This is a genomic window from Gordonia sp. IEGM753, assembly GCF_050321825.1.
Classification (GTDB): domain Bacteria; phylum Pseudomonadota; class Gammaproteobacteria; order Pseudomonadales; family Pseudomonadaceae; genus Aquipseudomonas.
In genome coordinates this window covers 636,313-691,624 of sequence record NZ_JBNQGB010000002.1, presented here as the reverse complement: position 1 = coordinate 691,624, position 55,312 = coordinate 636,313, and the positions used below count along the sequence as shown (strand labels likewise).

Sequence of the window (55,312 nt, the reverse complement as noted above, 5' to 3'; positions counted from 1 at the left end):
GTTTTGGCGCGGGCGTGATGCTCGCGGCGACGGCGTTCTCGTTGATTGTTCCAGGTATTAGCGCAGCGCAAAGCCTGGGGATGAATTCATGGGCGGCCAGCGGTCTGATCAGCTTTGGCATTATGCTCGGAGCATTCGGGCTTTACCTGGTAGACCGAAAGGTTTCCGGGGCTGGCCCGCAAACGTTGGTCAGCACATCAGATAGGCCGGTAATCCCTTCGCGGATCTGGTTATTCGTTTTCGCAATCATTGCGCACAACATCCCTGAAGGCATGGCTGTAGGCGTATCGGCTGGCGGTGGCATGCCGGATGCCGATAGCTTGGCAATGGGCATCGCCTTGCAAGACGTGCCGGAAGGGCTGGTGATTGCACTGGTGTTGGCGGGAGCAGGAATGTCGCGGGTCAAGGCGTTCCTGATTGGCGCTGCTTCGGGTTTGGTCGAGCCGGTCTTCGCGCTACTGTGCGCGTGGCTGGTGGGCCTGGCCGAGTTACTGCTGCCACTGGGATTGGCATTGGCAGCCGGCGCCATGCTGCTGGTGGTCACTCATGAAGTGATTCCCGAATCGCGACGCAATGGTCACGATAAACTGGCCAGCCTTGGCCTGCTGATCGGGTTTTGCGTGATGATGGTGATGGATACAGCGCTCGCCTAGGCGAGCGTTATTCGCCTTCGTCGAAAAAGTTGTTGATCAATTTCACCAGCGCATCCAGTGCTTCCTGTTCCTGCTCGCCTTCCGTACTCAGGTGGATTTTGGTGCCTTTGCCGGCCGCCAACATCATCATGGCCATGATGCTTTTACCGTCGACCATGGATTCTGGAGTGCGCCCGGCGCGGATCTGGCAAGGGAACTGCCCGGCAACGCCAACAAATTTTGCAGATGCGCGGGCATGCAAGCCCAGTTTATTGATGATTTCGATTTCCAGAGCAGGCATCGCGATGTGAATCCTTTAGCTGAGGTCGCGGTGGCGGACCTGGACGTTCTTCAGGGACTGTTGCAGGGTCTGACCCAAGCGTTCGGTTAGGTAGACAGAGCGGTGATGGCCGCCGGTGCAGCCGATGGCAATGGTGACATAAGCACGATTACTCGCGGCGAACCTCGGCAACCACTTGAGCAAATAAGTAGAGATGTCCTGGAACATCTCTTCGACATCCGGTTGCGCCGCCAGATAATCGGCCACTGGCTTGTCGAGCCCGGACTGCTCACGCAACTCCGGCTTCCAATAAGGATTGGGCAGGCAGCGCACATCGAACACCAGATCGGCGTCCACTGGCATGCCGCGCTTGAACCCGAAAGACTCCACCAGGAACGCAGTGCCGGGCTCCGGCTGGTTCAGCAGGCGCAACTTGATGGTATCGCGAAGCTGATACAGGTTCAGGTTGGTGGTGTTGACCTTGAGATCAGCCAGGTCGGCAATCGGCCCGAGCAGGTTGGTTTCATCTTGGATCGCTTCAGCGAGCGAGCGGTTGGCACTGCTCAGCGGGTGACGGCGACGGGTTTCGGAAAACCTTTTGAGCAAGGTCTCCTCGTCGGCATCCAGGTACAGCACATCGCATTGGATGTGCCGGCTACGGACTTCTTCCAGTAGTTCCGGGAACCGCGAGAGGTGACTTGGCAAATTTCGGGCGTCGATCGAAACGGCCACCAGCGGTTGCGCCAACTCGGTATGAATCAGCGCGCGCTCTGCCAGTTCCGGCAACAGCCCGGCAGGCAAGTTATCAATGCAGTAGTAGCCGTTGTCCTCGAGAACATCGAGCGCTGTGCTTTTACCTGAGCCGGAGCGGCCGCTAACGATGATCAAGCGCATGTTTACTGACCGTTTTGCTCGCTCAGGACAACCTGATACAAGGCTTCATTGCTCGGGGCGCTGCGCAGTTTTTCGCGCACTTCCTTGCGGTCGAGCATGCTGGCTATTTGGCGCAGTAATTCCAGGTGCGCGTCGGTGGCTGCTTGCGGGACCAGCAGAACGAACAGCAGGTCAACCGGAGCGCCGTCGATCGCGTCGAAATCAATAGGCGCGTCAAGGTGCATCAGCGCACTGATCGGCGCGGTGCAGCCCTTGAGGCGGCAGTGGGGAATAGCGATGCCGTTGCCAAAACCGGTGGAACCCAGTTTTTCACGAGCAATCAATGCCTCGAAGACATCTTGCATCTCCAGATCCGGAACTTCCCGGGCTATCAGGTTGGCAATTTGTTCGAGGGCTTTCTTTTTACTGCCGCCCGGCACGTTCACGAGAGAACGGCCGGGGGTCAGGATGCTTTCAAGTCGGATCATGGGTTGGGAGTGTTAACGACCGGTTGCGCCCTGAAGCTGGCGCTGGGTCTTTTCCTTATGCTTTAGGAGTTGGCGATCCAGTTTGTCAGTGAGCAGGTCGATTGCAGCATACATGTCGTCATGTTCTGCGTTGGCGACCACCTCACCACCGGGTATATGCAGTGTGGCTTCGATTTTCTGCTTTAGCTTTTCGACAGTCATCGTGACTTGCACGTTGGTGATTTTGTCGAAATGCCCCGCGATCTTTTTGAGTTTTGCCTCAACATACTCGCGCAGGGGGGGAGTCACTTCCAGTTGGTGTCCACTGATGTTGACTTGCATACAGCTTCTCCTTCGTTGCCAGTGCATAAAGCGGCAGGCTGGAGTGCCTGCCACTGGAACGCTGTAGCGTGGCTCGTTACATCAACCGCTTGCGTTCGCTCGAAGGCGCGATCCCGAGGGATTCGCGGTACTTGGCGACGGTGCGGCGAGCCACCTGAATGCCTTGTGCCTCCAGTAAACCAGCGATCTTGCTGTCACTCAACGGCTTTTTCTGATTTTCCGCGGCGACCAGTTTTTTGATGATCGCGCGGATCGCCGTGGACGAGCATTCACCGCCTTCGGAGGTGCTCACATGACTGGAGAAAAAGTATTTCAGTTCATAAATACCGCGCGGGGTATGCATGAATTTTTGCGTGGTCACCCGTGAAATCGTCGATTCGTGCATGCCTACCGCTTCGGCGATGTCGTGCAGCACCAGCGGCTTCATCGCCTCGTCGCCATATTCGAGGAATCCGCGCTGATGTTCGACGATCTGGGTGGCAACTTTCATCAGGGTTTCGTTGCGGCTTTGCAGGCTCTTGATGAACCACCGGGCCTCTTGCAACTGATTACGCATGAACGTGTTGTCGGCACTGGTATCGGCGCGGCGAACAAAACCTGCGTATTGAGCGTTGACGCGCAGTCGCGGCACCGACTCCTGATTCAGCTCGACCAGCCAGCGCTCGTTGTCTTTGCGCACGATGACATCGGGCACAACGTACTCGGCTTCACTGGACTCGATCTGTGAGCCCGGGCGCGGATTCAGGCTCTGCACCAGCTCGATCACCTGGCGCAGCTCATCTTCCTTGAGCTTCATGCGACGCATCAGTTGGCTGTAATCACGGCTGCCCAACAAGTCGATGTAATCGCTGACCAGGCGTTTGGCTTCCGCCAGCCACGGCGTCTTGGCCGGTAACTGACGCAATTGCAGCAACAGGCATTCACCCAGGTTGCGCGCGCCGATGCCGGCAGGCTCGAATTGCTGGATGCGGTGCAGGACGGCTTCGATTTCGTCCAGCTCGATGTCCAGTTCCGGGTCGAAGGCCTCGAGAATTTCCTCGAGTGTTTCGTCCAGGTAGCCTTGATTGTTGATGCAGTCGATCAGTGTCACGGCAATCAGACGATCGGTGTCGGACATCGGCGCCAGGTTCAGTTGCCACAGCAAGTGGCTTTGCAGGCTTTCGCCGGCCGATGTGCGGGTGGTGAAGTCCCACTCGTCGTCATCGTTGCTGGGCAGGCTGCTGGCACTGGTCTGGTACACGTCTTCCCACGCGGTGTCGACAGGCAGTTCGTTGGGGATGCGTTCGTTCCAGTCGCCTTCCTCAAGGTTATCAACCGTCGGGGCGGTTTCCTGGTAGGAGGGTTCCGAAACATCAGTGTTGGGTTGCTGTTCGGCTTTATCGGCCAAAGGGTCGGCGTTATCGAAGTCGTCGCCTTCTTCCTGGCGTTCGAGCATCGGATTTGACTCCAGCGCCTCCTGGATTTCCTGTTGCAGGTCCAGGGTCGACAATTGGAGCAGGCGGATGGCCTGTTGCAGCTGAGGTGTCATCGTCAGCTGCTGGCCCATTCTCAAGACTAGCGATGGTTTCATGGCAGGGGCTTAACACCTTATTCGCCGGCGCACATGCGCCATCCACTACAGGGCGCCGAGGCGCCAAACTTAAGCAAATTATATGCCTGAAACTGAAGTGTTTGCCTAGAGCGCTGTAACAATAAAAACTTATTGATTTTTATTGAGAACCAAGCGCTCGGTCGACTAGCCAGACACCTCGACGCTTACAGGCGGAACTCATGGCCCAGGTACACTTCCTTGACCAGATCGTTGGCCAGGATAGTCGCTGAGTCACCTTCGGCGATCAGCTGTCCATCGTTGACGATGTAGGCGGTTTCGCAGATATCCAGGGTTTCACGGACGTTGTGGTCGGTGATCAGCACGCCGATGCCCTTGGCCTTCAGGTGGTAAATGATCTGCTTGATGTCGCCTACCGAAATCGGGTCCACGCCGGCGAAAGGTTCGTCGAGCAGGATGAATTTCGGATTGGTCGCCAAAGCGCGAGCGATTTCTACCCGGCGGCGTTCACCACCTGACAAGCTCATGCCAAGGTTGTCGCGGATGTGGCTGATGTGGAATTCCTGCAGCAAGCTTTCCAGCTCTTTGCGGCGACCAGCCTTGTCGAGTTCCTTGCGGGTCTCGAGGATGGCCATGATGTTGTCGGCCACCGACAGTTTGCGGAAGATCGACGCTTCTTGCGGAAGATAGCCGATACCGGCCTTTGCACGACCGTGCATTGGCTGGTGGCTGACGTCCAGATCGTCGATCAAAACGCGGCCCTGATCGGCCTGCACCAAGCCGACGATCATGTAGAAACAGGTGGTTTTGCCGGCGCCGTTAGGCCCCAGCAAGCCAACGATCTGACCGCTGTCGATAGACAGGCTTACGTCGCGCACGACCTGACGGCTTTTATAGGCCTTGGCCAGATGCTGAGCTTTCAAAGTCGCCATTACTGGGCCTTCTGCTTCGGCGGGATCACCATGTCGATCCGTTGGCGCGGCGTGGTGATTGGCGTGCCGTTGGCACGGCCAGCGGTAGCAACTTGTTTCACCGTGTCGTAGACGATTTTCTCGCCTTCAGTGGTGCTTCCGTCGTCACTGATCACTTTGGCTTGGTCGATCAACACGATGCGGTTTTGCTGAGCATGGTACTGAACAGTCTTGCCGTAGCCTTTTACCGGCTGCGGGGAGTCGGCCTTCTGCTTCTGTTCGAAGTAAGCCAGATTGCCCACGGAGGTCACAACGTCGATGTCGCCAGCTGGGGTGCGAGTGATGGTGACGGTGTTGCCGGTAACCTTCATCGAGCCCTGGGTGATAATCACGTCGCCTTTATAGGTGGCGATGCCTTGCTTGTCGTCTAGCTGGGCGTCGTCGGCCTGAATGCGGATCGGTTGCTGGCTATCGGTCGGCAGGGCCCAGGCGCTCGCGCTTCCCAGTGCTGCGCCCAGACTGAGCAAAATAGGGAGAGTTTTAACGAGCCTCATACTGTCCTCTTACGTTCGATAGCAGGTGTATCCTGCTTTCTTTCAAATACGCTTTCATTCCCTTGCCAGTCGACACACCACCAGCACCGTCGATTCTAACGGGTTGCTCGGTCTGCGCATATTGCTGCTGCGGGAAGACTGTCATGCGAGTACTGGTAATAATCATCTCGCGGTTCTTTTCATCTGTGCGTGCGATACGTACTTGGTCGATCAGTTCTACCTGAGTGCCGTCCGGATTCACCTCGCCACGCAAACTGGTGACATGCCAAGGGTACTCGGTGCCGCGGTACATGTTCAGGTCCGGGTTAGTCAGCAGCGACACATCGCTCGCCTTGAGGTGCTCGACCTTGTCGGACGTCAAGTCGTACTGCAGTCCGCCATCAGGCAGGAACTGCATGCTGTGTGCGTTGGTGGCGTAATAGTCGATCGCGGTTTCATCGACTTTTGCCACTGGCTTGTCGAGGAAGCGTTCAGGGCTGATATTCCAGTAGCCGACTGCCGCGAATATCGCAGCGATGCAACCGAAAAGCAGGAATCTGCGAAACTTTTTGCTCAGCATAATAGGCTCACAGGTACGCGGCGTTGGCCGCATCGAGGCGGCCCTGGGCGCGCAGGATCAATTCACAAAATTCGCGAGCAGCACCTTCGCCACCACGGGCCAGGGTAATGCCGTGGGCGTGTTCGCGCACAAAACTGGCGGCATTGGCCACTGCCATACCCAGCCCGACGCGGCGAATCACCGGCAGGTCCGGCAAGTCGTCACCCAGGTAGGCGACTTGTTCATAGCTTAGGTTGAGTTGGCCAAGAAGCTCGTCGAGCACCACCAGTTTGTCTTCACGACCCTGGTACAGGTGTGGAATGCCGAGGTTCTTCGCTCGCCGCTCGACGACCGGGGTCTTGCGGCCGCTGATGATAGCGGTCTGCACGCCGGCTGCCATCAACATCTTGATGCCTTGACCGTCGAGGGTGCTGAACGTCTTGAATTCGCTGCCGTCTTCCAGGAAGTACAGGCGCCCGTCGGTAAGAACGCCATCGACGTCGAATACCGCCAGCTTGATGTTTTTGCCGCGTTGCAGCAGATCGTTGCTCATCACATTACTCCTGCGCGCAGTAGATCGGACAGGTTGAAGGCGCCGATCGGGCGATCTTCCTTGTCCACTACCACTAACGCGTTGATTCGGTGATCTTCCATGATTTTCAGTGCTTCAGCTGCCAGCATGTCGGCTCGGGCGGTCTTGCCGTGAACGGTCATGACCTCGTCGATGGTGGCGTGATGAATGTCGATGGTGCGATCCAGGGTGCGGCGCAAATCGCCGTCGGTGAAGATCCCGGCGAGCTTGCCATCCGGTTCTACAATCGCTGTCATGCCCAGGCCCTTACGGGTCATTTCCATCAGGGCATCTTTAAGCAGTGTGCCGCGTTGCACTTGCGGCAGCTCTTGTCCGGAGTGCATCACGGTTTCCACTTTAAGTAGCAGGCGTCGGCCAAGGGCGCCACCCGGGTGTGAAAAGGCGAAATCTTCTGCAGTGAAACCGCGAGCTTCCAGCAGTGCAACCGCCATGGCGTCGCCCATTACCAGGGCGGCGGTGGTCGATGAGGTTGGCGCCAGGTTCAACGGGCAAGCTTCGTGCTCGACGTGCACGTTAAGGTTGACCTCTGCCGCTTTTGCCAGCGGCGAATGAGGGTTGCCGGTCATGCTGATCAGTTGAATGCCCAGGCGCTTTATCAGCGGCAGCAGGGTGATGATTTCATTGGTAGAGCCAGAATTCGACAGCGCCAGGATGACATCGTCACGAGTGATCATGCCCATGTCACCGTGGCTGGCCTCGGCTGGGTGCACGAAGAACGCCGTGGTGCCGGTGCTGGCCAGGGTGGCAGCAATCTTGTTGCCGATATGCCCCGATTTGCCCATGCCGACCACAACCACGCGGCCTTTACTGGCCAGAATCATCTCGCAAGCGCGTACGAAATCTGCGTCGATATGGGGTAGCAAGCCTTGTACGGCTTCCAGTTCGAGGCGGATGGTGCGTTGTGCAGACTGAATCAGGTCGCTGGATTGGCTCATGTCAGAAATCGTATAGCCTGATGAAAAGGCGGCGATTATAGCGGTAATGATCAAAACCCTCACGCAAGTTCGTCGCGCATTGTCATTCCTTGTTACTTAAACGCTCTAAATGAGGCATTTAGTCTGTCATGTTGCTGAACATGGCCCGGCTTGGGCCTTTGGTGCTTCGCCTGTGCAGTGATATAGTTCGCCGCCAGTTCGGCCTGCCCCGGGAGGTATGTGCTTTCGTTAGAAAGACAGGCGTCCGAGTGAGAGGCTGCATCGCAAGGAGTTTAGATGAGTGCCGATAACGCCTACGCGGTCGAGCTGAAGGGACTGTCCTTCAAGCGCGGTGCGCGCAGCATTTTCAATAACGTCGATATCCGTATCCCGCGCGGCAAGGTCACCGGCATCATGGGGCCTTCCGGGTGTGGCAAGACCACGCTATTACGGCTGATGGGCGCACAGTTGCGGCCGTCCGGCGGTGAAGTCTGGGTCAACGGTCAGAACCTGCCGAAACTGTCGCGCAGCGATCTGTTCGATGCGCGCAAGCACATGGGTGTGCTGTTCCAGAGTGGAGCGCTGTTTACTGATCTCGATGTATTCGAGAACGTCGCCTTTCCTCTACGGGTTCATACCCAGCTACCGGAAGAAATGATCCGTGACATTGTCCTGCTCAAATTGCAGGCGGTAGGTTTGCGCGGTGCCATCGACCTGATGCCTGACGAATTGTCCGGTGGCATGAAGCGTCGTGTCGCGCTGGCACGGGCCATTGCACTCGACCCGCAAATTCTCATGTATGACGAGCCCTTTGTGGGCCAGGACCCGATCGCCATGGGCGTATTGGTGCGCCTCATCCGCTTGCTCAACGACGCGCTGGGGATCACCAGTATCGTGGTGTCCCACGATCTGGCAGAGACCGCGAGCATTGCCGATTACATTTATGTAGTGGGCGACGGACAGGTTTTGGGGCAGGGTACTCCGGACGAATTGATGAATTCGGACGAACCCCGCATTCGCCAGTTCATGACAGGCGACCCCGACGGTCCGGTTGCGTACCACTTTCCAGCGACGGATTACCGCGCAGATCTTCTGGGGAAGCGTTGATGCGCAAAACTTCATTAATAGAGAGAGTGCGCGGGTTCGGCCAGTCGGCCATCGATGCCGTCGCGGTCTTCGGTCGTGCGACGTTGTTCCTGTTTCACGCTTTGCTCGGCCGTGGCGGCATTGGCGGCGGCTTCGGCTTGCTGATCAAGCAGCTGCATTCGGTGGGCGTCATGTCTCTGGTGATCATTGTGGTCTCCGGAGTATTTATTGGCATGGTGTTGGCACTGCAAGGTTTCAACATTCTCTCCAGCTACGGTTCCGAGCAGGCAGTGGGGCAGATGGTTGCCCTGACGTTGCTACGTGAACTGGGCCCGGTGGTCACCGCTTTGCTGTTTGCCGGTCGAGCAGGCTCTGCCCTGACAGCTGAAATCGGCAACATGAAGTCCACCGAGCAGTTGTCCAGTCTGGAAATGATTGGTGTCGACCCGCTCAAATACATTATTGCCCCGCGCCTGTGGGCCGGCTTCATTTCCCTGCCGGTGCTGGCGATGATTTTCAGCGTGGTGGGTATTTGGGGTGGCTCGTGGGTGGCCGTCGATTGGCTGGGAGTCTATGACGGCTCTTACTGGTCGAACATGCAGAACAGCGTGACGTTCACCGACGATGTGCTTAACGGCATCATCAAAAGTATCGTCTTTGCTTTTGTCGTGACCTGGATCGCCGTATTCCAAGGCTATGATTGCGAGCCCACATCCGAGGGGATCAGTCGTGCCACTACCAAGACCGTTGTATATGCCTCGTTGGCAGTACTCGGGCTGGACTTTATTCTGACCGCCTTGATGTTTGGAGATTTCTGATGCAAAACCGCACCCTGGAAATCGGTGTCGGCCTTTTCTTGCTGGCTGGCATCCTGGCTTTGCTGTTGCTTGCGTTGCGGGTCAGTGGCCTGTCTCCGAGCGCAACGACCGACTCGTATAAACTTTATGCATACTTCGACAATATTGCCGGTTTGACGGTCAGAGCGAAGGTGACCATGGCCGGTGTGACCATCGGCAAGGTCACAGCAATCGATCTGGATCGCGACACCTTCACTGGCCGGGTGACGATGCAACTGGAAAAACGCGTAGATAATCTGCCGACCGACTCCACTGCATCTATCCTCACGGCTGGCCTGTTGGGCGAGAAATACATCGGTATCAGCGTGGGCGGCGAAGAAGCCTTGCTCAAGGACGGTGGAACTATCCACGACACTCAGTCGTCACTGGTACTGGAAGACCTGATCGGTAAATTCCTGCTCAATACCGTTAGCAAAGACGCCAAATGAGGAGCTTTTGAATGATCTCTACCTTGCGACGTGGCCTGTTGGTATTGCTCGCGGCCCTGCCGTTGATGGCCAACGCCGTGGCGGCGCCCTCTGCGCATGATCTGGTACAGGACACCACCAACCGGTTGCTGGCCGATCTGGCCGCCAACAAAGAGAAGTACAAACAGGATCCAACTGACTTCTACACCGCGCTGAACAACATCGTTGGCCCAGTTGTGGATGCCGAAGGTATTTCCAAAAGCATCATGACGGTCAAGTATTCGCGCAAGGCAACGCCCGCGCAGATGCAGACTTTCCAGGAGAACTTCAAAAAGGGCTTGTTCCAGTTTTATGGCAATGCCTTGCTGGAGTACAACAATCAGGGCATCACTGTTGATCCGGCCAAGGATGAGTCGGGCGACCGTACCAGCGTTGGCATGACGGTAAAAGGCAGCAATGGTGCTGTTTACCCAGTGCAGTACACGCTTGAGAAGATCAATGGCGAGTGGAAACTGCGCAACGTGATCATCAACGGCATCAACATTGGCAAGCTGTTCCGTGATCAGTTCGCCGATGCGATGCAGCGCAATGGCAACAATCTGGACAAGACCATCAATGGTTGGGCCGGTGAAGTCGCCAAAGCCAAGGAAGCTACCGAGAAGCAAACCCAATGAGTGAGTCTGCCGTTCGCATGAGCGAATCCGGCGAGCTGCTGCTCAGCGGTGTGCTCGATTACCGCAGCGGTCCTGATTTGCGCAAGCAAGGCCAGGCGCTGATCAAGTCCAGCACAGCCGCAGCCTTAGTAGTTGATTGCTCGGCGGTTGTTAAATCCAGCAGCGTCGGTTTGTCGCTGTTGTTGTGCTTCATGCGTGATGCTCAAGCGGTCGGCAAGCCGTTGAGCATCCGTGCGATGCCAGAAGATATGCGCGAAATCGCTCAGGTCAGCGAACTGACCGAGCTTTTGGCGCACCCCTAACGGCATCTACGAAGAAGCCCCCCGTCCGAGTCCTGTGAATGCGGGGTTCGCAGGCGCGGGGCTTTTTTGTATGATGTCCGACCCGCGCGCACAGGGCGCCGATTGAGGTTGAGCATGCAGGCCTACGAAGTTAAGAGCTTCCTTGAAGGAAAGCTGCCTGGAACTCAGGTAGAAGTTGAAGGCGAAGGCTGCAACTTCCAGCTGAACGTGATTAGCGATGAACTGGCGGCTTTGAGCCCGGTGAAGCGTCAACAGCAGGTCTATGCCCATTTGAACCCGTGGATCACCGATGGCAGCATTCACGCGGTCACTATGAAATTTTTCAGCAGCGCGGCCTGGGCCGAGCGCACCTGAGCCCAAGGGCGTCGAGATTCTTATGGATAAATTGATTATTACCGGCGGCGTTCGTCTTGATGGCGAAATCCGCATCTCCGGGGCAAAGAACTCCGCCCTGCCGATTCTGGCTGCAACCTTGCTGTGCGATGGCCCGGTAACCGTTGCCAACCTGCCGCACCTGCACGACATCACCACCATGATCGAGCTGTTCGGTCGCATGGGTATCGAGCCGGTGATCGACGAGAAACTCAGCGTCGAAATCGACCCGCGCACCATCAAGACCCTGATCGCCCCGTACGAACTGGTTAAAACCATGCGTGCGTCGATCTTGGTATTGGGTCCGATGGTTGCCCGTTTTGGTGAAGCCGAAGTTGCACTGCCTGGCGGTTGCGCCATCGGTTCGCGTCCGGTTGACCTGCACATCCGTGGCCTTGAGGCCATGGGCGCAGTCATCGACGTCGAAGGCGGCTACATCAAGGCCAAGGCGCCTGAAGGTGGTTTGCGCGGTGCGCACTTCTTCTTCGACACCGTCAGCGTGACCGGCACCGAAAACATCATGATGGCTGCCGCTTTGGCTAAAGGTCGCAGCGTTCTGCAAAACGCCGCTCGCGAACCTGAAGTCATCGACCTGGCAAACTTCCTGATTGCCATGGGCGCCAAAATTACCGGCGCTGGCACCGACACCATCACCATTGAAGGTGTTGAGCGTCTGCACCCGGCTACCTACAAAGTGATGCCAGACCGTATCGAAACCGGTACTTACCTGGTGGCAGCGGCGGTGACCGGTGGTCGTGTGAAGGTCAAGGACACCGACCCAACCATTCTCGAAGCCGTACTCGAAAAACTCCGCGAAGCCGGTGCTGAAATCACCTGCGGCGAAGACTGGATCGAGCTGAACATGCACGGCAAGCGGCCAAAAGCCGTCAACGTGCGAACGGCTCCGTACCCGGCGTTCCCGACCGACATGCAAGCGCAGTTCATTTCCCTCAACGCCATTGCCGAAGGCACAGGCGCTGTGATCGAGACGATCTTCGAAAACCGCTTCATGCACGTTTACGAACTGCACCGCATGGGCGCCAAAATCCAGGTCGAAGGCAACACTGCCATCGTGACGGGTACCGAGAAGCTCAAAGGCGCGCCGGTCATGGCGACGGACCTGCGTGCTTCGGCCAGCCTGGTGATTTCGGCGTTGATCGCCGAAGGCGATACCCTGATCGACCGCATCTACCACATCGACCGTGGTTATGAGTGCATCGAAGAGAAGCTGCAGATGCTCGGCGCCAAGATCCGCCGCGTACCAGGCTAGTTTCTGCTGCAATTGTGGCGAGGGAGCTTACTCCCGTTGGACTGCGCAGCAGTCCCGCTGTTGGGGCCGCTTCGCGACCCAGCGGGAGCAAGCTCCCTCGCCACAGTTTGCTGTTCACTGATTTGCTTCATCGAGGCTGTGATGGCCTCGATGTGTGTCCGGCGCCGTTTGCGACCGGGCATGAGTACCTTGATAAGGACTGACGTTTCCCATGTTGACCATCGCACTGTCCAAGGGCCGCATCCTTGACGACACCCTGCCGCTTCTGGCTGAAGCGGGCATCGTGCCGACTGAGAATCCGGACAAGAGCCGCAAGCTGATCATCCCCACGACCCAAGCCGATGTGCGCCTGCTGATCGTGCGCGCCACCGATGTGCCGACTTACGTCGAGCATGGTGCTGCCGACCTGGGCGTCGCGGGTAAAGATGTGCTGATGGAATACGGCGGCCAAGGCTTGTACGAGCCGCTGGACCTGCGAATTGCCCTGTGCAAGCTGATGACTGCTGGCCGTGTCGGCGATGTCGAGCCCAAGGGACGGTTGCGCGTGGCCACCAAGTTCGTCAACGTAGCCAAGCGTTATTACGCCGAGCAAGGTCGCCAAGTCGACATCATTAAACTGTACGGCTCGATGGAGCTGGCACCGCTGATCGGTCTTGCAGACAAGATCATCGACGTCGTCGACACCGGTAACACTTTGCGCGCCAATGGCCTGGAACCCCAGGATTTCATTGCCGACATCAGCTCCCGCCTGATCGTCAACAAAGCGTCGATGAAAATGCAGCACGCTCGTATCCAGGCGTTGATCGACACCCTGCGCAAGGCAGTGGAGTCTCGACACCGCGGCTGATTTACCCGCGCGACGTTAAGTCGCGCCCGTCTATCCGCCTCATAGCCAGAATTCTCAGGTGCCCAAGCGGATCGATCGGTAGCATCGGGCGCCTGAGTTTTTGCCATTCCTATGAGGCTCTCGCTATGACCGCACCGACTGCAATTCGCCGACTCAACGCTGCTGACCCGGATTTTGCACATCATCTGGATCATCTGCTGAGCTGGGAAAGTGTGTCTGACGACTCGGTCAATCAGCGGGTGCTGAACATCATCAAAGCCGTACGCGAGCGCGGCGATGCGGCGCTGGTAGAGTTCACCCAGAAGTTTGACGGCCTGCAAGTCGCCTCGATGGCCGACCTGATTCTGCCGCGCGAACGTCTGGAACTGGCGCTGACCCGGATCACCGTGCCCCAGCGCGAAGCCCTGGAAAAAGCCGCGACCCGCGTGCGCAGCTACCACGAAAAACAGAAACAGGATTCCTGGAGCTACACCGAAGCCGACGGCACGGTGCTGGGCCAGAAGGTCACGCCACTGGATCGCGCTGGCCTATATGTGCCGGGGGGTAAAGCATCGTATCCGTCGTCGGTGCTGATGAACGCGATTCCAGCCAAAGTGGCGGGCGTGACTGAAGTGGTGATGGTGGTGCCAACGCCACGTGGTGAAATCAACGAACTGGTGCTGGCCGCTGCTTGTATTGCAGGCGTCGATCGGGTGTTTACCATCGGCGGCGCACAAGCCGTTGCTGCGCTGGCCTACGGTACCGAAAGCGTGCCGAAAGTCGATAAAGTGGTTGGCCCGGGTAACATCTATGTCGCCACCGCCAAGCGCCACGTGTTTGGTCAGGTCGGCATCGACATGATCGCCGGCCCTTCAGAAATTCTGGTGGTGTGCGACGGCCTGACCGATCCGGACTGGATCGCCATGGACCTGTTTTCCCAGGCCGAACACGACGAAGATGCGCAGGCGATTCTGGTCAGCCCCGACGCCGAGTTCCTCGACAAAGTGGCTGCGAGCATCAACAAATTGATGCCGACCATGGAGCGCGCGGACATTATCGAAACCTCGATCAATGGCCGTGGTGCGTTGATCAAAGTACGCGACATGGAACAAGCCATCGAAGTCGCCAACCGTATTGCGCCGGAGCACCTGGAGTTGTCGGTCGCCGATCCGCAAGCCTGGCTGCCGCATATTCGCCACGCTGGGGCAATTTTCATGGGCCGTCACACTTCAGAAGCCTTGGGCGATTATTGCGCAGGTCCGAACCATGTATTGCCGACCTCCGGCACTGCGCGTTTCTCCTCGCCGCTGGGCGTGTATGACTTCCAGAAACGCTCCTCGATCATCTTCTGCTCCGAGCAGGGTGCGTCGCAATTGGGCAAAACTGCTTCCGTGCTGGCCCGTGGCGAGTCGTTGACTGCCCACGCCCGTAGCGCCGAATACCGCATCATTGACGACGAACAGGGGAAATAATAATGAGTAAATTCTGGAGCCCCTTCGTCAAGAGCCTGGTGCCTTATGTGCCGGGTGAACAACCGAAGCTGACGAAATTGGTGAAGCTCAACACCAACGAAAATCCGTACGGCCCATCGCCGAAAGCATTGGCGGCGATGCAAGCCGAGCTGAATGACAACCTGCGTCTGTACCCGGATCCGAACAGCGATGTGCTCAAACAAGCCGTCGCCCGGTATTACGGCGTACAGGGCAATCAGGTGTTCCTCGGCAATGGGTCAGATGAAGTCCTGGCGCACATTTTTCACGGTTTGCTGCAGCACGATAAACCGCTGCTGTTTCCGGACATCAGTTACAGCTTCTATCCGGTTTACTGCGGGTTGTATGGCATTACGTTCGATGCGGTGCCGCTGGATGAGCAGTTCCAGATTGATCCGGCCGATTACGCCAAGCCGAATGGCGGCATTATTTTCCCTAACCCGAACGCTCCTACCGGTTGCCTGTTGGCGCTGGATGCCGTTGAGCAAATTCTCAAGGGCAGCCCGGACTCGGTCGTAGTGGTGGATGAGGCTTACATCGACTTCGGCGGTCAGACAGCCATTAGCCTGGTAGACCGTTATCCGAATTTGCTGGTGACTCAGACCCTGTCCAAATCCCGTTCGCTGGCTGGTTTGCGAGTGGGTTTTGCGGTCGGCCATCCGGAGCTGATTGAAGCGCTGGAGCGAATCAAAAACAGCTTCAACTCCTATCCGCTGGATCGCATGGCCAATGTCGGCGCCGCTGCCGCGTTCGATGATCGCGAGTATTTCGACAAGACCTGTCGATTGGTGATCGAGAACCGCGACAACGTGGTTGGGCAGCTCCAGGCCAAGGGCTTTGAAGTGTTGCCGTCGGCGGCGAACTTCATCTTTGCTCGCCACCCCCAGCACGATGCGGCAGGCCTGGCGGCGAAGTTACGTGAGCAAGGCGTGATCGTGAGGCACTTCAAGCAGGAGCGTATCGCACAATTCTTGCGTATTTCGATCGGTACGCCAGAGCAGAATCAGGCCTTGATCGACGGCCTAGGCGACCTGTAAATCGCTTTCGTCATTGTCCCGTTCGCGAGCAAGCCCGCTCCCACATTGGATCTGTGTCATTCACACATCCGAGGTGGAGGCAGGCTTGCTTGCGAATGGAGCGCAGCCGGCCTCAAGTGTTACTCGTGATGCGCTTCACCCAGGAACGTCAGCGAACTGAACACCCCACGCGTTGCTACATCCGGGTTGTCCTGTAGGGCGATTTCCATCTGCGCTGCAATCACATTCAACCCCTCGTTGCGCACCAGCACCTGCGCCCGACCTTGCGCGTCGGTTTCAGTGCTCAAGGTACTCGGCGCACTGCGGTAATCACCCACCAACTTCACTCCCGCTGCCGGTTTACCATCCAGCAGCACCCGCACCGGCAACAAATTCCCCGGCCCGACTGTTAGCGGGTCGACCTCAGGCAGAATCAGCAATTTCAGCTGATCCAGTTTCGGCAACTTCGCCCCTGGCTGATAAATCGCGAGGCTGTATTTGAATGTCTGGGTCGACTCTATCGCCCCCGGCACTTTGCTACGTCCCTGGTTGATCCATTTTTTGTCAGCGGTTTGCGACCACATGCCGTTATCCAGCGCTAGCGCCATCACTGCTGGCGATTTCAACGGTTGTAATCGGGCGTGATCAGGCAAACGTTGCACCGTCACCGGAATCATTTTGCCGTTGAGGTCATACGCCCAGGCACCGCTGATTTTTTGCGCCTTGAAAGCATTGTCCTCGGCGCCGTGACCGTAGATGACTTCGATATTGCCGCGGCGCTCTTCGGTCCATAGCCCGTGAGCCGATACGTGGGTCGCAAACAGCAGCCCTAGCAGTGCCAATGATTTTAGAGGTTGCAAGGTGACGTCCTTTTACAGATTGAGTGTCAGGCTGACGGTGAAATTGCGCGGCTCGCCGGGATTGACCCAGTAGTTGCTGTACGAGCGCTCAAAGTATTTCTCGTCGAAAAGATTGTTCAGGTTCAGGCCCACGGTGATGTTCTCGGTGGCCTTGTAGTGCGCCAGCAGGTCGACGGTGTGATAGGCCGGCAGTTCGAAATCGCTACCAGACTCTCCCGAACGATCGCCGACATACGTGAACGCAGCGCCGACGTCCGAACCGCGTAAACGACCATCCTGAAATTCATAAACCGCCAGCAGGCTGCCGCTGCGTTTGGCTACGCCAAGGATTCGGCTGCCGGCGGGTATCACGGCGTCACCCTCGGTGACCTCGGCGTCGATGTAAGCGAAGGCGCCGATGACGCGCACCGCATCAGTGACTTGCCCGGTCACTTGCAGGTCGAAACCCTGGCTGCGGGCCTTGCCCATGGCGCGGCTGGTGTCGGTTGCGGGGTCTAGCGCGAGGACGTTTTCCTTTTCAATATGAAACGCGGCGAGGGTGCTGCTAAGGCGTTCGTCGAACAGCTCGCTCTTGATCCCGATTTCGTAACCGACGCCTTGTTCCGGGTCGAACGATTTACCGCCCGCGTCCAAGCCGTTGTTCGGTTTGAAGGAGGTGGATGCGTTGGCGAACAGTCCGATGTCGGGCGTCAGTTGATAGAGCAGGCCGGCGCGCTGGGTCAAAGCGTCGTGGCGCTGACGGCTGGTCGCGCTGCGTGTGTGATCGTCGATGCGTTGCTCGAAATGCTCAAAGCGTGCGCCGAGCATTCCGCGCAGTTTGTCGCTGAAGACGATCTGGTCTTGCACGTTCAGGGCCTGGCTTTCGACATGCTTGAAAAAATCGGTGCCCGACCGCGCGCCGTCGGGTTTTGGTTGGCCGTACACCGGTTGATAAATGTCGATGGCATAAGGGCTGCCGGCGATGGTCGTCACCCGTTCTTTTTTGCGGTAGTTCTCGTATTCGGTGCCGATCAGTAATTCATGTTGCCAACTGCCGACGTCGAACAGCCCGCGCAGTTCGAGCTGAGTAATGCTGTCGTGCCAATCATTGTCACGCTCGCGGTAGCGGCGATTGACGGTGTGGCCGTCGGCGTTCAACGGGCGGGCTTCGGAGGCGAATCCCCACAGTTTGCCTTCCTTGTAATGGCTGGCCAGGCGCAGGCTCCAGCGGTCGTTCAGTTGATGGTCGAGGGCGGCTTGCAACATGTTGTTGTGGTTATCGATGTCGCCATCGTTAGGTTCGCCAAGAAAGGTCGAGCGCGATACGCCGCTCCACGTATTGTTCGGCGCGACAATACCGCGGTCGAACGTGGAGTTATGGCGGACAAATTCGCTTTCGAGCAAGAGGTGGGTGTCGGGGTTCAACTGCCAACTGAAGGAGGGCGCAACGAATACGCGGTGGCTGTCGACGTGATCGCGAAAGCTGTGATTGTCTTCGACCGCCAGGTTGACTCGGGACAACACGTTGCCCTCGTCATCCAGCGGCGTATTGACGTCCAGTGCGGTGCGATATCGATCCCAACTGCCGGCACTGGTTTGCAACGTGGTGAAGGCTTCGGGCTGAGGTTTTTTGGTGACGATATTGACCGTACCGCCCGGATCGCCCCGGCCGTAAAGGCTGGCGGCCGGGCCTTTAAGCACTTCGATGCGTTCGATGTTGGCCACATCGGGCGTGCTCGGGTAGCCACGGTTGGCGCTGAAACCGTCCTTGTAGAATTCCGACGTGGTGAAGCCACGTACGCTGTATTCGTAAAGCGTCAAACCGCCGAAATTGTTTTGTTTCGACACACCACCGGCAAAATCCAGTGCACGCTCGACGCTGGTGCTGCCGAGATCCTTGAGCACGCTTGCCGGGATCACGCTGATGGATTGCGGAATGTCGCGTAGCGCAGTGTCGGTTTTGGTCGCGCTTGCGGAGCGGGTTGCGCGATAGCCGTTGACCGGGCCGGTTGGGGATTCGTAGTCGGAGGTGACGCTGATGGCGTCCAGTTCAAGGGGGGAGGGTTCTTCGGCGAAGACCGGATCACCCAGCAGGCCAAGGGCAACACTTGCCACAGAGGCCATTATTCGAGACGACATGTTATGTTGTTCCAATAGTGATATTGAAACAATATAACATATCCAATGAGACTATCTGCTGTTAGCCCGAGCTGCTCGGGCTAGCGCTTACTCTTCTTCTTTTTCCTTGATCGGTGCAGGCGGAGGGCGCAAGCCGATCTCGGCGGTGAGCTTCAGCTCCTTGCCGTTGCGCATCACCTGTATCGTGACCTTGTCCGTCGGTTTTATTCGGGCGACCTGGTTCATCGAACGACGACCATCGCCCGCGGGCTCGCCGTCAATAGAAAGGATGACGTCGCCCAGTTGCAGGCCGGCCTTCTGCGCCGGACCGTCGCGGAAAATCCCGGCAACCACAATGCCCGGACGTCCCGACAAGCCAAACGACTCCGCCAGTTCCTGAGTCAGTGGTTGCACTTCGATACCCAGCCAGCCGCGAATCACCTGGCCGTGCTCGATGATTGATTTCATCACTTCCATGGCCAACTTGATCGGGATCGCGAAACCAATGCCCTGTGAGCCGCCCGACTTGGAGAAGATCGCCGTGTTGATGCCGGTCAGATTGCCATTGGCATCCACCAGCGCGCCGCCGGAGTTGCCGGGGTTGATGGCGGCGTCGGTCTGGATGAAGTCTTCGTAGTTGTTCAGGCCCAACTGATTACGCCCGGTGGCGCTGATGATGCCCATGGTCACGGTTTGGCCGACACCGAACGGATTGCCGATGGCCAGCGCCACGTCGCCGATACGGATGTTGTCGGAGCGGCCGATGGTGATCGATGGCAGGTTCTTCAGGTCGATCTTCAATACAGCGAGGTCGGTTTCGGGGTCGCTGCCGATCACTCGAGCCAGCGTTTCACGGCCATCCTTGAGCGCCACCACTATCTGGTCGGCGCCAGTGGTCACGTGGTTGTTGGTCAGGATATAGCCTTCCGGGCTCATCATCACACCCGAGCCGAGGCTTGATTCCATGCGCTTCTGCTTGGGCGAGTTATCACCGAAGAAACGGCGGAACTGCGGATCCTCAAACAATGGATGGTTGGGTTTGTTGATCACCTTGGTGGTGTACAGGTTTACCACTGCCGGCGCGGCAATCGTCACCGCGTCCGCATAAGACACGGGGCCTTGCTGCACGCTGGTGGTTTGCGGGGCTTGCTGCAGGTTGACGTCGAGGCTCGGGAGTCCGACCCACTCGGGGTAACGCTGGATTATCAACAGAGCGATAAGCACGCCGGCCAACAGCGGCCAGCCGGAAAAACGCAGCGCCTTGAGCATTAAGCACGTCCTGAAAGGTTGCAGGCGGTATGAGACCGCCCATAATGTCGCGCATTATACGAGGCCGAGCGCGCCTCTGAACGGGATATTTAGGAGTCTTTTATGGCCGTCGCCTTGAGCACCCTGGTCGAAGAAGCCGATCGTTATCTGAGCAGTGCAAAGATTGCCGATTACTGTCCCAACGGTTTGCAGGTCGAGGGCCGGCCGCAGGTGATGCGCATCGTCAGCGGCGTCACCGCAAGCCAGGCGTTACTCGACGCCGCTGTTGAGGCTGAGGCCGATCTGGTGCTGGTGCATCACGGGTACTTCTGGAAAGGGGAGAACCCGTGCATCACCGGCATGAAGCAGCGTAGGCTGAAAACCCTGCTCAAGCACGATATCAGCCTGTTGTCCTACCATTTGCCGTTGGATCTGCATCCGGATGTGGGCAACAACGTGCAACTCGCGCGTCAGTTGGACATTACCGTTGAAGGCCCACTCGACCCGGCTAACCTGAAAGTGGTGGGCCTGGTCGGCTCATTGAACGAGCCGGTGACGCCGCGTGATTTCGCCCGACGTGTACGCGAGGTCATGGGGCGTGAGCCGCTGCTGATCGAAGGTAGCGAGATGATCCGCCGGGTTGGCTGGTGCACCGGTGGCGGTCAGAGTTATATCGACCAAGCGGTGCTGGCCGGGGTCGATCTGTACCTCAGTGGCGAGGCCTCCGAGCAAACCTTCCACAGCGCCCGGGAAAACGACATCAGCTTCATCGCCGCCGGTCACCACGCCACCGAGCGTTACGGCGTTCAGGCGCTGGGCGATTATCTGGCGCGACGGTTCGCCCTTGAGCACATCTTCATCGACTGCCCGAATCCGATCTGATTAACACCACAATCCAAATGTGGGAGCTGTGGCGCCCGAACAGGCAGGTATATTGATATACCCTTTCGATCTAGATGGTGCCCTGATTAGAAGAGGTCGCTGTGCTAGGATTCCCCGCTCGAACACGGCCCGCTGGCCGTCCATAAGATCGTTTTCGTGAGTAGCCATGGTCGACAAACTGACGCATCTGAAACAGCTGGAGGCCGAAAGCATCCACATCATCCGCGAGGTCGCCGCCGAGTTCGATAACCCGGTGATGCTGTACTCCGTCGGTAAAGATTCCGCCGTGATGCTGCACCTTGCACGCAAGGCATTCTTCCCAGGCAAACTGCCGTTCCCGGTGATGCACGTCGACACCCGGTGGAAGTTCAAGGAAATGTACGCATTCCGCGACCGCATGGTCGAAGAACTGGGCCTTGACCTGCTGGTACACGTGAACCCCGATGGCGTCGCGCAGGGCATCAACCCGCTGACCCACGGCAGTGCCAAACACACCGATATCATGAAAACCGAAGGCCTTAAGCAGGCCCTCGACAAGTACGGTTTCGATGCAGCTTTCGGCGGCGCCCGTCGTGATGAAGAGAAGTCCCGTGCCAAAGAGCGCGTGTATTCCTTCCGCGATACCAAGCACCGCTGGGACCCGAAAAACCAGCGTCCAGAGTTGTGGAACGTCTACAACGGCAACGTCAACAAGGGCGAATCGATCCGCGTTTTCCCGCTGTCGAACTGGACCGAACTCGACATCTGGCAGTACATCTACCTCGAAGGCATCCCGATTGTGCCGCTGTATTTCGCCGCCGAGCGCGACGTTATCGAGATGAATGGCACCTGGATCATGATCGACGACGAGCGCCTGCTCAATCACCTGAGCGACGAAGACAAGAAGCGTATCGTCAAGAAGAAAGTCCGGTTCCGTACACTGGGTGACTACCCGCTGACCGGTGCGGTCGAGTCCGAGGCCACCAGCCTGACCGACATCATTCAGGAAATGCTCCTGACGCGAACTTCCGAGCGCCAGGGCCGAGTCATCGACCACGATGGCGCAGGCTCGATGGAAGAAAAGAAACGTCAGGGTTATTTCTAAGGGGTTGTCATGTCGCACGTATCTGATTTGATCAGCGAGGACATCCTCGCCTACCTGGGCCAGCACGAACGCAAGGAAATGCTGCGCTTTCTGACCTGTGGCAACGTCGACGACGGCAAGAGCACCCTGATCGGGCGCCTGCTGCACGACTCCAAAATGATCTACGAAGATCACCTGGAAGCCATCACCCGCGACTCGAAAAAAGTCGGCACTACCGGCGACGATATCGACCTGGCATTGCTGGTCGACGGCCTGCAGGCCGAGCGTGAGCAGGGCATCACCATCGATGTCGCCTACCGCTATTTCTCCACCGCCAAACGCAAATTCATCATCGCCGACACCCCCGGCCATGAGCAGTACACCCGCAACATGGCCACCGGTGCGTCTACCTGTGACCTAGCGATCATCCTGATCGATGCCCGTTACGGCGTGCAGACCCAGACCCGTCGCCACAGCTTCATCGCCTCGTTGCTGGGCATCAAACACATCGTGGTGGCCGTCAACAAGATGGACATCAATGGTTTTGACCAAAGCGTCTTCGAGTCGATCAAGGCCGATTACCTGAAGTTCGCCGAAGGCATTGCCTTCAAACCGACCACCATGGCGTTCGTTCCGATGTCGGCGCTCAAGGGCGACAATGTCGTGAACAAGTCCGAGCGCTCGCCGTGGTACACCGGCCAGTCGCTGATGGAAATTCTTGAAAGCGTCGAAATCGCGAACGACCGCAACTACACCGACCTGCGTTTCCCTGTGCAGTACGTCAACCGTCCGAACCTGAACTTCCGTGGTTTCGCTGGCACATTGGCCAGCGGTATCGTGCACAAGGGCGACGAAGTGGTTGTGCTGCCGTCGGGCAAAAGCAGCCGCGTGAAATCCATCGTCACCTTCGAGGGTGAGCTGGAGCACGCCGGTCCTGGCCAAGCGGTGACGCTGACCATGGAAGACGAGATCGACATCTCGCGCGGTGACTTGCTGGTACACGCCGACAACCTGCCGCAAGTGACCGACGCTTTCGACGCCATGCTGGTGTGGATGGCTGAAGAGCCGATGCTGCCGGGCAAGAAGTACGACATCAAACGCGCCACGAGTTACGTGCCGGGTTCGATCACCAGCATCGTTAATCGCGTTGACGTGAATACGCTGGAAGAAGGCCCCGCCAGCTCGCTGCAGTTGAACGAAATCGGTCGGGTCAAAATTAGCCTCGACGCCGCTATCGCGCTGGATGGCTATGCGAGCAATCGCACCACCGGTTCGTTTATCGTCATCGATCGTTTGACCAACGGTACCGTCGCCGCCGGCATGATCATCGCCCAGCCATCGGCGAGTGGCGGCAGCACCCATCATGGCAAACTGGCGCACGTTGCGACCGACGAACGCGCACAGCGTTTCGGCCAGCAGCCGGCCACCGTGTTGTTCAGTGGCTTGTCGGGCGCAGGCAAAAGCACCTTGGCCTACGCTGTTGAACGCAAGCTGTTCGACATGGGCCGCGCGGTGTTTGTACTCGACGGTCAGAACCTGCGTCACGACCTGAACAAAGGTCTGCCGCAGGATCGCGCCGGGCGCACCGAGAACTGGCGTCGTGCAGCTCATGTTGCACGACAGTTCAACGAAGCCGGTTTGCTGACCCTGGCAGCGTTTGTTGCGCCGAGTGCAGAAGGTCGCGAGCAGGCTAAAGACCTGATCGGCAAAGAACGTTTGCTGACCGTTTATGTGCAAGCCTCGCCGACGGTGTGTGCTGAGCGTGACCCGCAAGGCCTGTACGCGGCGGGTGGCGATAACATTCCTGGCGAGTCCTTCCCTTACGACGTGCCGCTGAATGCCGACCTTATAGTCGACACCCAGTCGCTGTCGCTGGAAGAAAGCGTCAAGCAAGTGCTGGATCTGCTGCGTCAGCGCGGCGCGATCTAAGCCTTAGCCATTAATAAAAAACCCGCCGATGAGTGATCATCGGCGGGTTTTTTATTTCGGTTCAACTCGGTTCAACTCGGTCAACTGTGGGAGCCAGCCTGCTGGCGATTGCGGTGTTTCAGTCAATACATCTGCTGAATGTAAATCCGCTATCGCCAGCAGGCTGGCTCCCACAAGAGATCAGTATTTGGCGGGATACTCGCGATGCATCTGCGCAAGCAGCGCATCCTTGTCTTCCCACAGCCGATTGATCCAGCCCTGGAATTCCAAACGGTACTCAGCGTCCTGCTCGTAATTCTTGCCGATGAACTGCGGCGGAATCTTCAGCTCTTCAAAATGCACCACCACGTCGGCAATGTTGCCACACAGCAAATCCCAATAGCCCGGTCGACCGCCCGGGTAGTGGATGGTCACGTTGACGATCGACTCAAGCTGCTCGCCCATCGCGTCCAGCACAAACGCAATGCCGCCGGCCTTGGGTTTGAGCAGGTATTTGAACGGTGACTTCTGCTGCGCATGCTTGCTTTCGGTGAAGCGCGTGCCTTCGACGAAATTGAACATTCCCACTGGATGGTTGCGGAATTTTTCGCACGTCTTGCGCGTGGTTTCCAGGTCTTTGCCTTTCTTCTCCGGGTGTTTTTCCAGGTAAGCCTTTGAGTAACGCTTCATGAACGGGAAGCCCAATGCCCACCACGCCAGACCAATCACCGGTACCCAGATCAGCTCTTGCTTGAGAAAGAACTTCAGCGGCTGGATGCGGCGGTTGAGCACGTATTGCAGCACCATGATGTCGACCCAGCTCTGATGGTTGCTGGTGATCAGGTACGAGTGCTGATAGTCCAGGCCTTCGAGGCCGCTGAGGTGCCAGCGGGTGCGGCGCACAAGGTTCATCCAGGCATTGTTGTTGCTGATCCACGCCTCATGGGTATGGCTCATCAACCAACGGGTAAAACGTTGGGTGATAGCGAACGGCAACACCTTGAAAATCGCCACGCAGAACAAAAACGAGCACAGCAGAATCGTGTTCAGCGCCAGCAATAACGAGGCGATCACGCCACGCACGGCGGAGGGTAGAAAATCCAGCATCTAAAGATCCATAGGTCGGTTGGCAGCTTGAATCGCGGTCAACGCGATGGTGTAGACGATGTCGTCGACTTGCGCGCCGCGCGGCAGGTCATTCACCGGTTTGCGCAGGCCTTGCAGCATCGGGCCGAGGCTGACGCAATCGGCACTGCGTTGCACGGCTTTGTGTGTGGTGTTGCCGGTGTTCAGGTCGGGGAATACAAACACCGTGGCTCGGCCGGCAACCTGGCTGTTTGGCGCCAGTTGCCGGGCGACGGTTTCGTTAGCCGCGGCATCGTATTGCAACGGGCCGTCGATCAGCAGGGTACTTTGCTGCTCATGGGCGAGCAGCGTTGCTTCGCGAACCTTCTCGACTTCCTCGCCGCTGGCCGATTCACCGCTTGAGTAGCTGATCATTGCCACGCGCGGAGTGATGCCGAATGCCGCGGCCGAATCAGCGCTTTGCAACGCGATCTCGGCCAGTTCGCTGGCGCTCGGGTGCGGGTTCATCACACAGTCGCCGTAGACCAGCACCTCTTCCGGGAACAGCATGAAGAACACCGAAGACACCAGCGTGCAGCCCGGTGCCGTTTTAATCAGTTGCAGGGCCGGGCGGATGGTATTCGCGGTGGAGTGAATAACGCCGGACACCAGCCCGTCGACTTCATCCAGCGCCAGCATCATGGTGCCAATGACCACGGTGTCTTCCAATTGCTGTTCGGCCATCGGCGCGTTCAGGCTTTTGCTCTTACGCAGGGCCACCATCGGTTCAACGTAGCGCTCGCGGATCAGGTCCGGGTCCAGAATCTCCAGCCCCGGTGGCAGCTCGATGCCTTGAGCGCGCGCCACGGCTTCGACATCCTCAGGTTTCGCCAGCAGTACGCAACGGGCAATGCCGCGAGCCTGACAAATAGCCGCCGCTTGCACGGTCAATGGCTCGCTGCCTTCGGGCAACACAATGCGCTTGTTGGCAGCCTGCGCACGCTGGATCAATTGATAGCGAAACACGGCTGGCGACAGGCGCATCTCGCGCGGCGTGCCGCAACGTTGGTGCAACCACTTGGCGTCCAGATGGCTGGCAACGAAATCGGTGATGATCTCCGCACGCTCGCGGTCGTCGATCGGGATTTCCTTGTTCAAACCGTTCAACTGGTTCGCCGTGTCGTACGAGCCCGTGCTCACCGACAACACAGGCAAGCCTGCCTGCAATGCGCCACGGCACAGGTCCATGATGCGCGGGTCGGGCAACGTGTCGCTGGTCAGCAACAGGCCGGCCAGCGGTACACCGTTCATGGCGGCAAGGCTGACGGCGAGGATGATGTCGTCGCGGTCGCCGGGCGTAACCACCAAGACGCCGGGCTTGAGCAGCTCCACGGTGTTGCGCATGGTTCGGGCGCAAATGATGATTTTGGTCATGCGCCGGGTTTCGAAATCGCCGGCATTGAGAATTTGCGCGCCCATCAAATCAGCCACGTCACGCGTGCGCGGCGCATTCAACTCCGGCTGAAACGGAATGCAGCCCAGCAGCTTGAAATCACCACTGCGCAGCAGCGGCGAATGCTCCTTCAGGCGGGAGGCGAAGACCTCCATGCTTTCATCGGTCTTGACCTTGTTGAGGATCACACCGAGCACTTTCGGATCTTTTGGACCGCCGAATAATTGCGCCTGCAGCTCTACACGCCCAGAGAGTTCGGTCAGCACTTCGTTTTCCGGTGCTGACACCAGAATCACATCGGCATCGAGGCTTTTAGCCAAGTGCAGGTTGACCCGCGCCGCGTAACTGGCGCTGCGGGTCGGCACCATGCCTTCGACAATCAGTACGTCTTTGCCGACTGCTGCTTGCTGATACAGGGTGATGATTTCTTCGAGCAACTCGTCCAGTTGACCATCGCCGAGCATGCGTTCCACGTGCGCCAGGCCCAACGGTTGGGGCGGCTTCAAGCCGTGCGTGCGCGCCACCAGTTCGGTGGAGCGCTCAGGGCCGGTATCACCCGGATGCGGCTGGGCAATTGGTTTGAAAAAGCCGACCTTGAGGCCTGCCCTTTCCAGCGTGCGTACCAGCCCGAGGCTGATGGAGGTCAGACCCACACCAAAATCGGTGGGTGCGATAAAAAAAGTTTGCATGCGTATTCTCTGGAGGTGCATGGCAGTGGTGAGCGCCTATGGCTGGTGCTCTACCCAAATTCAGTCGCCAAGGTTATCGCTAACCGAGCCTTGTGCGCACCAACCGCAAGCAAAGGGCTGGCCTATTTTTTCAATACGTTGCGCGCGATCCAGCACCCAGGTGCGTGATTGCCACGGCGGCTGGTGGCGCAGGTGCTGGGTGTGACCGCAGGAAAGCTCGGCGACCCAATGCCCGTCCTCATCCTGATGAAAGCCTGTGACCGTTGAGCGTTTTTCCGCCATCCGTCTGTCCGGGTTGTGTTCGCTTTCGGGCGATTGCTTCGCTAAACTTGGTCTTTCTTCATTCTTATGCAAAAGGTCTCGCCCCATGCTGATCGCCGCCAATAAGGCTGTCTCCATCGACTATACCCTGACCAACGACGCTGGTGAGGTCATCGACAGCTCCGCCGGCGGCGCGCCGCTGGTCTACCTGCAAGGTGCAGGTAACATCATTCCGGGCCTGGAGAAGGCTCTGGAAGGCAAGAAAGTCGGTGACGAACTGACCGTTGCCGTTGAACCTGAAGACGCCTACGGCGAATATGCTGCCGAACTGGTCAGCACTCTGAGCCGCAGCATGTTCGAAGGTGTCGACGAACTGGAAGTTGGCATGCAGTTCCACGCCTCTGCTCCAGACGGCCAGATGCAAATTGTCACCATCCGTGATCTGGACGGCGACGATGTCACTGTCGACGGCAACCACCCGTTGGCCGGTCAGCGCCTGAATTTCCAGGTCAAGATCATCGACATCCGCGATGCCAGCCAGGAAGAAGTTGCCCATGGTCACGTCCATGGCGAAGGTGGTCATCACCACTGATTTTCTGCGCTAAGCTTCGAGTACTGGAGAGGCGCCCGAGGGCGCCTTTTTTAGTCCGCGGCTGTCTCAAGTGGCACCGTCAAGTGGCTGTATCGAGAAGAACACGGGAATTTGGAGTTCGTCATGAGTGCTTTCCACGACCTTAAATTGACAGCCCTGGATGGTCAGGAGCTACCTCTGGCGCCCTTCAAGGGGCACGTCGTGCTGGTGGTCAACGTCGCCTCCAAATGTGGTCTGACTCCACAATATGCGGCATTGGAAAACCTCTATCAGCAATTCAAAGGCCAAGGGTTCAGCGTGCTGGGCTTGCCGTGCAATCAGTTTGCCGGGCAAGAACCGGGCACCGAGCAAGAAATCCAGGCGTTTTGCAGCCTCAACTACGGCGTGACGTTCCCGTTGTCCAGCAAGCTGGAAGTCAACGGTCATGACCGTCATCAGCTGTACCGTCTGTTGGCGGGCGAGGGTGCTGAATTTCCCGGTGACATCACCTGGAACTTCGAAAAATTCCTGCTGGGCAAGGACGGTCGTGTGCTGGCGCGGTTCTCCCCGCGTACGGCACCGGATGATCCGACGATCGTGCATGCGATTGAAAAAGCCCTGAGCTGAAATACCCGTCTGTAGGAGCCCGGCTTGCCAGCGACGACGTTTTCAACCTCGCCGTTGCTGGAAAGCCGGACGCCTGCAAAACGGTGCCTCTTATCTTTTATTCCTTAATCACCCAAATCAATAGTGCTGTTCATAGCAGCCGACTCTCCATATTATCGCCGTCATAAAGTCTATTCCCGTGGAGCGTCCCATGCCTGTCAAAGCCTTGTTCAAACCGTTCCACCTCGGCAGCCTCGAACTGTCCACACGCGTGGTCATGGCGCCGATGACCCGCTCGTTTTCGCCGGGCGGCGTACCTAACTCAAAAGTCATCGAGTATTACCGTCGCCGCGCTGCTGCGGGTGTCGGCCTGATCATCACAGAAGGTACTACCGTCGGTCACAAGGCCTCGAATGGCTACCCGAACGTGCCGCATTTCTATGGTGAAGCAGCGTTGGCCGGCTGGAAGAAAGTCGTGGATGCGGTTCACGCTGAAGGTGGCAAGATCGTTCCGCAGTTGTGGCATGTCGGCAGCGTTCGCCGTATCGGCACCGAGCCGGACGCAAGCGTGCCTGGTTATGGCCCTTCGGAAAAATTGAAGGACGGCCAGGTCGTGGTTCACGGCATGACTCACCAGGATATCCAGGAGGTGATCGCCGCGTTCGCTCAAGCGGCCAAGGATGCCAAAAGCATCGGCATGGACGGCGTGGAAATTCACGGCGCCCACGGTTATCTGGTCGACCAGTTCTTCTGGGAAGGCACCAATCAGCGCACCGACGAATACGGCGGCAGCCTGGCCAACCGTTCGCGTTTTGCCATCGAACTGATTCAGGCTGTGCGGGCTGCGGTCGGTGAAGGCTTCCCGATCATCTTCCGCTTCTCGCAGTGGAAGCAGCAGGATTACACCGCCCGCTTGGTGCAAACGTCGCAGGCATTGGGCGAGTTTCTCCAGCCGTTGTCGGATGCCGGCGTGGATATTTTCCACTGCTCGACACGCCGTTTCTGGGAGCCTGAGTTCGAGGGTTCCGACCTGAACCTGGCCGGCTGGACGCGGCAGCTCACCGGCAAACCCACCATCACGGTGGGCAGCGTTGGCCTGGACGGCGAGTTCCTGCAGTTCATGGTCAATACCGACAAGGTCGCGCAACCAGCCAGCCTGGAAAACCTGCTGGAGCGGTTGAATAAAGAGGAATTCGACCTGGTGGCCGTGGGCCGTGCACTGCTGGTGGATCCGGACTGGGCGCAAAAAGTGCGCGACGGTCGTGAGGAAGACATTCTGCCGTTCAGTCGAGAGGCGTTGATGACGCTGGTTTAAGCGGCGACTGGCTAGGCCCCATCGCCAGCAGGCTGGCTCCCACAGGTTTTGGGGGCGGCGCAGATCCCAGGTGGGCGCCAGCAGATTGGCTCTCACAGGTTTTGGGTTCGGCGCAGGTCCCATGTGGGAGCCAGCAGATTGGCTCCCACAGGTTTTGGGTTCGGCGCAGATCCCATGTGGGAGCCAGCAGATTGGATCCCACAGGTTTTGGTTTCGGCGCAGATTTCGTGTGGAAGTCAGCAGATTGGCTCCCACAGGTTTTGGGTTTGGCGCAGGTCCCATGTGGGAGCCAGCCTGCTGGCGATGACTGACTGAATGTCACCCTGGGCTCATGGCATGGTCGGCGCGTTGGGCACCACCAACTCCCCGACACACGCCCCCCGCAACTGCCCTTCGAACTGATCGATAATCGCCGCCCATCCTTGGCGGCTGGCGTGTTGGCGTGCGTTCAGCCGAACACAGCGCAACGTTTCGTCCTCTTCCAGCAGCCATTCTGCCGCCTCGCAAAAAGCTACTTCATCCCCCGGCATCGCCAACACACCGTTGTAGCCATGGCGAATATGTTGCGCCGCCGCGGCCTGATCGTAGGCCACCACGCCCAGCCCTGAAGCCAGTGCCTCCAGCACCACATTGCCGAAGGTTTCGGTCATGCTCGGAAACAAAAAAACGTCGCCCGAGGCATAGTGACTGGCCAACGCTTCGCCACGCTGAGAACCACAGAAAATCGCATCCGGCAGCTCCTTTTCCAACGCCACGCGTTGTGGCCCGTCACCGATCACAATCAACTGCAACCTCTTGTGTGGATAACTGGCCTTCAGTCGGTCAAAGCAACGTTTGAGCACGCCTAGATTTTTTTCCGGCGCCAACCGTCCCACGTGAATGACGCCGATGTCACCGTCCGCCAGTCCCCAAGCTTCACGCAGTGTTTTCAAGCGTTTGGCTGGATGGAACAATTGGCTGTCAACGCCGCGCGCGAGTAACGCCAGGCGTTCGAAATGGCGGCGCTCGAGCTCCAGGCGCTGGCTGATACTCGGTACCAGCGTCAGTGTCGAACGGTTATGAAACCAGCGCAGGTAATGCGTCAGCAACCGCGTCAGCAATCCTAGCCCGTACTGGCTGGAGTACTGCTGGAAGTTGGTGTGGAAGCCGCTGACCACCGAAATCCCCAGGCGTCGCGCGGCACGCAATGCGGACAAACCCAATGGCCCCTCCGTTGCGATGTACAACACGTCTGGACGATGCCGTTTCCAGCGCCGCAACAGTTTGTGCATCGACGACTGGCCCCATTGCAAACCCGGATAACCGGGCAACGGCCAGCCGCGACACAACAGCAACTCATCGTCACCGCCCATCAATTCATCGCAGACCTGGCGTGGCCGCACCAGCTCTACCTGATGCCCACGCGCGCGCAGACCATCGCACAAGCGGCCAAGCGTATTGGCCACGCCGTTGATTTCGGGAGGGAAGGTTTCGGTGATCAGGGTGATATGCAGAGCTGTCGTCATGACCTCAGTGTCGGCTGAGGCCATGTCGTCACTGTGACGATAGGATGATGGATTTGTGACGTGATCAGCGTTGCGTCACCAGGTTCTCCGCACCGCGCTCACGCACCCAGAACAGCGTCGCCCCGGCCACGGCGGCCGGCATCATCAGAATGTTGACCACCGGAATCAGCAGCACCAGGTAGACGATGCCGCCGAAGCTCATGCTCTGCCAGCGCTTCTGCCGCAGCCAGGCGAGCATCTCGTTCCAGCCCAGTTTGTGGTTATCCGCCGGGTAGTCGATGTACTGGATCGCCATCATCCACACACCGAACAGCAACCACAGCGGCGCGGCGATGATATTCACCACCGGGATGAATGACAGGATGAGCAGCCCGATCGCACGGGGCAGAAAGTAGCCCAGTTTGCGCATTTCCCGGGCCAGGGTGCGAGGAACCATGGCCAACAGTTCGCTCCAGCTGAACGCTGGAAAGTCATCGGTGCCGCGCACGACCACTTCGACTTTTTCCGCGAGGAAGCCGTTGAACGGTGCGGCAATGATGTTGGCGAGCATGGTGAAGGTGAAGAACATCATCAAGACCACCAGCACCACAAAAATGGGCCACAGCACGTAGCTGAGAAAACTCAGCCAGTCAGGCAGTGTTGGCATCAGCGTATCGACCCATAGGCTGAATTGATGGCCAGCCAGGTAAATCAATCCGACGAACAGCACCAGGTTGATTGCCAGCGGCAGTAATACAAACAAACGCAGGCCGGGGCTCAGGACCAGCTTAAGGCCTTCGCGCAGGTATTGCGGGCCAGACAGAACAGGGGCGGGCATAAGGAGCTCCGAACAAAGGGAAAACGCGCCGACCTTACCGGCTTTGCCTACGCTGCGAAAGCGCGGCAAGGGTATCGACATTAACTGTAACAAAGGCGTCTATATATTCAGGGCAGTGGGATAGAGACCGCCTATGAGCTGGATTGTTAAACCGTATTTCCTTAATCTTCGCCCCCTCGATACGCTGCACTCAATCTTTTACAGGACTGTCGAGCTCAAGCCTTCCCCAAGTGCTTTCAACAGTCCTTTTTTATTCCCGCCGGCAATCCGGCGTTCCGCGCCTGTTGTCCAGGCCGGTCAACAGGAGTAGGTCATGTCTGAAGTCCGTCATTCGCGAGTGATTATTCTCGGTTCCGGCCCTGCCGGTTACAGCGCTGCGGTCTATGCCGCCCGTGCCAACCTCAAGCCGCTGCTGATCACTGGCATGCAGGCCGGTGGCCAACTGACCACCACCACCGAAGTCGACAACTGGCCTGGTGATGTACACGGCTTGACCGGCCCGGCGCTGATGGAACGCATGAAGGAACACGCCGAGCGCTTTGAAACCGAGATCGTTTTCGATCACATCAATGCTGCTGACTTCGCGTCCAAGCCGTACACCCTGACCGGCGACAGCGCCACTTACACGTGCGATGCACTGATCATCGCCACCGGTGCCAGCGCTCGTTACCTGGGCCTGCCTTCGGAAGAAGCATTCATGGGCAAAGGCGTCTCGGCCTGCGCAACCTGCGACGGTTTCTTCTACCGCAACAAGCCCGTGGCCGTGGTCGGTGGCGGTAACACCGCTGTCGAAGAAGCACTGTACCTGGCGAATATTGCCAGCACCGTGACCTTGATTCACCGCCGCGAAACCTTCCGCGCCGAAAAAATCCTGATCGACAAGCTGAATGCCCGGGTTGCCGAAGGCAAAATCATCCTCAAGCTGAACTCGAACCTCGACGAAGTGTTGGGTGACAACATGGGCGTCACCGGGGCTCGCCTGAGGAACAACGACGGCAGCTTCGACGAGTTGAAAGTGGACGGCGTGTTCATCGCCATCGGCCACACCCCGAACACTTCGCTGTTCGAAGGCCAACTGACGCTCAAAGACGGCTATCTGGTTGTGCAGGGCGGCCGTGATGGCAATGCGACTGCTACCAGTGTCGAGGGCATCTTTGCTGCCGGCGACGTAGCCGACCACGTTTACCGTCAGGCCATCACCTCGGCTGGCGCTGGCTGCATGGCCGCACTGGACACCGAGCGTTATCTGGACGACCTGCAGAACGTCAAGTTCTGAGACTGTTGATATGAAAAAACCGGCCTCGGCCGGTTTTTTTGTGCCCACTATTCCGCGGTCAATACAGCTTTAATGTGGTTTTAGTGTTGGTCGCAAATCGATTGCGATCAACCGCGAAACCGTTCCTGCACGAAGTCCATGACCTTCAGCGATTGATAAATGGCATTTGCCGCTACACGTCCAAACGGGCCACCGTTCCAGTCCAGCAGATAAGGTTTGAACAGCTCATGGCGAGCGGTCTCCCCGCAGACGGCTTCAGCAATCACCCGGCCGCCGATAGAGCCGGTATTCAAGCCGTGACCACCAAACGAAGTGCACGCCCAGACGCCCGGCTCGAGCAAGCCCAGGTTAGGCATTTTATTAGTGGAGTAGCCCATCAGCCCTGACCAGGCCAATTCGATTTTTACTGGCGCCAGTTGTGGGTAAACCGAAACCATGTCGGCCTTGAGCATGGCGGCCAAGGCTTTTTCATTCTGTTCGTTGCGGGTCGTAATGCGCCCGCCCCACAACAATCGGTCGCCTTCCACTATGCGGTAATAGTCTGAGGCGCGGCGGTCGTCGGAGAACGCCGCAGATGATTCAAGAACGTTCTTGATCGAGTCGCCCAAGTGTTCTGTCAGCACCACATAAGTGGCGATGGGCAGGTAGGCGCGGCTGAGTTTTTGCAGCTCCGGGCCGCCGTAACCTCCCGCGCAAAACACCAGGTCATGGCAACGCACGCTGCCGTTCGCAGTGTTGACGACTTTGTCGTTGCCTTCGCGCCGCCAGTTGAGCATTTTTGACTGTTCAAAAATCCTGCCGCCGGCCGTTTCAATGGCGAGGGCCACGCCCAGGCAGTAATTGAGCGGATGGAAGTGCATGGCGTTCGGGTCTTCAACGCCTTGAAAGTAACGCTGGGTGTGCGCCCGTTGGCGAACCTGTTCGGTGGTGAGGTAATTCACTTCATAACCGAAGTCACGGCGCAGGGTGTCGATGTGGTTTTTCACCCCGGCGCTGTCGTCGTAACGCTTGACCCGCAGTGTGCCCGCCGATGGTTCGCAGCCGGGCAGCGCCAGCGCCGCGATGTTGCGGCGGACGATCTCCAGGCCTTCAACCGACATCCAGAACAACGTCCTGGCGTGCTCCAGGCCGAGTTTTTTACGGATCGCTCCCGAGCCTTCGGCCCAGCCCGGCGAGACCACACCGCCATTGCGTCCAGAGGCGCCCCAGGCCACTTGCCGGGCTTCAAGAATGATCACGCGTTTGCCGCGCTGGCTCAATTCGAGTGCCGCAGTCAGGCCGGCGATACCGGCGCCGATGATGCACACGTCGCAGGTTTCGTCGGTGTTCAATTCTGACCTGGCCGCGCGAGGCAGCGAGGTTTGGGCATACCAGGTATTGGGAAAGGACATGGTCAATCCTTGAGAATTTACCGCTCGAATTTCAGAGCGAGCCTTGTGGCGAGGGGATAAATTCCCTCACCACATAAGCCCGCTCCCACAGGAGACAGTGTTATTTGACGGTGGAATAGTCCACGCCATACCACTTGTCCGACAGCTTCGTCAGCGTGCCATCCTTGTGCATGTCGGCGATGATTTCGCCCAACTTGGCCTTCAATTCTGGATCACCCTTGTCGGTGGCCACTGCCAGCGGTTCGTAGAACACCACGTCCTTATCGACGGCCCGCAGCGGATAACCTTTCTTGACGGCGGCGTCCAGCGTACTGCGTTGAGTGAGGATCGCGTCCAGACGTGTGCCGTCGCCCAGGCGCAGGTCATCCAGCGGCCCGACGGAACCGGCGTAGGTTTTCATTTTTTCGGTTTTTACGTCGTAGACAACGGGCGGCACGTCGGTGGTTTCAATGGCCAGCGCCTGGCTGAAATAGTCCTCGGACGTGGTGCCACCTTCGACGCCTATGGTTTTGCCATTCAGCGCTTTGTGGTCGGTGACCTTGGAGGTGTTGTGCACGGCAAACACATAAGGAACGTAGTAGTAAGTGCCCGGGAAATCGAGAATCCGCGAGCGGCTTTTAGTGGCGGTCATCGAGCCCACGGACACGTCCCAACGCCCATTCCATTTGCCTGCGGTGATCACGTCCCAGTCGGGGGTGATGAACTTGGCTTCTACGCCCAGACGCTTGGCGATTTCTTTGGAAACGTCGATATCAAAACCGTCGATTTCATTCTTGTCGTTGATGAAACCCTGAGGTGGCCAGGTCGCCGACGTTGCGACGGTCAACGTCTTGCTGCTCTCGATCTTGTCCAGCACCGCACCGGCATTGGCGGCGCCGACGAACAACAGCGACATTGCGGCGGCGAGGGTGATTACGCGTGTTCTTCTGACCATGTCCATCTCCGTGTCTCGTTATTGTTATGGGGGCAAAGCGGTCTTCAGTGACCAATGATCTGCGACAGGAATTTCTGTGCGCGTTCGGTCTGCGGATTGTTGAAAAATTCGGCAGGGGTGGCTTGTTCGATGACCTGACCCTGGTCCATGAACAGCACGCGGTCGGCGACCTTGCTGGCAAAACCCATTTCGTGCGTCACGCAAATCATGGTCATGCCGTCAGTCGCCAGTTCGCCCATCACGTCCAGCACTTCGTGGACCATTTCCGGGTCTAGCGCAGACGTCGGCTCATCGAACAGCATGACTTTCGGGTTCATGCACAGTGCGCGCGCAATCGCCACACGCTGCTGTTGGCCGCCGGACAATTGCGAGGGGTATTTGTCAGCATGCTCGGCAATTCGTACCCGCTCCAGATAGACCTGGGCACGCTTTTTCGCTTCGACGGCCGACACGCCTTGCACCAATTGCGGAGCCAGCGTCAGGTTGTCCATCACGCTCAAATGCGGAAACAGGTTGAAGCTCTGGAACACCATGCCGATCTCCGAACGCACAGCGCTGACACTTTCGGCTTCGCTGGTAAGGGTAATGCCGTTGACCGCTATGTGGCCCTTCTGGAAGCTCTCGAGGTGATTGATGCAGCGAATCATCGTCGACTTGCCGGAGCCCGACGGGCCGCACACCACCAGAATTTCACCGGCGGCAACCGTCAGGTCGACATCACGCAGTGCATGAAAATTGCCATACCACTTGTTCAGGCCGGCGATGGAAATCATGGGACGGCTGGCGGTCGCAGTAGCCAGGTCGGGTCGTTCAGCGGTTTGGGTTCGAGTCATCGCATCAACCTCTCGCAGTGGATCGGTTGACCCGTTTTTCGATTCGCGCCTGAACCCGTTCGAGAATGAACGACAGTGCCCAGTAAATCATCGCGGCGGTGATCAGCATTTCCAGGTGGCGGAAGTCCGCGCGGCCCTGGGTTTTTGCCAGGTACATCAGTTCCCAGACGCCGATCACCGACACCAGCGAACTGTCTTTGAGCATGGCGATGAACTGGTTGCCGGTCGGCGGGATAATCACGCGTAACGCTTGCGGCATGATCACCCGGGTCAGGGTTTTGAACGGGCTGATGTTCAGCGCCCGTGATGCTTCCCACTGGCCCACGGGGATGCTCTGGATGCCAGCCCGGAAAATTTCCGTCATGTAGGCGCCGTAACACAGCGACAGCGCGAGAATGCCGGCAGGCACGGCATCAACCACGTAGCCCAGTTGCGGCAAGCCCAGGTAAATCAGGTAGATCTGAATCAGCAGCGGCACACCGCGAAAAAACGAGGTGTAGAAAGAGGCCAGGGCATTGGCCAAGCCGTTGTTCGATAACTTGGCGACGGCACCGATCAGTGCCAGCACGAAGGCGATCACGATGGCTACCGCAGAGATATATAGCGTGGTTGCCGCACCCTGGATAATCAGGAAGCCGATTTTGTCGAGGATGAAGCTGTAGGAGAGGTTGAAGGTGTTGAAGAACGCCAGAAACAGCACCAGCAGTTCAATCCACACAACGGTGGTTTGCACTTTGAACTTCAAGCGTCCGAGCACGTGGAAGTTCAGGGTGCCCAACACCGCAATTGCCAGACCCATAGCGATGTTACGTGCGGTGAGGCCGTCCGGCGTATTGCCCAGCAGCGGGTGCAAAAACTGACTGATGGCGCTGTTGCCCAGGTTCATCAGGTAGGAGCAAAGGAACAACACTACGGCCACGCCGAGCAGGAATTGAGGATCGTTGGACTTTTTCTTATAAATTATATTGTCGTGATACATGACTGCCTCAGGCGTTTAGGTGGTGATGATCTCGCTAAGTGAAAGGGTCTGCGGCCAGTATTACGGGGTGAATTCAGGGACGACAAGCGATCATAATTCGCTATGTCAGTCCCTGAACTCATTTTGCTATGAGGATAATTTTGCGAGGCAGGCTTCGAGAATATCCAGGCCTTCCTGCATGACAGCGGCTTCAGTTGTCAGTGGCGCCAGCAGCCGAATGATGTGGCGCGACTTGCCGCTGGGCATCAGCAGCAGCCCTGCGTCACGCGCCAACGCCAGCAATTGCGTGAGTTGCGCGGGGGCCGGGGTACCGTCAATGTTGATCAGTTCGATACCGCGCATGGCGCCCACACCGGTCAGTTGCCCGAGGTATGGCGACACGCTGTTTGCACGCCAGGATTGATAGCGGCTGACGATCGCTTCTTCCTGTTGCGAGCCCCAGGTGTGCAGCTGTTCGTCTGTCATTTCGTCCAGCGTGGCCAGGGCCGCCGCGCAGGCGATAGGGTTGCCGGAATAGGTGCCACCCAAGCCGCCCTTGGGTAAGTGGTCGAGTAACGATTTACGCCCGACCACCGCGCCTAGTGGCACGCCGCCGGCAATGCTTTTGCCCAGCAGGATCAGGTCCGGCTCGATGCCCAGCCGTGAAAACGCAAACCGCTGACCCGTGCGGCCGAATCCGGACTGGATTTCGTCGGCAATCAGCAGAATGTTTTTTTCGTCGCAAAAACGTCGCAGTGCTTGGGCGAACGCTATGTCCAGCGCCAGGAAGCCTGCTTCGCCCTGCACCGGCTCGACGATAAAACAGGCGACATCGTCGACGTCGATTTCGACGCTGAACAAACGCTCCATTGCCTTCAAGGCGTCGGCGCAGGTCACGCCGTTGTCTTTGCTGGGGTACGGCAAATGAAACACCGGGCCCGGCAACACGCCGACTTTTTGTTTGTAGGGCGCAACTTTGCCATTGAGGTTGAGCGTGGCGAGCGTGCGGCCATGAAAGGCGCCGTCGAAGGCAATGACCGCGGTGCGACCGGTGGCGCCGCGAACGATCTTCAAAGCATTTTCGCACGCTTCGGCGCCGCTGTTGGTCAGCATGCCACTGACCGGATAATCAACCGGAATGAACGCCGTCAGGCGATCCATCAGCTCGATGTAAGGTGCATGCGGCGCGGCATTGAACGCGTAATGCGTGAGGCGTGTGGCTTGTTCGCGTATGGCTTCGACGACGCGCGGGTTGCAATGACCGAGGTTGAGCACGCCAATGCCACCGACGAAGTCGATGTAGCGTTTGCCATCGGTGTCCCACACCTCGGCATTTTTACCGTGGCTGAGACTGATGGGGTGAACAATGGAAATCGACCGACTGATGGTTTCGCTGCTCATGAATGACCGACTCTGAAGAAGGGATGCTTCTTTTTATCTAAGCCGCGAGCAGTGCTGTCCGACAAACGAAATAAAGTCGCCGGGTCAATCTTAAAAGTCGGGAAGTGCCTGATACTGATCGATGACGACGGGTGATGTGTGGCGAGGGAGGGTGCTCGCCACAGGTTCAGTGCCAGGCCATGAGGCCGGCGCAGGTTTTAATCAGCGGCGGGTGAGCGGCGGCTGAGTGAACTTCACAGCGGACAAGCCATGCGCGATCAGTGCACGAATATTGCCGTGATCGCTGCCTTCAGGTGTTGCGACCACCGAACGGTAATGCTCACCAAACGCCAACAGCGCCTCTTCATCGCTGAGGCCTTCCAGCAGTGCCAGGCCCAAGGTTTTGCACGAGCCTTCGTTCTGCCCGGCAGCATTTTCAACGCCACCGTTGTTGAACGCTTGCGGCTGATACTCGTAGCCTGCGGCGATGAACGCCAGGGTGTCGGCGAAAACATGCTCGCCGCTGACGAGGCTGGCGCGCAGGGTGTTCAAATCACTCATGGGGTTTTCCTTTGGCGAACGCTGCTTGTTGTTCAGCGCTGGCTTCTTGCTGGTATTGGGCTTTCCATTCAGCGTACGGCATGCCGTAAACCACTTCACGGGCGTCATCGAGGCTGACCTCGATCTGGCGTTCGTCGGCGGCGGCCTTGTACCACTTCGACAGGCAATTACGGCAGAAACCCGAGAGGTTCATCAGGTCTATGTTCTGCACATCCTTGCGGCTGTCCAGATGGGCGACCAGCCGGCGGAAGGCGGCCGCTTCAAGTTCCAGGCGTTGTTGATCGTTCATGGATGTCTCTGCGAGACAGCTTCAAGCGGCAAGCTTCAAGCTGCAAGTTGGATTGCGGTAGCCGTAAGTTTACAGCCTGTGGCTTGAAGCTTGAAGCTTAGCGGCTCGCCGCGAGGGTGATCGACACTGACTCGGCGAAACGCAACGCGTGGGGTTTGTCGACTTCGACTTCGGCGTACAGCACCGATTCGTTGACCATCACCAGGTCGAGGATTTCCTGGGTCAGGCGTTCGAGCAAGGCAAAGCGATTGCCTTCCACGTGGGCGATGATGGATTTGGTGATGGTGCGGTAGTTCAGCGCGTGGTCAATATCGTTGTCACGCACCGCTTCCTGAGCCGCATACAAGATGGTCAGGTTGATCAGCACATCTTGTTTATTGAGGATTTCATCCTCGTTGATGCCGATAAAAGTTCGCAGGCACAGGTCCTTGACCCGAATGCGTGCCGTTCCTGGTTGAAGTTGTGGCATTGCTTACTTGCTCCGTCCAATCAATTGCAGGAACTCCTGGCGGGTGTTGCTCGACTCGCGAAAAGCGCCGAGCATCACTGAGGTGTTCATGGTGGAATTCTGTTTTTCTACGCCCCGCATCATCATGCACATGTGCTTGGCTTCGATGACAACGGCGACACCGGCCGCGTCAGTCACCTGTTGCACGGCGTCGGCGATTTGCCGGGTGAGATTTTCCTGAATTTGCAGACGACGGGCGAACATGTCGACCAGGCGCGCAATCTTCGATAAACCCAGCACCTTGCCGGTTGGAATATAAGCCACATGTGCTTTGCCAATGAAGGGCAACAGGTGATGCTCACACAGCGAATAGAGTTCGATGTCGGCGACGATCACCATCTCATCGCTGTCAGATGAAAACAGCGCGCCATTGACGATCTCGTCAACGCTTTGTTCGTAGCCGTGGCAAAGGTACTGCATGGCTTTGGCCGCGCGCTTCGGTGTGTCGAGCAAGCCTTCGCGGTCGGGGTTTTCGCCGACACCAATCAGGATCTCGCGATAGCTGTCGGACAGGGCGTTCTGGGGCAGGGATAACGGCATGAAACATCCTCGCGGGGCAACTTATTTGACGTGCCTTCCGCCGTTGACGGTCAGGGTCGTTCCGGTGACATAGGAGTTGTGGAGCAAGTAACACAAGCCTTGGTAGATCACTTCAGCGCCGGGTTCGATGCCCAGTGCTGACTTGGCCAGCGCCTTGGCGCGGTACGCTGCGTCGTCGCAAGCGTTGAACATTAGCAGGGCTGGCGCGATGCCGTTGACCTTGATCGCTGGCGCGTACTTCGCTGCGAAACTCAAGGTGAGGCTGTCGAGTCCTGCTTTTGTGGCGCAATAACCGATGTGCTTGCTGCTGCCCTTGCGGGTGACGTCATCGCTGATGTGCACGATGTCGGCGGGCGTCGAGCGTTCTAGTAAAGCGGCACAATGCAGGTTGATCAGATAGGGCGCAAGCATGTGCACGCTGAACATGCGAGTGAGGGCGTCCGCCTCGGTGCCAGGCGTTTCTTCCAGCCACTCGGAGGCGTTATGCACGATAGCGCGCAGGCTGTCGGTGTGTGTTTTCAGTTCATCGATGAACGCGACAATCCCGGCTTCGCTGGAAAAATCCGCAAACACCGCCGTCGCTCCCAGATCACGCAACATCTGCACGCCAGGGCGCTCGCTGCGGTAGCTGAATATCACCGAATGGCCGTCTTCAAGCAATCGCTGCGCGCAATGCAGGCCAACACGCTGGCCGGCACCGGTGATGAGGATTGGAGCTACGGAAGAGTTCATGGAAGGCTCGCGTCGCGGTCAGGGCAAAACTATACCAGCGACGGGAGTTGCATACCTATTGTCAGCGCGAGCGCTTACTGGCTTATCAGTGGTGTGTGGACGGTTGTGTGGACATTGGGCGTACGGGCGTGCTGTGCAGCCAGCCTGCCAGCAGGTGCGTCGACAGTGGGATGAACAAATAAACCATCAAAGGTGTCAGGCACAGCGTGCTGACAAAGACGCGGGGCAACAGGCTCATTTCGCCGAGTAATGGCCCCAACACGAAGTTGAACAACAGCGATACCGGAAAGAACGCCAACCAGATCGCAACGGCTTGCTTCCAGCGGGGCGGGCGTTGGCCAGTGGCGCCGAACCAGCCTTCAATGCCGCTGACACGATGTTCGGTTGGATCGGCAAACAGGTCGCTCCCGCGTGCGAGCCAGGCTGTGCGTGAAGCTGAGTGCTCCCAAGCGTGCAGCGTCTGATTGTCGGCAAAGCGGAAAATAATCTGGAACTCGTCATCTTCGGGCGGCGGTGCAAGCACGCCGGAGCCCAGATAACCCTGGAAGTCAGTGGCCAGTTGTTCGCCTTCGCGCAGCCAGGCCATCAAGTCCTGATAACGCCCATCGGCGACTCGGCGCGCAACCATCAGCGTGACGGGTGAGGTAGACATTATGTATCTCCTTAAACAAGTGCGTCGCTCCGGGTAGGAGTTTCGCCAGGCGCAGCCCTGGGTGATGGGCTGCGTCTTCAGACAAGCAAGGATTATTCCTGATTTCAGTGATTACACCAGCGGCATTCGTCGCTTATCAATCTATTGGGTGGTTGCGCTGTAACAGGCGTAGACTGGGATCCAATTAATGCAAGGACGTGTGCCCTCCAAATGCCTGCCCTGACTGAGATTGCCCCGGTTGTACTGCGTACTCACGCCCTTCATGGAGACGAACTGTTTCCGATACGAGAGGTGGCGCGCTTGACCGGCATCAACCCCGTCACGCTTCGAGCGTGGGAGCGTCGTTATGGTCTGATTCAGCCCACGCGCACCGAAAGTGGGCATCGACTGTATTCTCTGGCTGATATCGATAAAGTCCGCAGCATCCTTAACTGGATCGAGCGAGGTGTTGCCGTGAGCAAGGTTGGCAAGATACTGGCCAAGACCGAGCCTCTTCAGGCGCTCTCAAACATCATTCCCGACGACTTGGTATTGGCTGATTACGCGCTCTGGCAGGAACAGGTGCACGCGGCGGTCCGGGTGTTTGACGATCTGCAACTGGAGCAGGTCTACGGTCAGATCTTTTCCAGTTATTCGCAGTCAGTGGTTTTTCAGGACATTCTTATGCCGCTCTGGAAGTTGTTGCTACAACGCCAGGATCAATTCGGGCAAACCAGCGAGTGGCTGTTTTTCGACGGTTTCTTGCGCGCTCGCGTGTTGCAGCGCTTGTTGTTGATGCGCAACTTGCAACCGCGACGGGTAATCATCAGCGCATTGGCGGGTCAATGTCGCGAACTCGAATTGCTGGTCGCGGCATTATTTCTCAGCACCAACGAAGTGGGCGTGCGCCTGTTGACGATTGGTCAACCGTTCGACGAACTGATGCTTGTGTGCGAAAAAATCAAACCACAGGCGCTGGTGCTGTTTTCCAATCATGCGCCGGCCCCCGAGTTGCCTCGACGTTTGAATCGTTTGGCACTCAGCCTGGATTGTCAGGTGTTTCTGGCAGGCGATGCGTCTGATCTGGCCGAGGAAAGCCTGGCAGGCACTTCGATTGGCTGTTTGGGGAATGAAGGAATGGAAATGCGCCAGCGTCTTAAACAGTTCCTAGCGGGCAAGCTGGATACTTGATTCAGAGATGCAACGTTGGATGAGTCAGCCGATGTTGCTGAAGAATGTACTGACGCAAACGCTCGGTTTCATCCTTGTCGCTCTGGCTCAACTGATAGGCATAAAAACCATTTTCGGTTTCTTTCTCGAATGTGCCGCGCAACGCAATACGCTCATAACCTGAAGGGCTGAACCACAAGGCAAAATGCTTTGGCGGTTTGGTCTTGTTGCGTACTTCCAGCAAAACCCCTTTGAACGACACTTCGTGAACCCACATCGTGCCGGGCTGGCCGCTGGCGTTTTCCAGCGCTACCGGCTCTTCGAGTACCAGCCGCCATGGCCGAACCAATGGGCCGTCTTCGTAAATGCTGGGTACACCAAGGCGCAAGTGCATCGCGTGGAATTCGTCTTCCACCAGATGCAGCGGAAAGGTCATTTGCTGGTTTTCAAAGTTGGCCTGGATTGTCACCTGTTCGTGAGCGGCAAGGCGCGTGAGTAAATCACGAATCTGTGAACCACCATTGACGAGCAGGCTCGACGTCGCATCCCGAACATTGAGCTGCGGGTTATGTTGCATCGTCTGGATAAAATCCAGCTCATCCTGCGTCAATAGCGCGTCGCGGTGCATGATCTACTCGAAAGGAATTGTTACAAAGCCAACGGTGATTGTAGTTAATGACAATTAATTAGCGATTTTGTTTTTACCGTTCGTCGCTTTTAGTGATTCAAGTTCGGCTTGGGTGTCAGCCAACTGCGTCTCCAGTTGCAGGATTCGCTGTTGTGCCTTGACTTGAGCGCTGACGTCTTTCTGCACGCCAAGGTAATAAGTGATTCCGTCACTTGCGCTTTTCACCGTCGAAAGCGATAGCTCATTCCAGAAAGGTGTGCCGTCCTTACGATAGTTCCTGATGATTTCCCGGCACGAACCCGCACTTTTAACGGTTTGACGAATAGTCTCCAGCGATTCCTGATCCCGATCGCCAGCCTGCAAAAACCTGCAGTCCTGATAAAGGATTTCTTCGCTGGTGTAACCCGTCAGGCGTTCGAACGCTGGATTGACATAAATCAGGATCGTGTCCTGATCGCCTTCTTTTTCGGCGACCACAATGCCGTCGTTGGAGGCGTTGATCACCATTTGCAGTAACTGAGCGTTAATCACCTGGAACCCCTTTCTTGTTGATAGATGCCTTGCAGTCTAAGAGAACAATCGGGAGGGTGCTGTTAATATCCCGGTCTTTTACTCAGGCTCAGGAACAGATTGATGAAAGTCGCCATCATTTCCGGCTCGGTGTACGGCACGGCTGAAGAAGTCGCCCGTCACGCCGCGAACATTTTAAAAGCTGCCGGTTTCGAAACCTGGCACAACCCACGCGCCAGCATTGCCGACGTACAGGCTTTTGCCCCAGACGCTTTCCTGGCAGTGACTTCCACCACTGGCATGGGCGAGTTGCCGGATAACCTGCAGCCGCTGTACTCGATGATTCGCGATCAGTTGCCGGCGGCCTGGCGGGGTTTGCCAGGTGCGGTAATCGGTTTGGGAGATGCCAGTTATGGCGATACGTTCTGTGGCGGCGGTGAACAGATGCGCGAGTTGTTTGGTGAACTGGGCGTGCGCGAAGTGCTGCCGATGTTGCGCCTGGACGCCAGCGAAAGTGTGACGCCAGAAACCGATGCCGAGCCTTGGCTGGCAGAACTGGTCAACGCTTTGCGTCGCTGACCGGCCGTTCGCGCAACAAGGCCAGCCAGGCTTGCGCGGCTTTCGACAAATACGCGCCCTGACGCCAGATGAAGGCGATATCCCAGCGCAAGTAGGTCGGTGCATTCAAGGCCAGGCGCACCACGCCTGGCCGTTCCAGCCCAAGCGCGACCACGCGCGGCAACAGCACCACGCCTTGGCCGGCGGCCACCAGCGCCGCCAGAAAATCCGCCTGACCACTGCGTCCTCCCTCCTTCGGCGTGAACCCCGCCTGCTGGCAGGCCTGCAACACGCGGTCGTTGAGCACGAAGCTGCGCTGATAAAGCAAAAACGGTGTGTCGGCCAATTCCTCCAACGCAATGACAGACTTCGCCGCCAACGGATGATCGGTTGGCAGCAGCGCGTCCAGCGGTTCGTCGCAGAACAGTTGAAAGTCGAATTGCGGATCTTTAGTCAGCAGGCTGCCGCCCAATTCCAGTTCACCACTCAACACCGCTTGTTCGATGCTCAGACTGCCGCCTTCAAGTATTTGAACGTTGATATTTGGGTAGCGTCGCCGGTATTCAGCGAACAGGCCGGCGAACAAAGCATCACTGCCCAGTAACGGCAAACCCAGGCGCAATTCCCCGCGAGCCAATTGGCTCAAGTCATCCAGTTCGCTGAGCAGTTCGTTGCGCAGGCGCAACATGCCTTCTGCTCGCTGCAGCACAACGCTGCCGGCCGCCGTCAGTCGCAATTGCGAGCCCAAGCGTTCAAGCAGCGGTGTGCCGAGGCTGTGTTCGAGTTGCGCGACCTGTTTACTCACCGCCGATTGGCTGATGTGCAGCGTCTTGGCCGCTTGTGTGAACCCGCCCTGATGCATCACTTCGACAAAACTGCGCAGTTGTTTAAATTCCATGTCACGAATTCCAAAATGGAATGGGTTTGAGTCTAACAATTCGCTTCAGGGATGACAGCTTGCTCTTTAAAATGAGCCTCTGTGAGGACTCAAACCATGAACGCATCGACCCTGAAATACCTGGCACGGCTGATCACTGAACTCGCCGTGCTGTTGGCCATATATCTGTTCGGATGCCAGTGGGTTGCCTGGTTTGACTGGCCGATTCCGGGTGGAGTGATCGGCATGGGGCTTTTGCTGCTGGCATTCGCCTCGGGACTGGTCAAACCCGCGACGCTGCAAATGGGCGCGGGCCTGTTGATGGCCGAGATGCTGCTGTTCTTCATTCCGGCGCTGATGAGCTTGCTCGATTACGGTGGATTGCTGCGTGATGACGGTTGGCGGATCTTGCTGGTGATTGGGGTCAGCACACTGACGGTGATGCTGGTGACTGCCTTCACCGTCGAATGTGTAGTGCGCTTGAGGAGGTCCGGTGAAGCTTGAATGGATGCCGATGTTCTGGCTGGCCTTTACGCTACTGGCTTATCTGTTCAGCCGCTGGATGTATCGCCGCACGGGGCGTTACCTGCTGTCGCCACTGATTCTAGTGCCGTGCCTGCTGCTGGCGGTCGCGGTACCGTTGCACACCGCCTATGCCGAATATTCCAGCAACACCCATTGGCTGATGTTGGTATTGGGTCCGGTCACCGTGGCCTTTGCCGTGCCAATCTGGCAGCAGCGTGAAATGCTCATGCGCTATTGGTTGGCGTTGTTAATCGGGATGCTGGCGGGCAGTGCGGCTTCCATTGGCAGTTCGTTTGGCCTGGCCAAAGCATTGGCACTCGACAGCTCGGTGACGATGTCACTGGTCCCGCGTTCGATCACCACGCCGTTTGCCATGCCGCTGGCTCACGATTTGGGTGGCGTTCCAGAACTGACGGCGGTGTTCGTGATGTTCACCGGTGTATTTGGCGCGATGCTGGGTGGCATTCTGCTCAAGTGGCTACCACTGCGCAGTGCATTGGCTCGGGGAGCGTTGTTTGGAGTCGGGGCGCACGGTGCCGGGGTCAGTCGGGCGCATGAAGTGGGCGGCGAGGAAGGGTCGGTAGCCGGGTTGGTGATGGTCCTTACGGGGTTGCTGAACCTGTTCGCAGCGCCATTACTGGCGGCAGTACTTTGACATGGATCCAGCTTCGTTCACGCACTGACTCGCTCAGACATCAAGCTGGCTGCCAATGCAACTACGTGAACCTTAGGGGGTGTCTAGACTGCTGACACGTGAGCACAACAATAAGAACAGGAGTTCCTTGCCGTGAGTGTAAACCCCGTCCAATCGCCGCCCAGCGTCAAAGATCAGGTCAGCGCCGCCGAGTGGCAGACCCGAGTCGATCTGGCTGCCTGCTATCGCCTGATAGCCCAGCATGGTTGGGATGACCTGATCTTCACTCACATTTCGGCCAAGGTGCCTGGCACCGAAGATTTCCTGATCAACCCTTACGGGCTGATGTTTCACGAGATAACTGCGTCGAGTCTGGTCAAGGTTGACCAGGCCGGTAACAAGCTGATGGACAGCCCCTACGAGATCAACCCTGCGGGCTATACCATTCACAGCGCGATTCATGAAGTACGCCACGACGTAGTGTGCGTGCTGCATACCCACACCGCAGCAGGCGTCGCAGTATCGGCTCAGAAGCAAGGCGTTCTGCCCATCAGCCAGCAATCATTGTTTGTCTTGTCCAGCCTCGCCTATCACGCCTACGAAGGTGTTGCGCTAAATCATGAAGAGAAAGCGCGACTGCAAGCCGACTTGGGTCAAAACAGTTTTCTGATGTTGCACAACCACGGTCTGCTGACCTGTGGTGGCACCATCGCCGATACGTTTCTGATGATGTTCATCTTCCAGCGCACTTGCGATATTCAAGTGCTGGCGCAAAACGCTGGCGCCGAATTGATCGCCATCGAACCGCAGATTTTGGCCGGTGCCAAAGCGATGATCGCCGGTGTCACCAAAAGTGCTCAAGGGATGGGTGGTGCGCTGGCGTGGCCAGCGTTACTGCGCAAACTCGATAAACTAGACCCAGGTTATAAAATCTAATGCCCCTCGCCGAGATTCCTCTGTGTGTCTGGCGCAAACGCAGCCAGACGTTCGTATTTCGTGGCCAGACCATCCGCTACTGGACGGCGGGGCAGGGTGAGCCGCTGCTGCTCATTCATGGCTTTCCGACCGCCAGTTGGGACTGGCATTACCTATGGCAACCCTTGGCCCAGCGCTATCGGGTGATCGCCTGCGACATGCTCGGTTTTGGTGACTCCGCCAAGCCACTTAATCATGAGTACAGCCTGCTGGAACAAGCTGATTTGCAGCAGGCATTGCTGGCGCATTTGAAGGTGGAACAGCCCGTACATGTATTGGCCCACGATTACGGTGACAGCGTGGCCCAAGAGCTGCTGGCCCGGCATTCAGAGGCGCGGATAAACCTGGCAAGTTGCGTGTTCCTCAACGGTGGTTTGTTCCCCGAGACCCATCGCCCGGTCCTGATGCAAAAATTGTTGCTCAGCCCATTGGGCTGGATGATTGGCCGCGCTTTTTCGCGAGATGCTTTGGTCAAGAGTTTCCGGCAAATATTCGGCCCGAACAGTCGTCCGACCGAAAGCGAGCTGGATGACTTCTGGAGCTTGATCGACACCCATCATGGGCCACGGATCCTGCACAAACTGATCGCTTATATTCCTGAACGGCGTGTTCAGCGCGATCGGTGGGTTGCCGCCATGCAGCGTGGTGAAGTGCCGCTGCGGGTAATTGACGGCGAAGTTGATCCGATTTCCGGTGCGCATATGGTTGAGCGGTACAGCGAGTTGATCCCCAACCCGGACACCGTGCTGTTGCCTGGCATCGGCCACTATCCGCAAATCGAGGCGCCAGTGCTGGTGCTTAGGCACTACCTGGAATTTAGAGAACGGTTGGTTGCACCACCGCGCAAGGTCGCTTATTCGTGAGTCGCGGCTGAAAATCGCAATCTCGTTCACTCCACAGCGCCTGCAATTGGACCACCTGCGTCCTGTCGCCGCGGTGGAGTAAAACGAGGCTGCGATCCGCCCTCCAAAACCCACACCCAACACCGCATCATCCCCCAGCCTTATCGACCACCATTCAGCCTCCCTTCAGTTCATTGTGACCCGCGGCCCCTTGCCGGACACTCGGACTCATCGTCCCTTTAGTCGGCAGGAGTCCCCCATGAACGAGTCTGTGCGCTTCGAAGATAAAGTCGTGATTATCACTGGCGCCGGTGGCGGGCTCGGTCGTGCGCACGCGCTGTTGTTCGCCCGGCACGGCGCCAAAGTGCTGGTCAATGACCTCGGCGGCTCGGCGCAGGGCGAAGGTGCCAACGCCTCGGCGGCAGACCGCGTAGTGGCCGAGATACGCGAGGCGGGCGGCACTGCGCAGGCCAACCATGACTCTGTCACCGACGGCGACAAAATCGTACAGCATGCCCTCGATGCCTTTGGCCGCGTGGATGTGGTGGTCAACAACGCCGGGATCCTGCGCGACAAGACGTTCCATAAAATGGACGACGCCGATTGGGACCTGGTTTACCGCGTCCATGTCGAAGGCGCCTACAAAGTCACCCGCGCCGCGTGGCCGCACCTGCGCGAGCAACACTATGGTCGTGTCATTTTCACCGCGTCCACGTCTGGCATTTACGGCAACTTCGGCCAGTCCAACTACGGCATGGCCAAACTCGGCCTCTATGGCCTCACGCGCACACTCGCCATTGAAGGCCGCAAAAACAACATCCTGGTCAACGCCATCGCCCCCACCGGCGGCACGCGCATGACCGAAGGGCTGATCCCGCCGCAAGTCTTCGAACAACTGAAGCCGGAGCTGATCAGTCCGCTGGTGGTGTACCTCGCCAGCGAAAATTGCCAGGAAACTTCCGGCTTATTTGAAGTCGGTGGTGGCTGGATGGGCAAAGTGCGCTGGGAACGAAGCCTGGGCGCCGGATTCGATCCACGCGCAGGCTTTTCGCCCGAAGACGTGGCTGCGCATTGGCAGCAAATATGTGATTTCGAAGGGGCAGCGCACCCCAAGGACAACATTGAAGCGCTGAAGGAGATGATGGGGAATTTGCAGAAGTATTCGTTGTAAAAAAACCAGCGGGGTCAAGTTCGAAACTTGGCCCTTTTTTTACACAGGCCTCTGGAGTTGAATCCTTTTCTGAATCTGCCTGGTCAATAAAATCAGAGACCGGTCGCGGAAACCGGAATGGTATTTATCTTTGGTTTTTGATGGGTCATGAGTTACCAGGAGCCGAAAGGGATACCGAACTTGTCGATGTAGGCTTTGGATTCGTCTGACAAAAAATAATATTCACCGTCTTGAGCGAATGTGTGAGCAATAAAAAAGGCCGCTGCAAACGCAGCGGCCAAAGTAAGACGTTGGATCAAGGAGCTACAAATCAACGTCAGTGAACACGGGGTGATGAACTGAACGGCTTCAACTCATCTGAAATATGTCGCTAATGACCCGGCGTTATCACAGGTCATGGCTTGCTGCTGCCTGGCTGATTAGCGTGGAAGCCACACAAGAATAAGCCTATGAAGGCAAAGGAAAAATAGCGATTACAGACATGCACTGTTGCAGACTTGGCAACAATCTCCGGCGTGGCGTTCATCCTTTAGAGCTACATCGCGAATACCTCCTTGGTGCGCTTATCGGTCCCTGGGCGTGGCGCTAGGGTGGAGTCTTCTGTCACTCACCGGGGAAGACGCATGACAACAATAACAATGCGCGCCATCTTCAAGCCGCAGGCGCTGGCTGCGGCGGTTGCCTTGGGTTGCTGCGCCCAGGCGCACGCCGTTGCATTCACTGTCGGGGAAATAGAGGGCACCTTCGACTCGTCTTTGTCTGTCGGGGCGAGTTGGGGGATGCGCGATGCCGACAAATCGTTGGTGGGCATCGTTAATGGCGGTAGCGGCCAGGCGTCGACGGGTGACGATGGGCGCCTGAATTTCAAGAAGGGCGAGACCTTCTCCAAAATATTCAAAGGCATTCACGACCTTGAGCTGAAGTACGGCGACACCGGCGTGTTTGTGCGTGGCAAGTATTGGTATGACTTTGAGCTGGAGGACGGCGACCGTCCGTTCAAACCGATCAGTGACCACAATCGCAAGGAGGGCGCGAAGTCCGCGGGTGCGCAGATCCTCGATGCCTTCGTCTATCACAATTACTCCGTCGCCGATCTGCCGGGCACCTTACGCGCCGGCAAACAAGTGGTCAGTTGGGGCGAAAGTACCTTCATCGGCAACTCGATCAACAGCATCAACCCGGTCGACGTTTCAGCGTTTCGACGTCCTGGCGCGGAGATCAAGGAAGGGCTGATCCCGGTGAACATGGTGTTCGCCTCGCAAGGCCTGACCGACAAGCTCACTGTGGAAGGTTTTTATCAACTGGAGTGGGGCCAGACCGTACTCGACAACTGCGGCACGTTCTTTGGCAGCGACGTTGCGGCGGACGGTTGTACCAAGGGTTACACCGTGGCGAGCCCGGCTATCGTGCCTCTGCAGCCTGTCGCCGCGGCGTTTGGCCAGGGCTTTGAAGTGGGCAAGGAAGGCGTCATCGTGCCGCGCGGCGGTGACCGCGATGCGCGTGACTCCGGGCAATGGGGCACGGCCCTGCGCTGGCTGGGCGATGACACCGAATACGGGTTGTACTTCATGAATTACCACAGCCGAACGCCTAACGTCGGTACCACCACGGCAGGCATTGGAACGCTGGCGAGTATTCCTGGAATCGTCGCCACGGCCAACCGTATTGCTCCCGGCAGTGGTTCGGGGCTGGCTCAAATCGTGATGCTGGGCCGTGGTCAGTATTACCTCGAATACCCGGAAGACATCCGCCTGTACGGCGCCAGTTTTTCGACCACATTGCCCACTGGCACCGCATGGACCGGTGAAATCAGCTATCGGCCCAACGCACCGGTACAAATCAACAGCACCGACCTGACCCTGGCCATGCTCAACCCGATTTCCGGTGGTGCCGCGTCGCCCATTGCGACCTCGCCGGGCGCGGATAACAAGGGCTATCGCCGCAAGGAAATAACCCAGATCCAAAGCACGCTGACGCACTTCATCGATCAAGTGATGGGTTCTGATCGCCTGACCTTGGTCGGCGAGGCGGCGGTGGTACACGTCGGGGGGCTGGAAGCGCGCAGCAAGCTGCGTTATGGCCGTGATTCGGTCTACGGCCAATATGGTTTTGGCGCAGATACCGACGGTTTTGTCACCGCCACTTCGTGGGGGTATCGCGCCCGCGCCATCCTTGACTACAACAATGTCATCGCCGGCATCAACTTCAAACCCAACCTGTCGTGGTCGCACGACGTGTCTGGTTACGGCCCCAACGGGCTGTTCAACGAGGGCGCCAAAGCCATCAGCGTCGGTGTCGACGCCGACTATCGCAACACCTATACCGCGAGCCTCAGTTACACCGATTTCTTCGGGGGTGACTACAACACTCTGGAAGATCGCGATTTCGTGGCGCTGAGCTTTGGCGTGAACTTCTGATCTGGCTGAGAAGGATGATTTTATGCGCAAGATGATTCTGCAATGCGGTGCCTTGGCCCTGAGCTTGCTGGCCGCGAACGTCATGGCCGCGGTTACGCCGCAAGAAGCCGACACGCTCGGTACCAGCCTGACGCCGGTGGGTGCGCAAAAAGCAGGTAACGCCGAGGGCACGATTCCGGCCTGGACGGGTGGCATCCCGAAGAACGCCGGCGCAGTGGACAGCAAAGGGTTTCTTGCTGATCCGTTCGCCAATGAAAAACCCCTGTTCATCATTACCGCCACCAACGTCGATCAATACAAAGACAAGTTGTCCGATGGCCAGGTAGCAATGTTCAAACGCTATCCAGAGACCTACAGAATTCCGGTTTACACCACTCACCGCACCGTGGCGTTGCCGCCAGAAATCTATGAGTCGGCCAAACGCAGCGCACTGAATGTGACACCGATCAACGACGGCAACGGCCTGGCCAATTTCACCGGCAATCGCTACTACGCCTTTCCAATTCCGAAGAATGGCGTGGAGGTGATCTGGAACCACATCACCCGGTATCACGGTGGCAATTTGCGTCGCACCATTACTCAGGCAACACCTCAAGCCAATGGTGATTTCACGGTTATCCGCTTCAAGGATGAGGTTGCGGTGCCTTCGTTGCTGGGTGATTTGAAGCCGGGCAGCGATGAAAACGTGCTCAGCTATTTCAAGCAGGAAGTCACCGCGCCGGCACGCTTGGCGGGCAATGTACTGTTGGTTCACGAGACGCTCGACCAGGTAAAGGAACCGCGCAAAGCCTGGATCTACAATGCCGGCCAGCGTCGGGTAAGACGTGCGCCGCAAGTGGCGTATGACGGTGTCGGTACCTCGTCTGACGGTTTGCGCACCACCGACAACTTCGACATGTTTTCCGGTGCGCCGGACCGTTACGACTGGAAGCTGATCGGCAAAAAAGAAATGTACATCCCTTACAACAGCTACAAGCTTGATTCGCCCAACCTCAAATACACCGACGTGATCAAGGCCGGGCACATCAATCAGGACCTCACTCGTTATGAGCTGCACCGCGTCTGGGAAGTGGTCGCTACCGTCAAGCCTAACGAACGTCACGTTTATGCCAAGCGGCACATGTACCTCGACGAAGACAGTTGGCAGGTGGCGCTTGCCGATCACTACGATGGTCGCGGCCAGCTCTGGCGTGTGGCTGAAGGGCACGCGGAGTTCTATTACGACCATCAGGTTCCGGCGTACACCGTCGAAGCACTGTATGACCTGATTGCCGGGCGCTACATTGCGCTTGGAATGAAGAACGAAGAGAAGCGCAGCTTCGAGTTCAACGTCGATGCCAAAGCAGGGGATTACACGCCTGCAGCGTTGAGGAGTACGGGAGTCAGGTAGTTTTCCTACGGGCTCCACGGATAAAGGTGACCTTGCGGTCACCTTTTTTATAGGTATCGATAAATGCGTTGAATACTTCTTCAACAAATTGTTTGTAGAGGGCTAGGGTAGCGCCACAACTATAAAAAGGCGCACCACTATGACTGCCATGACGCTGTGTCTGGACCGTCCTGGATTCCTGCCCCGTTTGTCTTCTCACCACGTGTCTCGTGATCGTCTGATCGAGCCGTTGATGGCATCCACGGCCCGGGTGAAACTGCTGTGTGCCCCGGCCGGCAGTGGCAAGACTGCGTTACTCACGGAATGCCTTTCGCGCGTGCCCACACCGTGTCAGATCTGCTGGCTGCCGATGTCGGGTGAGCATTCGAGTGTTGCCGATTTTTGCCAGCGCCTCGGGCAATCGCTGGCGCTGGGATCCGTGCAGGAGTCCGTGTTGCTCGAGCATCTGGCGGGCGTGCAGACACCGCTCTGGTTGTTAGTCGATGACTATTGCCGCACGCCCAACCCGGAACTGGACCTGCTGCTGGATCGGCTATTGACCCTCAGCAGTCCCATGATCACCTGGTATTTGAGTGGTCGCCGTCGCCCGCAGTGTAATTGGCCGCGACTGCTGCTCGATGACGACTTGTATGAGTGTGAGCGCTCCACGCTGGCGTTCACTCAACATGAGATACAAAAGCTGTTGCATCACCTGACCCCAGAGGAGGCTGCCAAAGGCGCCGGTCGAATCCTTGAGCGAACAGGCGGTTGGTGTGCCGGCGCAAGAATCGCGCTGCTGCAAAAATGCGATTGGTCGCGCAACGAAACGCTTCAGGGGCGCACCGACACGCTGCACGATTACCTGGAGCATGAATTGTTCGCCAGTTTGACGCCCGAGCTGGCGGAAGCCTGGCGTGTGCTGGCTCACTTGCCGCGTTTTAACGCACAGCTTTGCGAGCACTTGTTTGGCGCGGGTGAAGGCGCGCGATGCTTGAGCACATTGCAGGAACTTGGCTGCTTCATTGAGCCTTGGCAAGCGTCGACAGAATGGCTGCAGGTGTTCTTGCCGCTGGCGCAGCTGATACGTGAAGAGCAGGGTTCGGCCGGCCGCTCCTGGCATCGACGGGCGTGTCAGTGGTTTGCCGCGAAGATGGACTGGCAAGCCGCTTTCGAGCAAGCCCTGCAGGCCGAAGAGTTAGAGGTGGCGGTGAGCCTGCTGCAGCATTTCAGCTTCGAGCATTTGTTCGAGGAGCAGACGGTGAAGCTGCTGTTGCGCCTGCATGAGCAACAAGGCGAAGACCTGATGCTCGG

The 55,312-nt window shown here is 57.7% G+C and carries 60 protein-coding genes (2 of these 60 running past the window's edge); 28 read left to right on the top strand and 32 right to left on the bottom strand.

Going from position 1 to position 55,312, the window contains the following annotated elements; translation table 11 throughout:
- Positions 1-653, top strand: partial view of a ZIP family metal transporter gene (locus tag ACQR3R_RS16165; protein WP_428273280.1) — the 3' portion only. 205 nt of this gene lie to the left of the window's left edge; only the last 653 of its 858 coding nucleotides appear in the window; its start codon lies off the left edge, out of view; the stop codon is at positions 651-653.
- A 7-nt stretch (positions 654-660) separates the two neighbouring features.
- On the opposite strand, the gene ACQR3R_RS16160 is transcribed toward ACQR3R_RS16165, so the two are convergent.
- The 10 genes from ACQR3R_RS16160 to ACQR3R_RS16115 all read right to left on the bottom strand — a co-directional run bounded on the left by ACQR3R_RS16160 (position 661) and on the right by ACQR3R_RS16115 (position 7,673).
- Entirely contained in the window at positions 661-933 is a 273-nt protein-coding gene (locus ACQR3R_RS16160) for an HPr family phosphocarrier protein (protein WP_428273279.1), read from the bottom strand.
- Positions 934-948: 15 nt separating this feature from the next.
- Positions 949-1,806: an RNase adapter RapZ gene (gene rapZ, locus ACQR3R_RS16155; protein WP_428273278.1), complete on the bottom strand. Its 858-nt coding sequence runs from the start codon at positions 1,804-1,806 to the stop codon at positions 949-951.
- A 2-nt stretch (positions 1,807-1,808) separates the two neighbouring features.
- Positions 1,809-2,273, bottom strand: coding sequence for a PTS IIA-like nitrogen regulatory protein PtsN (ptsN, locus tag ACQR3R_RS16150; RefSeq protein ID WP_428273277.1), 465 nt, complete (start codon positions 2,271-2,273; stop codon positions 1,809-1,811).
- Positions 2,274-2,285: 12 nt separating this feature from the next.
- Positions 2,286-2,594 (bottom strand): ribosome hibernation-promoting factor, HPF/YfiA family, encoded by a 309-nt coding sequence (gene hpf, locus ACQR3R_RS16145; RefSeq protein ID WP_259499395.1) that lies wholly within the window; start codon positions 2,592-2,594, stop codon positions 2,286-2,288.
- Between the two features lie 76 nt (positions 2,595-2,670).
- Positions 2,671-4,164 (bottom strand): RNA polymerase factor sigma-54, encoded by a 1,494-nt coding sequence (locus ACQR3R_RS16140; protein WP_428273276.1) that lies wholly within the window; start codon positions 4,162-4,164, stop codon positions 2,671-2,673.
- A gap of 185 nt (positions 4,165-4,349) precedes the next feature.
- Positions 4,350-5,075 carry an LPS export ABC transporter ATP-binding protein gene (gene lptB, locus ACQR3R_RS16135; protein ID WP_162439253.1) on the bottom strand — a complete coding sequence of 242 codons (726 nt, stop codon included), beginning with the start codon at positions 5,073-5,075 and terminating at the stop codon, positions 4,350-4,352.
- Positions 5,075-5,608: a lipopolysaccharide transport periplasmic protein LptA gene (lptA, locus tag ACQR3R_RS16130; RefSeq protein ID WP_428273275.1), complete on the bottom strand. Its 534-nt coding sequence runs from the start codon at positions 5,606-5,608 to the stop codon at positions 5,075-5,077. The genes lptB and lptA overlap by 1 nt, the downstream gene beginning before the upstream one ends.
- Positions 5,595-6,167 carry an LPS export ABC transporter periplasmic protein LptC gene (gene lptC, locus ACQR3R_RS16125; protein ID WP_428273274.1) on the bottom strand — a complete coding sequence of 191 codons (573 nt, stop codon included), beginning with the start codon at positions 6,165-6,167 and terminating at the stop codon, positions 5,595-5,597. The genes lptA and lptC overlap by 14 nt, the downstream gene beginning before the upstream one ends.
- Before the next feature lie 7 nt (positions 6,168-6,174).
- On the bottom strand, positions 6,175-6,699 hold the full coding sequence (locus tag ACQR3R_RS16120) for an HAD hydrolase family protein (RefSeq protein ID WP_428273273.1): 525 nt from the start codon (positions 6,697-6,699) through the stop codon (positions 6,175-6,177).
- Complete coding sequence (locus tag ACQR3R_RS16115) at positions 6,699-7,673, bottom strand: KpsF/GutQ family sugar-phosphate isomerase (protein ID WP_428273272.1); 975 nt, start codon at positions 7,671-7,673, stop codon at positions 6,699-6,701. Before ACQR3R_RS16115 ends, ACQR3R_RS16120 begins: the two co-directional genes overlap by 1 nt.
- 276 nt (positions 7,674-7,949) lie before the next feature.
- Here ACQR3R_RS16115 and ACQR3R_RS16110 point away from each other — a divergent pair, with 276 nt between their 5' ends.
- From ACQR3R_RS16110 to hisC, 10 genes are all read left to right on the top strand, one after another.
- Positions 7,950-8,759: an ATP-binding cassette domain-containing protein gene (locus ACQR3R_RS16110; RefSeq protein WP_428273271.1), complete on the top strand. Its 810-nt coding sequence runs from the start codon at positions 7,950-7,952 to the stop codon at positions 8,757-8,759.
- Complete coding sequence (mlaE, locus tag ACQR3R_RS16105; protein WP_428273270.1) at positions 8,759-9,556, top strand: lipid asymmetry maintenance ABC transporter permease subunit MlaE; 798 nt, start codon at positions 8,759-8,761, stop codon at positions 9,554-9,556. Before ACQR3R_RS16110 ends, mlaE begins: the two co-directional genes overlap by 1 nt.
- Positions 9,556-10,023 (top strand): outer membrane lipid asymmetry maintenance protein MlaD, encoded by a 468-nt coding sequence (gene mlaD / locus ACQR3R_RS16100; protein ID WP_428273269.1) that lies wholly within the window; start codon positions 9,556-9,558, stop codon positions 10,021-10,023. The genes mlaE and mlaD overlap by 1 nt, the downstream gene beginning before the upstream one ends.
- Positions 10,024-10,034: 11 nt before the next feature.
- Positions 10,035-10,676 carry an ABC transporter substrate-binding protein gene (locus tag ACQR3R_RS16095; protein WP_428273268.1) on the top strand — a complete coding sequence of 214 codons (642 nt, stop codon included), beginning with the start codon at positions 10,035-10,037 and terminating at the stop codon, positions 10,674-10,676.
- The gene (locus tag ACQR3R_RS16090) at positions 10,673-10,978 is read left to right on the top strand and encodes an STAS domain-containing protein (RefSeq protein WP_428273267.1); all 306 of its coding nucleotides are present in this window, start codon (positions 10,673-10,675) and stop codon (positions 10,976-10,978) included. Before ACQR3R_RS16095 ends, ACQR3R_RS16090 begins: the two co-directional genes overlap by 4 nt.
- Positions 10,979-11,092: 114 nt before the next feature.
- Positions 11,093-11,332: a BolA/IbaG family iron-sulfur metabolism protein gene (locus ACQR3R_RS16085; protein ID WP_428273266.1), complete on the top strand. Its 240-nt coding sequence runs from the start codon at positions 11,093-11,095 to the stop codon at positions 11,330-11,332.
- A 22-nt stretch (positions 11,333-11,354) separates the two neighbouring features.
- Positions 11,355-12,620, top strand: coding sequence for a UDP-N-acetylglucosamine 1-carboxyvinyltransferase (gene murA, locus ACQR3R_RS16080; RefSeq protein ID WP_428273265.1), 1,266 nt, complete (start codon positions 11,355-11,357; stop codon positions 12,618-12,620).
- Between the two features lie 211 nt (positions 12,621-12,831).
- A complete protein-coding gene (gene hisG / locus ACQR3R_RS16075) occupies positions 12,832-13,467 on the top strand; it encodes an ATP phosphoribosyltransferase (protein WP_007901570.1) in 636 nt (211 codons plus the stop codon).
- A 125-nt stretch (positions 13,468-13,592) separates the two neighbouring features.
- Entirely contained in the window at positions 13,593-14,918 is a 1,326-nt protein-coding gene (gene hisD, locus ACQR3R_RS16070; protein ID WP_428273264.1) for a histidinol dehydrogenase, read from the top strand.
- Positions 14,919-14,920: 2 nt separating this feature from the next.
- Positions 14,921-15,973: a histidinol-phosphate transaminase gene (gene hisC, locus ACQR3R_RS16065; protein ID WP_428273263.1), complete on the top strand. Its 1,053-nt coding sequence runs from the start codon at positions 14,921-14,923 to the stop codon at positions 15,971-15,973.
- A gap of 119 nt (positions 15,974-16,092) precedes the next feature.
- Here the strand turns inward: hisC and ACQR3R_RS16060 are convergent, their stop codons facing one another.
- The 3 genes from ACQR3R_RS16060 to algW all read right to left on the bottom strand — a co-directional run bounded on the left by ACQR3R_RS16060 (position 16,093) and on the right by algW (position 20,178).
- Entirely contained in the window at positions 16,093-16,812 is a 720-nt protein-coding gene (locus ACQR3R_RS16060) for a DUF4198 domain-containing protein (RefSeq protein WP_428273262.1), read from the bottom strand.
- A gap of 12 nt (positions 16,813-16,824) precedes the next feature.
- Positions 16,825-18,930 (bottom strand): TonB-dependent siderophore receptor, encoded by a 2,106-nt coding sequence (locus ACQR3R_RS16055; protein ID WP_428273261.1) that lies wholly within the window; start codon positions 18,928-18,930, stop codon positions 16,825-16,827.
- Between the two features lie 87 nt (positions 18,931-19,017).
- A complete protein-coding gene (gene algW, locus ACQR3R_RS16050; RefSeq protein WP_428273260.1) occupies positions 19,018-20,178 on the bottom strand; it encodes a Do family serine endopeptidase AlgW in 1,161 nt (386 codons plus the stop codon).
- Between the two features lie 102 nt (positions 20,179-20,280).
- On the opposite strand from algW, the gene ACQR3R_RS16045 reads away from it, so the two are divergent.
- From ACQR3R_RS16045 to cysN, 3 genes are all read left to right on the top strand, one after another.
- Positions 20,281-21,039, top strand: coding sequence for a Nif3-like dinuclear metal center hexameric protein (locus ACQR3R_RS16045; protein ID WP_428273259.1), 759 nt, complete (start codon positions 20,281-20,283; stop codon positions 21,037-21,039).
- Between the two features lie 166 nt (positions 21,040-21,205).
- A complete protein-coding gene (cysD, locus tag ACQR3R_RS16040) occupies positions 21,206-22,123 on the top strand; it encodes a sulfate adenylyltransferase subunit CysD (protein ID WP_162439268.1) in 918 nt (305 codons plus the stop codon).
- A 9-nt stretch (positions 22,124-22,132) separates the two neighbouring features.
- Positions 22,133-24,031, top strand: a complete 1,899-nt coding sequence (gene cysN / locus ACQR3R_RS16035) for a sulfate adenylyltransferase subunit CysN (protein ID WP_428273258.1) — start codon at positions 22,133-22,135, stop codon at positions 24,029-24,031.
- Between the two features lie 180 nt (positions 24,032-24,211).
- Here the strand turns inward: cysN and ACQR3R_RS16030 are convergent, their stop codons facing one another.
- From ACQR3R_RS16030 to ACQR3R_RS16020, 3 genes are read right to left on the bottom strand one after another with little or no spacing between them, the layout of a single operon-like run.
- Positions 24,212-25,117, bottom strand: coding sequence for a 1-acylglycerol-3-phosphate O-acyltransferase, YihG family (locus ACQR3R_RS16030; RefSeq protein ID WP_428273257.1), 906 nt, complete (start codon positions 25,115-25,117; stop codon positions 24,212-24,214).
- On the bottom strand, positions 25,118-27,217 hold the full coding sequence (gene pta, locus ACQR3R_RS16025) for a phosphate acetyltransferase (protein WP_428273256.1): 2,100 nt from the start codon (positions 27,215-27,217) through the stop codon (positions 25,118-25,120).
- Positions 27,218-27,277: 60 nt separating this feature from the next.
- Entirely contained in the window at positions 27,278-27,601 is a 324-nt protein-coding gene (locus tag ACQR3R_RS16020) for a DUF3565 domain-containing protein (protein ID WP_428273255.1), read from the bottom strand.
- Here ACQR3R_RS16020 and ACQR3R_RS16015 point away from each other — a divergent pair.
- From ACQR3R_RS16015 to ACQR3R_RS16005, 3 genes are all read left to right on the top strand, one after another.
- Positions 27,585-28,070 carry an FKBP-type peptidyl-prolyl cis-trans isomerase gene (locus ACQR3R_RS16015; RefSeq protein ID WP_428273254.1) on the top strand — a complete coding sequence of 162 codons (486 nt, stop codon included), beginning with the start codon at positions 27,585-27,587 and terminating at the stop codon, positions 28,068-28,070. The two genes, ACQR3R_RS16020 and ACQR3R_RS16015, sit on opposite strands and share 17 nt — an antisense overlap.
- Before the next feature lie 123 nt (positions 28,071-28,193).
- On the top strand, positions 28,194-28,676 hold the full coding sequence (locus ACQR3R_RS16010) for a glutathione peroxidase (RefSeq protein WP_428273253.1): 483 nt from the start codon (positions 28,194-28,196) through the stop codon (positions 28,674-28,676).
- Positions 28,677-28,866: 190 nt separating this feature from the next.
- On the top strand, positions 28,867-29,970 hold the full coding sequence (locus ACQR3R_RS16005; protein WP_428273252.1) for an oxidoreductase: 1,104 nt from the start codon (positions 28,867-28,869) through the stop codon (positions 29,968-29,970).
- 329 nt (positions 29,971-30,299) lie between these two features.
- On the opposite strand, the gene ACQR3R_RS16000 is transcribed toward ACQR3R_RS16005, so the two are convergent.
- Positions 30,300-31,475, bottom strand: a complete 1,176-nt coding sequence (locus tag ACQR3R_RS16000; protein ID WP_428273251.1) for a glycosyltransferase — start codon at positions 31,473-31,475, stop codon at positions 30,300-30,302.
- Positions 31,476-31,539: 64 nt separating this feature from the next.
- Positions 31,540-32,292, bottom strand: coding sequence for a sulfate transporter CysZ (cysZ, locus tag ACQR3R_RS15995; protein ID WP_428273250.1), 753 nt, complete (start codon positions 32,290-32,292; stop codon positions 31,540-31,542).
- A 313-nt stretch (positions 32,293-32,605) separates the two neighbouring features.
- On the opposite strand from cysZ, the gene trxB reads away from it, so the two are divergent.
- The gene (trxB, locus tag ACQR3R_RS15990; protein ID WP_428273249.1) at positions 32,606-33,568 is read left to right on the top strand and encodes a thioredoxin-disulfide reductase; all 963 of its coding nucleotides are present in this window, start codon (positions 32,606-32,608) and stop codon (positions 33,566-33,568) included.
- A gap of 107 nt (positions 33,569-33,675) precedes the next feature.
- Here trxB and ACQR3R_RS15985 read toward each other — a convergent pair whose 3' ends face one another.
- The 11 genes from ACQR3R_RS15985 to ACQR3R_RS15935 form a co-directional block, all read right to left on the bottom strand.
- The gene (locus tag ACQR3R_RS15985; RefSeq protein ID WP_428273248.1) at positions 33,676-34,959 is read right to left on the bottom strand and encodes an FAD-dependent oxidoreductase; all 1,284 of its coding nucleotides are present in this window, start codon (positions 34,957-34,959) and stop codon (positions 33,676-33,678) included.
- Positions 34,960-35,059: 100 nt separating this feature from the next.
- Positions 35,060-35,893 carry a transporter substrate-binding domain-containing protein gene (locus ACQR3R_RS15980; RefSeq protein WP_428273247.1) on the bottom strand — a complete coding sequence of 278 codons (834 nt, stop codon included), beginning with the start codon at positions 35,891-35,893 and terminating at the stop codon, positions 35,060-35,062.
- A 44-nt stretch (positions 35,894-35,937) separates the two neighbouring features.
- Positions 35,938-36,726, bottom strand: coding sequence for an ATP-binding cassette domain-containing protein (locus ACQR3R_RS15975; protein WP_428273246.1), 789 nt, complete (start codon positions 36,724-36,726; stop codon positions 35,938-35,940).
- Between the two features lie 4 nt (positions 36,727-36,730).
- Entirely contained in the window at positions 36,731-37,705 is a 975-nt protein-coding gene (locus tag ACQR3R_RS15970; protein ID WP_428273245.1) for an ABC transporter permease subunit, read from the bottom strand.
- Between the two features lie 126 nt (positions 37,706-37,831).
- Positions 37,832-39,085, bottom strand: coding sequence for a 2-aminoadipate transaminase (locus tag ACQR3R_RS15965; RefSeq protein ID WP_428273244.1), 1,254 nt, complete (start codon positions 39,083-39,085; stop codon positions 37,832-37,834).
- Positions 39,086-39,286: 201 nt separating this feature from the next.
- Entirely contained in the window at positions 39,287-39,625 is a 339-nt protein-coding gene (locus tag ACQR3R_RS15960; RefSeq protein ID WP_428273243.1) for a HopJ type III effector protein, read from the bottom strand.
- Positions 39,618-39,914, bottom strand: coding sequence for a DUF1244 domain-containing protein (locus ACQR3R_RS15955; protein WP_428273242.1), 297 nt, complete (start codon positions 39,912-39,914; stop codon positions 39,618-39,620). The genes ACQR3R_RS15960 and ACQR3R_RS15955 overlap by 8 nt, the downstream gene beginning before the upstream one ends.
- A 97-nt stretch (positions 39,915-40,011) precedes the next feature.
- Positions 40,012-40,383, bottom strand: coding sequence for a dihydroneopterin triphosphate 2'-epimerase (folX, locus tag ACQR3R_RS15950; RefSeq protein WP_428273241.1), 372 nt, complete (start codon positions 40,381-40,383; stop codon positions 40,012-40,014).
- A 3-nt stretch (positions 40,384-40,386) separates the two neighbouring features.
- Entirely contained in the window at positions 40,387-40,962 is a 576-nt protein-coding gene (folE, locus tag ACQR3R_RS15945) for a GTP cyclohydrolase I FolE (protein WP_428273240.1), read from the bottom strand.
- A gap of 21 nt (positions 40,963-40,983) precedes the next feature.
- Positions 40,984-41,694 carry a dihydromonapterin reductase gene (gene folM / locus ACQR3R_RS15940; RefSeq protein WP_428273239.1) on the bottom strand — a complete coding sequence of 237 codons (711 nt, stop codon included), beginning with the start codon at positions 41,692-41,694 and terminating at the stop codon, positions 40,984-40,986.
- An 85-nt stretch (positions 41,695-41,779) separates the two neighbouring features.
- On the bottom strand, positions 41,780-42,346 hold the full coding sequence (locus ACQR3R_RS15935) for an antibiotic biosynthesis monooxygenase (RefSeq protein ID WP_428273238.1): 567 nt from the start codon (positions 42,344-42,346) through the stop codon (positions 41,780-41,782).
- A 210-nt stretch (positions 42,347-42,556) separates the two neighbouring features.
- Between ACQR3R_RS15935 and ACQR3R_RS15930 the strand changes: the two genes are divergently transcribed.
- Entirely contained in the window at positions 42,557-43,516 is a 960-nt protein-coding gene (locus ACQR3R_RS15930; RefSeq protein ID WP_428273237.1) for a MerR family transcriptional regulator, read from the top strand.
- A gap of 1 nt (position 43,517) precedes the next feature.
- On the opposite strand, the gene ACQR3R_RS15925 is transcribed toward ACQR3R_RS15930, so the two are convergent.
- The gene (locus ACQR3R_RS15925) at positions 43,518-44,123 is read right to left on the bottom strand and encodes a hypothetical protein (protein ID WP_428273236.1); all 606 of its coding nucleotides are present in this window, start codon (positions 44,121-44,123) and stop codon (positions 43,518-43,520) included.
- A 54-nt stretch (positions 44,124-44,177) separates the two neighbouring features.
- Positions 44,178-44,654: a PAS domain-containing protein gene (locus ACQR3R_RS15920; RefSeq protein ID WP_428273235.1), complete on the bottom strand. Its 477-nt coding sequence runs from the start codon at positions 44,652-44,654 to the stop codon at positions 44,178-44,180.
- Between the two features lie 102 nt (positions 44,655-44,756).
- On the opposite strand from ACQR3R_RS15920, the gene ACQR3R_RS15915 reads away from it, so the two are divergent.
- A complete protein-coding gene (locus ACQR3R_RS15915; protein ID WP_428273234.1) occupies positions 44,757-45,212 on the top strand; it encodes a flavodoxin in 456 nt (151 codons plus the stop codon).
- Here ACQR3R_RS15915 and ACQR3R_RS15910 read toward each other — a convergent pair.
- Positions 45,193-46,089, bottom strand: a complete 897-nt coding sequence (locus tag ACQR3R_RS15910) for a LysR substrate-binding domain-containing protein (protein ID WP_428273233.1) — start codon at positions 46,087-46,089, stop codon at positions 45,193-45,195. The genes ACQR3R_RS15915 and ACQR3R_RS15910 overlap by 20 nt on opposite strands.
- A 96-nt stretch (positions 46,090-46,185) precedes the next feature.
- Here ACQR3R_RS15910 and ACQR3R_RS15905 point away from each other — a divergent pair, with 96 nt between their 5' ends.
- The 8 genes from ACQR3R_RS15905 to ACQR3R_RS15870 form a co-directional block, all read left to right on the top strand.
- On the top strand, positions 46,186-46,572 hold the full coding sequence (locus ACQR3R_RS15905; protein WP_428273232.1) for a CidA/LrgA family protein: 387 nt from the start codon (positions 46,186-46,188) through the stop codon (positions 46,570-46,572).
- Positions 46,562-47,248, top strand: coding sequence for an LrgB family protein (locus tag ACQR3R_RS15900; protein ID WP_428273231.1), 687 nt, complete (start codon positions 46,562-46,564; stop codon positions 47,246-47,248). The genes ACQR3R_RS15905 and ACQR3R_RS15900 overlap by 11 nt, the downstream gene beginning before the upstream one ends.
- 132 nt (positions 47,249-47,380) lie before the next feature.
- The gene (locus ACQR3R_RS15895; protein ID WP_428273230.1) at positions 47,381-48,163 is read left to right on the top strand and encodes a class II aldolase/adducin family protein; all 783 of its coding nucleotides are present in this window, start codon (positions 47,381-47,383) and stop codon (positions 48,161-48,163) included.
- Positions 48,163-49,065, top strand: coding sequence for an alpha/beta fold hydrolase (locus tag ACQR3R_RS15890; RefSeq protein ID WP_428273229.1), 903 nt, complete (start codon positions 48,163-48,165; stop codon positions 49,063-49,065). Before ACQR3R_RS15895 ends, ACQR3R_RS15890 begins: the two co-directional genes overlap by 1 nt.
- A 238-nt stretch (positions 49,066-49,303) precedes the next feature.
- Positions 49,304-50,215 (top strand): SDR family NAD(P)-dependent oxidoreductase, encoded by a 912-nt coding sequence (locus tag ACQR3R_RS15885; protein ID WP_428273228.1) that lies wholly within the window; start codon positions 49,304-49,306, stop codon positions 50,213-50,215.
- 623 nt (positions 50,216-50,838) lie between these two features.
- Complete coding sequence (locus ACQR3R_RS15880; RefSeq protein ID WP_428273227.1) at positions 50,839-52,632, top strand: DUF1302 family protein; 1,794 nt, start codon at positions 50,839-50,841, stop codon at positions 52,630-52,632.
- Between the two features lie 22 nt (positions 52,633-52,654).
- Entirely contained in the window at positions 52,655-54,022 is a 1,368-nt protein-coding gene (locus tag ACQR3R_RS15875; protein ID WP_428273226.1) for a DUF1329 domain-containing protein, read from the top strand.
- A 139-nt stretch (positions 54,023-54,161) separates the two neighbouring features.
- A protein-coding gene (locus tag ACQR3R_RS15870; protein WP_428273225.1) for a LuxR C-terminal-related transcriptional regulator crosses the window boundary here: on the top strand, positions 54,162-55,312 show its 5' portion. It continues 1,405 nt past the right edge of the window; the window shows 1,151 of its 2,556 coding nt (coding positions 1-1,151); its start codon is at positions 54,162-54,164; the stop codon falls past the right edge of the window.

Bases quoted from the DNA above. Each gene is read 5' to 3' on its own strand.
- hisC (WP_428273263.1), top strand. From the start codon at position 14,921: ATGAGTAAATTCTGGAGCCCCTTCGTCAAGAGCCTGGTGCCTTATGTG.
- ACQR3R_RS15915 (WP_428273234.1), top strand. From the start codon at position 44,757: ATGAAAGTCGCCATCATTTCCGGCTCGGTGTACGGCACGGCTGAAGAA.
- ACQR3R_RS15880 (WP_428273227.1), top strand. From the start codon at position 50,839: ATGACAACAATAACAATGCGCGCCATCTTCAAGCCGCAGGCGCTGGCT.
- ACQR3R_RS16015 (WP_428273254.1), top strand. From the start codon at position 27,585: ATGCTGATCGCCGCCAATAAGGCTGTCTCCATCGACTATACCCTGACC.
- lptB (WP_162439253.1), bottom strand. From the start codon at position 5,075: ATGGCGACTTTGAAAGCTCAGCATCTGGCCAAGGCCTATAAAAGCCGT.
- cysD (WP_162439268.1), top strand. From the start codon at position 21,206: ATGGTCGACAAACTGACGCATCTGAAACAGCTGGAGGCCGAAAGCATC.
- ACQR3R_RS16095 (WP_428273268.1), top strand. From the start codon at position 10,035: ATGATCTCTACCTTGCGACGTGGCCTGTTGGTATTGCTCGCGGCCCTG.
- ACQR3R_RS15935 (WP_428273238.1), bottom strand. From the start codon at position 42,346: ATGTCTACCTCACCCGTCACGCTGATGGTTGCGCGCCGAGTCGCCGAT.
- ACQR3R_RS15985 (WP_428273248.1), bottom strand. From the start codon at position 34,959: ATGTCCTTTCCCAATACCTGGTATGCCCAAACCTCGCTGCCTCGCGCG.
- ACQR3R_RS16000 (WP_428273251.1), bottom strand. From the start codon at position 31,475: ATGACGACAGCTCTGCATATCACCCTGATCACCGAAACCTTCCCTCCC.
- ACQR3R_RS15925 (WP_428273236.1), bottom strand. From the start codon at position 44,123: ATGCACCGCGACGCGCTATTGACGCAGGATGAGCTGGATTTTATCCAG.
- algW (WP_428273260.1), bottom strand. From the start codon at position 20,178: ATGCTCAAGGCGCTGCGTTTTTCCGGCTGGCCGCTGTTGGCCGGCGTG.
- ACQR3R_RS16140 (WP_428273276.1), bottom strand. From the start codon at position 4,164: ATGAAACCATCGCTAGTCTTGAGAATGGGCCAGCAGCTGACGATGACA.
- ACQR3R_RS15890 (WP_428273229.1), top strand. From the start codon at position 48,163: ATGCCCCTCGCCGAGATTCCTCTGTGTGTCTGGCGCAAACGCAGCCAG.
- folM (WP_428273239.1), bottom strand. From the start codon at position 41,694: ATGAACTCTTCCGTAGCTCCAATCCTCATCACCGGTGCCGGCCAGCGT.
- ACQR3R_RS15955 (WP_428273242.1), bottom strand. From the start codon at position 39,914: ATGAACGATCAACAACGCCTGGAACTTGAAGCGGCCGCCTTCCGCCGG.
- folE (WP_428273240.1), bottom strand. From the start codon at position 40,962: ATGCCGTTATCCCTGCCCCAGAACGCCCTGTCCGACAGCTATCGCGAG.
- hisG (WP_007901570.1), top strand. From the start codon at position 12,832: ATGTTGACCATCGCACTGTCCAAGGGCCGCATCCTTGACGACACCCTG.
- ACQR3R_RS16010 (WP_428273253.1), top strand. From the start codon at position 28,194: ATGAGTGCTTTCCACGACCTTAAATTGACAGCCCTGGATGGTCAGGAG.
- ACQR3R_RS16030 (WP_428273257.1), bottom strand. From the start codon at position 25,117: ATGCTGGATTTTCTACCCTCCGCCGTGCGTGGCGTGATCGCCTCGTTA.
- lptC (WP_428273274.1), bottom strand. From the start codon at position 6,167: ATGCTGAGCAAAAAGTTTCGCAGATTCCTGCTTTTCGGTTGCATCGCT.
- pta (WP_428273256.1), bottom strand. From the start codon at position 27,217: ATGCAAACTTTTTTTATCGCACCCACCGATTTTGGTGTGGGTCTGACC.
- rapZ (WP_428273278.1), bottom strand. From the start codon at position 1,806: ATGCGCTTGATCATCGTTAGCGGCCGCTCCGGCTCAGGTAAAAGCACA.
- hpf (WP_259499395.1), bottom strand. From the start codon at position 2,594: ATGCAAGTCAACATCAGTGGACACCAACTGGAAGTGACTCCCCCCCTG.
- ACQR3R_RS16115 (WP_428273272.1), bottom strand. From the start codon at position 7,673: ATGAGCCAATCCAGCGACCTGATTCAGTCTGCACAACGCACCATCCGC.
- mlaD (WP_428273269.1), top strand. From the start codon at position 9,556: ATGCAAAACCGCACCCTGGAAATCGGTGTCGGCCTTTTCTTGCTGGCT.
- lptA (WP_428273275.1), bottom strand. From the start codon at position 5,608: ATGAGGCTCGTTAAAACTCTCCCTATTTTGCTCAGTCTGGGCGCAGCA.
- ACQR3R_RS15930 (WP_428273237.1), top strand. From the start codon at position 42,557: ATGCCTGCCCTGACTGAGATTGCCCCGGTTGTACTGCGTACTCACGCC.
- ACQR3R_RS15970 (WP_428273245.1), bottom strand. From the start codon at position 37,705: ATGTATCACGACAATATAATTTATAAGAAAAAGTCCAACGATCCTCAA.
- hisD (WP_428273264.1), top strand. From the start codon at position 13,593: ATGACCGCACCGACTGCAATTCGCCGACTCAACGCTGCTGACCCGGAT.
- ACQR3R_RS16110 (WP_428273271.1), top strand. From the start codon at position 7,950: ATGAGTGCCGATAACGCCTACGCGGTCGAGCTGAAGGGACTGTCCTTC.
- ACQR3R_RS16085 (WP_428273266.1), top strand. From the start codon at position 11,093: ATGCAGGCCTACGAAGTTAAGAGCTTCCTTGAAGGAAAGCTGCCTGGA.
- mlaE (WP_428273270.1), top strand. From the start codon at position 8,759: ATGCGCAAAACTTCATTAATAGAGAGAGTGCGCGGGTTCGGCCAGTCG.
- ACQR3R_RS15875 (WP_428273226.1), top strand. From the start codon at position 52,655: ATGCGCAAGATGATTCTGCAATGCGGTGCCTTGGCCCTGAGCTTGCTG.
- trxB (WP_428273249.1), top strand. From the start codon at position 32,606: ATGTCTGAAGTCCGTCATTCGCGAGTGATTATTCTCGGTTCCGGCCCT.
- ACQR3R_RS15905 (WP_428273232.1), top strand. From the start codon at position 46,186: ATGAACGCATCGACCCTGAAATACCTGGCACGGCTGATCACTGAACTC.
- ACQR3R_RS16005 (WP_428273252.1), top strand. From the start codon at position 28,867: ATGCCTGTCAAAGCCTTGTTCAAACCGTTCCACCTCGGCAGCCTCGAA.
- folX (WP_428273241.1), bottom strand. From the start codon at position 40,383: ATGCCACAACTTCAACCAGGAACGGCACGCATTCGGGTCAAGGACCTG.
- ACQR3R_RS15885 (WP_428273228.1), top strand. From the start codon at position 49,304: ATGAACGAGTCTGTGCGCTTCGAAGATAAAGTCGTGATTATCACTGGC.
- ACQR3R_RS16120 (WP_428273273.1), bottom strand. From the start codon at position 6,699: ATGAGCAACGATCTGCTGCAACGCGGCAAAAACATCAAGCTGGCGGTA.
- ACQR3R_RS15975 (WP_428273246.1), bottom strand. From the start codon at position 36,726: ATGACTCGAACCCAAACCGCTGAACGACCCGACCTGGCTACTGCGACC.
- ACQR3R_RS15910 (WP_428273233.1), bottom strand. From the start codon at position 46,089: ATGGAATTTAAACAACTGCGCAGTTTTGTCGAAGTGATGCATCAGGGC.
- cysN (WP_428273258.1), top strand. From the start codon at position 22,133: ATGTCGCACGTATCTGATTTGATCAGCGAGGACATCCTCGCCTACCTG.
- ACQR3R_RS16160 (WP_428273279.1), bottom strand. From the start codon at position 933: ATGCCTGCTCTGGAAATCGAAATCATCAATAAACTGGGCTTGCATGCC.
- ACQR3R_RS15980 (WP_428273247.1), bottom strand. From the start codon at position 35,893: ATGGTCAGAAGAACACGCGTAATCACCCTCGCCGCCGCAATGTCGCTG.
- ACQR3R_RS16045 (WP_428273259.1), top strand. From the start codon at position 20,281: ATGGCCGTCGCCTTGAGCACCCTGGTCGAAGAAGCCGATCGTTATCTG.
- ACQR3R_RS16055 (WP_428273261.1), bottom strand. From the start codon at position 18,930: ATGTCGTCTCGAATAATGGCCTCTGTGGCAAGTGTTGCCCTTGGCCTG.
- ACQR3R_RS15960 (WP_428273243.1), bottom strand. From the start codon at position 39,625: ATGAGTGATTTGAACACCCTGCGCGCCAGCCTCGTCAGCGGCGAGCAT.
- cysZ (WP_428273250.1), bottom strand. From the start codon at position 32,292: ATGCCCGCCCCTGTTCTGTCTGGCCCGCAATACCTGCGCGAAGGCCTT.
- ptsN (WP_428273277.1), bottom strand. From the start codon at position 2,273: ATGATCCGACTTGAAAGCATCCTGACCCCCGGCCGTTCTCTCGTGAAC.
- ACQR3R_RS15965 (WP_428273244.1), bottom strand. From the start codon at position 39,085: ATGAGCAGCGAAACCATCAGTCGGTCGATTTCCATTGTTCACCCCATC.
- ACQR3R_RS16090 (WP_428273267.1), top strand. From the start codon at position 10,673: ATGAGTGAGTCTGCCGTTCGCATGAGCGAATCCGGCGAGCTGCTGCTC.
- murA (WP_428273265.1), top strand. From the start codon at position 11,355: ATGGATAAATTGATTATTACCGGCGGCGTTCGTCTTGATGGCGAAATC.